Genomic DNA, 54776 nt, shown 5'->3' on the forward strand with positions numbered 1-54776 from the left:
AGTTTTTGCGCATCGGCGCGGACGAAGATCGTCGCCGCGCCAAGCAGCACCAGAAACAGTGCAACAAGTGCAATGATTGCGCCCATCAATTCCCGCCGCCCCGCAGATGCTCGATCAACAGCCGGTCTCCCGGCCGGTCCCTTGCCTCGAGCGCCTTCAATCCGCCGGTCGCATAGACGGCGACGGCTGAAAGCAGTCCGGCCAGGGTCGCGGCAGCCCGCCGGTCGAACCGGAACCAGGCCCCTTTGGACAGCCGCGCGATCTCCTTGAACGCCTTTTCTGCGCCGGAATCATGACCCTCCTGGAAGACGAAGACGGGAACGCCGTGCAGGCCTAGGCTGCCGGCCTTCTGCGCTAGGTCGTCGATATTCTCTTCCATGGCGTCGCCGATATAGACCAGCGCATTGACCTTCGCCTTCGCCGTCTCCTTCAGCGCATGGGTGAGGACCTTGCCGATTTGGGTGGTGCCGCTGCGGCACACGATGCGCGTCATCAACGTCTTCAAGGCATCGGTGTCGGCAACGAAGGCCGATGACCGGCATTCGCCCAGCCCGCGAAAATAGGCAAGTTGGACGCTGAGGGTTCCGGCCTTGCCGACGGCATCGAACATTTCGCCTTGCAGCTTGGTGGCGAGATCCCAGGTCGGCTGGCGGCTCATCGTCGCGTCGAGCGCCAGGATCAGCCGCCCGGAGCCGGTCGCGGACGCGGCAAGCGACCGCGACCGGCGGATAAAGGCGTCGATCTCGCCGGCATTGGATTGAGGCTTGACCGGCGCAGAACTGGCCTTTGCGGGCACTGGCTGCTTCTTGTCGCTCATAAGAAGCAAGATGTGGCGTTGCCGGGCTGCTTGCAAGTCCAGTCTCGGACAAGATAAAGGGCCAGCGATGGCACCGCGCGGCCCCAGGCGCTAGAGCAGACCGAGATCGGCGAGCTCGCGCTTCAATTTCGGCGGCATCTCGACCATTCCGGCCTTGCCCTTGCCGATGTCGGCCGGCGCATCCGACGGTTTCAGGTAGCGCCAGCCCTGGAAGGCGCGGCGCGGCTGCCAGTCGGTGCGCACGACCTCCAGGTCGAGCATCAAACGGCAACGGCCGATGCCTTCATCGTCGGTGAAGGGCCTGATATCAGTGATCAGCTGGCGGCACTGGACGCTACCCTTGATCACCCAATAGAGCGAGCCGCCATCGGTGACCTCGGCGCCACGTGTCGGCACCATGCGGGTCGTGTGCCAGTGTTCGGCCGGTTCGCCGGCGCGGCGCCGCTCATCGAGACGGAAGGCGATCCACTCTTCGAGATCCTCGACGCTGTCGCAACCGACGCAGAGTTTTAGGAGATTGAGTGCCATCGCTTAAGGTTTAGTCCGGCGTGCGGCTGCGTCAACGGCTCTGCCCGACTTCTCCACAGTGCCAGCGGCGTTGAGTGTTCAACATTCCACGACATTGACGGCGAGGCCGCCAAGGCTGGTTTCCTTGTACTTCTCGTTCATGTCGAGGCCGGTCTGGCGCATGGTTTCGATCGCGGCGTCGAGGGGCACGAAATGGACGCCGTCGCCCTTGATGGCGAGCGAGGCGGCGGTCACTGCCTTGACGGCGCCGAGCGCATTGCGCTCGATGCAAGGCACCTGAACCAGGCCGCCGACGGGATCGCAGGTCATGCCGAGATGGTGTTCGAGCGCGATCTCGGCGGCATTCTCGACCTGCTCGGGCGTGCCGCCCATGACCGCACAGAGGCCTGCAGCCGCCATCGCCGAGGCCGAGCCGACCTCGCCCTGGCAGCCGACCTCGGCGCCGGAGATCGAGGCGTTGGTCTTGATGATGCCGCCGACGGCGGCGGCGGTCAGCAGGAAGTCGCGGATGCTCGGCTGATCGGCCTCGGGGTGGAAATGCAGCCAGTAGCGCAGTACGGCCGGCAGCGTGCCCGCCGCGCCATTGGTCGGTGCGGTGACGACGCGACCGCCCGCGGCGTTTTCTTCGTTCACCGCCATGGCGTAGATCGACAGCCAGTCATTGGCGAGCAACGGGTTTGGCTTGTTCTGCTGCCACTGCTCCTGCAGCTTGTCGTGCAGCATGCGGGCGCGGCGGCGCACCTTCAGCCCGCCGGGCATGATGCCGTCCTGCGACAGGCCACGGTCGATGCAGCCCTTCATGGCGCCCCAGATGGCGTCGAGGCCGCTGTCGAGCTCCTCGCGCGACATATGCGCCTCTTCGTTGACGCGCTTCATGTCGGCAATCGACAGGCCGCTCTTGCCGGCCATCTTCAGCATCTCGACGGCATTCTTGAAGGGATAAGGCACCTTTTTGCCCTCGGTCGTCACCGAGCCCTTCACCTTCATCCGCTGCAGCTCTTCTTCCGAGACCACGAAGCCGCCGCCAATCGAATAATAAATGCGCTTGAGCAGCAGCCGGTCGCCGGCATCGTAGGCGTAAAACACCATGCCATTGGCGTGGCCGGTGAGCGGCGTCTTCCTGTCGAGCACCAGATCCGTCGCCGGATCGAAGCGATAAGAGGGATGGCCGGGCGGCGAAATCCGCTTCTCGGCGGCGATGCGCGTGGCGATGGTATCGGCCTGATCGGGGTCGACTGTCTGCGGTATCAGGCCGGCAAGGCCGAGAACAACAGCGCGGTCCGAGCCATGGCCGATGCCGGTATAGGCGAGCGAGCCGTGCAGGCTGGCGCCGATCCGATCGACCTTGACGCCGGCCGGGCGTGGCCAGTCATCGCCGGCGATCTCGTCGAGAAACCGCCGCGCCGCCGTCATCGGCCCCATCGTGTGCGAACTCGACGGCCCGATGCCGATCTTGAACAGGTCGAAAACCGAAAGGAACACGCTGCGCCGTCTCCGGGAATGGGATCAAGACCTACATATAGGACTTTCCATGATGTTTGTGCTGTTTTGACAAACGCAGCGCTGCGCCCGCCGACCTTGTTTGCTCCGGCAGCGACATTGATTGCTCGACCATGACGGCGCGGCTATTCTGAACATCGCGCCCCGAGGTGCGCCCGCAGCGTTTGTTTCTCGTCTGCCGAGGGAGAGAACCGTGCTTACGTTGAATGCCAGGCCGCAGCCGGTGCGCATCGCACCTGTCGAGACCGCCGTCGTCGTGGTGGACATGCAGAATGCCTTTGCCTCGACAGGCGGCATGTTCGACCTCGCCGGCTTCGACATATCCGGCGCCGCACCGGCAATCGACGCCAACAGGCGCCTGCTCAAGGCGGCACGCGAGGCCGGCGTCAGCGTTATTTACCTGCAGATGTCGTACAAGTCCGATCTCAGCGATGCGGGAGACCCATCGTCCCCCAACCATCACAAGGAGCTGGTCATGATGCGCGAGCGTCCCGAGCTTGCCGGCAGACTGTTGATCGATAACAGCTGGGATTGGCAGATCGTCGACGCGTTGACGCCCGAGTCGGGCGACCAAATCATCCGCAAATCGCGCTACAGCGGCTTTTGCAACACCGGCCTGGAATCGTATCTGCGCGCCCGCAAGATCCGAAATCTGCTGTTCACCGGCGTCGCCACCAACGTCTGCGTCGATGCCACCGCGCGCGACGCCTACATGCTGGAATTCTGGCCGATCCTGGTCGAGGACGCGATGAACCATTCGGGTCCCGACTTCAACCGCCAGTCGACGCTGTGGAACTTCGAACACGCTTTCGGATGGATCACCAGGACTGACAGCGTCATCGAGGCGTTGCACATGGCTGCGCCTTTGCCGGCCTGAGCCAGCCGTCGAAACGGGCGCCTTGCCTGTGGTAAAAGGGCTGCATGGGCGATTCCTTTCATCTGTCGACGGCTGATCTCGCGGCGCTGGCTTTCTTCCTCCTTGCATGGGTGCTGCATACGCTGGCGTCCGACGGGAAGCTTGTCAGCCGGGTGTCGCTGACGATGGCGATGAATGTCCAGCGCGAGGCCTGGATGCGGACCATGGCCGAGCGCGAGATCCGCATCGTCGACACCGCCATCATGAGCGGCCTGCAGCAAGGCACCGCCTTTTTTGCCTCCAGTTCGCTGATTGCGCTCGGCGGCTGCTTTGCGCTGCTCGGCGCCTCCGACCGGGTGCTTGACGTGCTGAACGACCTGCCGCTGAACGCGACCTCGTCGCGCGCGGCGTTCCAGATGAAGGTCTTCGGCCTGGTGCTGATCCTGGCCTTCGCCTTCTTCAAATTCGGCTGGGCCTACCGGCTCTTCAATTACTGCACGATCCTGATCGGCGCGGTGCCGATCCCGCATGGAGAGGCCTCGCGCAACCCGGTCAGCGAAACGGCTGTGTGGCGCGCGGCGCGCATGAACATGTTGGCCGGCAAGCATTTCAACTCAGGCCTGCGCGCCGTGTTCTTTTCCATCGGCTATCTCGGCTGGTTCGTCGACCCGGTCGTGTTCGTTTTGTCAACGCTGCTGCTTCTGGCGGTGCTGGTGCGCCGCCAGTTCTTCTCGGCCGCCAGGCAAGCGGTGATTGGTCAACCGCCCGGGCCCGGGAAAAGCTGGTCGATCCGCCCCGACAGCCAATAGGCGGCTAGACCGATCCATTCGCGGATCGCCGTGGTGGTGGTCTGCAGCGAATCCGGCGCGTTATCGCGGAACAGGCCAAAGCCTTCCTTTCCCGAGGTGCGATAGTCGACAGGCCACGGAATCGTCGGAAAGCCGGCCTTGTCGAACAGCGCCTTGGAGCGCGGCATGTGGAAGGCGGAGGTCACCAGCAGCCAGGTCTCGCCCGGCTTCGGCGTCACCAATGCCTTGCTGAAGACTGCATTCTCATAGGTGTTGCGGGATTTGTTCTCCAGCATCAGGCGATCGGCGCTCACGCCGAGCGCGCCGAGCAGGCGCGGCGCGGTGGCCGCATCGCCCTCTCCCTCGATGAACATTTCACCGGTGCCGCCCGAGATAACCACCTTCGCGTCCGGAAAGCGCCGGGCAAGGATTGCGGTCTCAACCATGCGGTCGCCGCCGGAATTCAGTTCATAGCCGCCGCGCACCAGATTGATGGCGCCTTCGAAACCGCCGCCGAGGACGACGATGCCATCGACCTTCTGCGGCAGCGGTGGCCTTGCGAAGCGCTCCTCCAGCGGATTGAGCATCATGGCGCCGAGCGACGTCCATGCCGACAGCGCGAGAATCAGGAAGGCAAGCACACTGCCTGTCGCCGCCAGCCGCCGCCGGCCGATCAGCGCGGCGAGCAAGCCAGCCAGCAACAGGAAGATCGCCAGGTTGAGCGGCTGGACGAAAAACCAGAAAATCTTGGAAAGATAGAAGAACAGGTCCAACGCCCTTTCTTTTCAACCGCGGCGAAAGAAATACCAACCGTCGCCAAGGGAGCGAACAACGATGTATCCGTCTTGTGATATGGGTGGCACGTCCGCCGGGCGCGTCACGTGAAGGTACCCGATTTCATAGTGAGGTGCGTCAAGCATCACGATGAGTGCGAAGCAATCTTTAACGCTGCAGCTCCCTTTCGAATTGCCGGTGGTTTGATTTTTTAGATCAATGTAGTCGATCAAAGTATCGTCGAGAAACTCCTTGTAGCGAGGCCATCCGTGGTCGATGGTCGGGTACTGATTGGCGTCGTCAAAGCGAACCCGGTTGCGGATTTCTTCGAAGGATTTTCTCTTGTCGTGAAAATTGGCAATCAGGACATCGTCGGTGGATGCCGCAAGCAGCATGTGCGCGTGGATCCATTCAGCTCTCTCAAGTGTCATCGACGAACTGCTCGCCATTTCGGCGGCTGATTGAGACAGGCCGTACTTGACGTTCATGCGCATCGTTTTCGGCATCGCGTTCGCCGATCCGGAAATCGCCCAGCCATTCCCTTCCTTGACCAGGTAGACGTACAGATTCATCCTTTGAGCAGGCAGCCTGTCATCAAAATACTTCACCTCTGGAGCGATTGCGGTGAGGCTGACGACGGCGATGCTGTCCTCATTGCTGATCAGCTCGTAGTCTCGTGGCTCGATCAAACTTGGCGCCAGCTCGCGCTGAACAAATCCTACGGGACCGTCGGCCGCCGCCGCAGCTATCGGCGCCATTGCGGCGACGAACAAAGCGATCAGAGCTTTTGCATGCATCGGATTGCCCCATACTCGCCAAGTCGAAATCAGACCGATGCGGTCGCAACCGAAGATGGCACAAATCGCTATTGAAAATCTTCTTATAGTTTAGTTCGAACCGATACTGGACGTCAGACAGCTACCACCACTTTTCCGGCTTAAATGTGCCCGCCGCCTGCTCGATTGCGGCAGCGGTCTGGAAAAGGCTTTCCTCGTCGAAGGGACGGCCGATCAGCTTGGAGAGATAGAAGAACATTACCTACCTATCGCCAGCATGAATTTTTGACGGCCGATGAAATCCTGGATCGCATTCGCCACAACCTCCGCCTCCTCACCGCTCAACTCCCTGCCGAAAACAAGGGTGCCGTTCGCGTTGGTCAAACGGATGACTTCCAACAGCCCGACTTCGTCCGTCGGATAGGTATGATCGAGGATTTCGACGTTAAGGTGCCCTTTCAAAGGCAATGAAGAATGATTTCCTGGAGACCCCCTGATGTCGCGTACAGCGGCGGCGGCGGTCAGCCGCAGGGTTTCCTTGCCGAAGACCAGCCAGATGAAATCCTTGCCGAGGAAATAGGTGAACAGGGCAATGATCGCCACGAACGACAGCAGGCCGAGAGTGCCGCTGGTGAGCGTTGCGGGCGACGTGTCTCTCAATCCCATATAGCCGGTGTAGGCTACGATCGCGGCCCCGATCAGGACAAAGCCTGTCCTGAAATCCGAGGTGCGTGGTGGGTTTGTGATCAGCAGTTCGTCTCCCGTCTCGACGATGGAAATGCGAGACGGGGGCGGCATGCTACCACCACTTCTCCGGCTGGAAGGTTCCCGCCGCCTGCTCGATGACGGCAGCCGTCTGGAACAGGGTTTCCTCATCGAAGGGACGGCCGATCAGCTGCAAGCCGAGCGGCAGGCCCTTGGCGTCGAGGCCGGCTGGAACCGCGATGCCCGGCAGGCCGGCCATGTTCACGGTCACCGTGAAAATGTCGTTGAGATACATCTTCACCGGATCGGCGGCCATGTCCTCGTCTGCGATGCCAAAGGCGGCGGACGGCGTTGCCGGCGTCAGGATGACGTCGACGCCGGCGGCAAAGACGGTCTCGAAGTCGCGCTTGATCAGATTGCGCACCTTCTGTGCCTGCAGATAATAGGCGTCGTAATAGCCGGCCGACAGCACATAGGTACCGATCATGATGCGCCGTTTGACCTCGCGGCCGAAACCGGCGGCGCGGGTCTTTTCATACATGTCGACGATGTCCTTGCCCGGCACGCGCAGGCCGTAGCGGACACCGTCGTAGCGGGCGAGGTTGGATGACGCTTCGGCCGGCGCAACGATATAATAAGCCGGCAAAGCATATTTGGTGTGCGGCAGTGAAATGTCGACGATCTCGGCGCCGGCTTCCTTCAGCCAGGCAATGCCCTTCTGCCACAGCGCCTCGATCTCTTCCGGCATGCCGTCGACGCGGTATTCCCTGGGAATGCCGACCTTCATGCCCTTGATCGGCTTGCCGATCGCCGCCTCGTAATCCGGCACCGGACGGTCGACCGAAGTGGTATCCTTGGCATCGACCGAGGCCATCGACTTCAACAGGATCGCGGCGTCGCGCACGTCGCGGGCGATCGGGCCGGCCTGGTCGAGCGACGAGGCGAAAGCGACGATGCCCCAGCGCGAGCAGCGGCCATAGGTCGGCTTGATGCCGACGGTGCCGGTGAAGGCCGCGGGCTGGCGGATCGAGCCGCCGGTGTCGGTGGCGGTGGCGCCGGCGCACAGGAAAGCCGAGACGGCCGAAGCCGAGCCGCCCGACGAGCCGCCGGGCACCAGCTGGGCATTGTCCAGCGTGCGCGCGGTCTTGGTGCCGCCGGCCGAGACAAAACCGCCATCGCCCTGATGCGTGGTCGGCATCACCACCGTGTCGAGGCGCGAGCGCCGCCACGGATTGACGACCGGACCGTAATAGGAGGTCTCGTTGGACGAGCCCATGGCGAACTCATCCATGTTGAGCTTGCCGAGCATGACGGCGCCGTCGGCCCACAGATTGGCGGTGACGGTCGATTCATAGCGCGGCTTGAAGCCGTCCAGCACATGGCTGCAGGCCTGGGTGTGGACCCCCTCGGTGCCGAACAGGTCCTTGATGCCGAGCGGGATGCCTTCCAGCGCGCCGCCCTCGCCCTTGGCCAGCCTGGCGTCTGAGGCCTTGGCCATATCGCGCGCCTTGTCGCCGGTGACGACGATGTAGGCGTTGAGCACCGGATTGGCGCGCTCGATGGCCGAGAGATAGGCCTCGGTGATCTCGGCGGCGGAAATCTCCTTGCCGCGCAGCTTGGCGCGGGCCTGCGAAATCGTCAGATGGGTCAGTTCGCTCATCAAAGGCTCTTTTCGTAAAACACCGACCACTCGGAATCGGGATAATCCAGCACCGGCCCGCAGCGCGAGAAGCCGGCGCGTTCGTAGACGGTCCATGCCGCGGGATGGCGGTCGCCGGTTTCCAGCACCAGGCGCTTCAATCCTTCTTGACGCGCCAGCGTCTCGACCCGCTCGACGATTTTGGCGCCGATCTTCCTGCCGCGATGCGAGGGCCGCGTGTACATGCGCTTCACCTCGCCGACGGTCGCATCATGGCGCTTCAGCGCGCCACAGCCGATGGCCTGCCCGTCGTCGCGGGCGATGAAGACGGTGGTGTCTGCGCCGGCCATCTGCTCGACCGTCAGGTGATAACAGTGCTCCGGCGGCGTCAGTTCGAGCAGCGTCGCGTTGAGCTCCTCGACCAAAGCGCGGACATCGTCCTGCAGCGGCGTTTCGATGGCGATCTCGATTGCCATCGGCCGCCTACTCCACGACCTTCGGCACGAGGAAGAAATTCTCTTCGGTGGCCGGCGCGTTGGCGACGATATCGGCAGCCTTGTTGCCGTCGGTGACGATATCCTCGCGCTTCTTCATCTCCATCGGCGTCACCGAGGTCATCGGCTCGACGCCGGAGACATCGACCTCGTTCAGCTGCTCGACGAAGCCCAGAATGGCGTTCAACTCGCCGGTCATGCGCTCGGCATCCTCCTCGCTCACCGCAATGCGGGCGAGACGCGCAACGCGCTTCACTGTCTGCAGATCAACGGACATGTCTTTAGCCTTTGGGAAAACCAGATGGCGCTATAGCGGCGCGGCGCGTGCCGCGCAACATCGATCGTGCTCAAGGCTGCGCAGCGGTGCCGGTCCGGGGCTTCGGCAGGCGCAGCGGAAGCGGCAATTCAAACTGCCGCTCATTGGCCGGGCACATGCCGCACGCGGCTTCGTCCTCGAGGGCGGCAAAGTCTTTCAGCTCGGCGTTGGAGCAATCCGGTTCGAGCGGGCGATAGGCGAGATAGCCATCCCATTTGTCGGAAAGCCGGTATTTTGCCTTCTGCATCGGCAGATAGGCCAAGGGAGCGCATTTCCAGATGCGCCCATCGAGAAGCTGCTTGCAGTGACGAGCCGGACAGGCCTCCCAGCTGGCGCGCGGGTCGCCATCCTCGAACGGCAGCATAGTGTCGCCAAAACCTTCGTAGCGCCGGGTCCAGTTCTTGTACGCTGGACGCACCCTGGCGACGAAACCGTGTTCCTGGCGCCATTGTTCCAGCAAAGCCAAGACCGGTTTCAGCCGGTCACGGTACTCTTCGGAATCATGATGCACGGAGATGACAACGCGGGCGTCCGGGTCAGCCGCAAGGACGACCGGCAGCGTCGGGTGGCGGTGCAGGAAGAAGCCGTTTGAGACGATCTCGATCTGCGTGCGCGGCCAATGCCGCCGCACCAGGCCGACAAATTGCGGCAATTGCGGATGGATGGTGGGTTCGCCGCCAAGCAAAGAAAAGCGGGTGACCGAGACGCGCCGGCTCCACAGCCCCATCCAGCGGTCGGCATCCTCGAGCGACACCGTGCCGGAATGGGCATGGTTGGAATAGTGCGAGCAGCTTTCGCAGGCCAGGTTGCAGCCATGCGCGACATGCAGTTCGAGCTTCCTGAACACCGGCCGCTCTCCCTGCAGTAGCAGTCCCATCCGTTTCAGCATCCCCATAGGGTCACGCTAGCATGCGGATGTGTGCGGAGCATCATCTCGCCGGCGGCAAATTTCAGCTCTTTGTTTTACGCAATTCCCGAGGGAAAACCGCTCCACACTTTTCCTGGAATTGCTCTAAGGCAGGGACACGCCATCGCACAGGTAATAGCTGCCGCCATTGCCGGCCTGCTCGCCTTCGTCGGCGGTCGGGCGTACCGAGACGATGTCGATTTGCGTCGCGTTCATCTGCGTGATCGAAAGCACATCGGGAAAAAGAAAGCCCGGCTCCTGGCAGATGGCGGTGACCGCCCAGCTCGGCGAGCGCGTCGCCTTGGTGACCTGGACGAACTCGCAATTGTACTCGACGCTTTGCAGGCCGTCCGCCGACAAGATGACATTGCCGGCGTCGATCAGCGTCTGCAGCGTATCCTTTTTGCTTGCGCACAAAGCTCCTGGGTTTGGAGATAGACGCCCTTGATGAAGTCCTCGGCGGCCGATGCGGGTGACGCCGCAACCAGCATCGAAACGCAAAGAGTCCTTCTCAAGCCCATGGTTTCATTCCCTTTTGCGCAAGGGATCGTCCAAGCGATCACTCTATAGTGTGATCGTTTGGCCGATTGCTGGCAAGGCCACCTTGACATCGGACCCTTCCAGCCCGGCGACGAACTTTTCCGCTGTCGGGTCGATGATCGGGAAGGTGCCAAAGTGACAGGGCACGACCGTGTCGAAGTGGAAGAAGCGCCGGCAGGCCAGGGCCGCCACCGCGCCGCCCATGGTGAAGCGGTCGCCGACCGGCACGATGCCGATCTTCGGCTCATGTAATTCGTTGATCAGCGCCATGTCGGAGAAGATGTCGGTGTCGCCCATGTGGTAGAGCGTCTTGTCCTCTGGAAAATGCAGGACCAGCCCGCCGGGATTGCCGAGATAGACATTCTGGCCGCCATCGAGGCCAAAGGACGAGGAATGCAGCGCCTGGACGAAGGTGGTGGTGAAGGCGCCGCAATCGACGGTGCCACCGAGATTGCCGGGGTTGATCTTGTTGCCATCGACACCCCGGCCGACCAGGTACATGCAGATCTCGTAGTTGGCGACCAATTGAGCGCCGCTCTTCTTCAGCACCTCCGCCGCGCCGCTGACATGGTCACTGTGGCCGTGGGTCAAAAGCACATGGGTGACGCCCTCCGCGGGCCCCTCCCAGCCGCCCGTCCATGACGGATTGCCGATGAGATAGGGGTCGATCAGGATAGTCGCGCCCGATGTCTCGATGCGAAAGGCCGAATGTCCGTACCAGGTCAATTTCATCAATCGTTTTCCTCGATTTTGGTTGCGCCGGAAGATAGAACGCCGGCAGCAAAATTAAAGTGACATAGTATGCTCGCGGTTCAAAAGAACGTGTCACGCGCTTTGTCACGGTAAAACTGGTTTTTGGGGAAAGCCGTTGGGCATCATAGCAATCGAGGATCTGCCGGCACGCCTGGAAGGCGGCAGGACGCTGGCCGGACTCGACCTCGGCGACAAGACGATCGGCGTCGCCGTTTCCGATCGCGGACTTTCCTTCGCCCATCCGCGCCCGGTGATCCTGCGCAAGAAGTTTTCGCTGGATGCGGCAGCGCTGCTTGCCCAGTTGCAGAAGGACAATGTCGGCGCGCTCGTGCTCGGCCTTCCCATCAACATGGACGGGTCGGAAGGTCCGCGGGCGCAAAAATCGCGCGCCTTCGTGCGCAACATGGCAGGCATAACCGACCTGCCCTTCGTGCTGTGGGACGAGCGGCTGTCGACGGTCGCCGCCGAGCGGACGTTGATCGAAATGGATTTCTCGCGCGCCAAGCGCGCCGGCAAGATCGATTCGGCGGCGGCCGCCTTTATTCTGCAGGGAGCTTTAGATCGACTCCAGTCGCTTGGCTCATCCGATCGGACGGAACCGGACTTCCCGTCTGGCGCCTGATCCATGCGGCGATGTTGCGGCGGCGCCGGAACGCCCACAATGCCGTCAACAGGAATCCGTCAAAGACGCAGGCTCTTGCCACCATGCCCGGAATGATCGCCGGGTCGATGCCCAGCATCTGGCCGTAGAGCTGGAACACGACGTCGTGCAGCTGCCGGCTGAGCATGACGTAGCCGAAATTGATGTCGTTGAGCGACAGGAAGAACCAGCCCCAGAACAGAGCGAGTGGGGCGGCCCACAATGCGAACAGCGTGCGCATCAGTGACCGTCCCTGCGGCTGGAGCCGCCTCTATGGCCACCATCTCTGTGACCGCCATCCCTGGGACCAATGTCCGGCCGGCCGGAAATGCGCGACAGCAAGGAGCCGTGCGCGGCGCCTTGTGCCATGGCATGCGCAGTGGCGCGGCTCTCGGCCTCGCGCGAAACTGCGACGGCCAAAACCGACCTCCGCTCGGTATGCATGGCGACGTAAGAGGCCAGAAGTGCCGCCAGTTGCACGGCCACAACCATGAACAGGCCGTTGATGCCTTGCGCGGCGCCGCCGATCAGGATTAGCGACAGGACGGCGGATGCGGAAATAAAGGCAGTCCGCGCCACGCTGTCGGCCCCGTCGGGGCTCGCTGCGGCGTTAACCAAACTCTCGACGAAGACCCAGCAAAACAACACCGCGACGACCAGCAAGGCGATGGCCAGCGGCGCCACGACTGCAGCGTTGTCGAGATCGACCAGACGGGTGTTTTCCACGACGACGCCGAGCACCCCCAGAGCGCCCGCAACGCCGCGGTTTCCATCCATACAGATGAACGCCAGCAGGGCGAAAACCACTGCCCAGTGCAAGGCCAGAAAAGAGGTCAAAACGGCACGCATGGCATTCCTGCTTTGGTGACAAAGACAGTGGGCTTTGCGGCCCGCCGCTGCAATGGAAACCATTTGTTAAGGTTAACGTCCATCCACAGGCCGCGGTAAATTCGCGGTGATAGGCTGTGCAGCCGGCCTCAGTTGACCGGCGGATAGAGCGTGTCGATGATCATGCGCGCGTCATGGCGTGAATCGAGCATGCCGTAGGTGTTGCGCCACTGGCCGGCGAGACGCGTCTCGACGAAGGCATCGGCAATCCGCCCTGCCCCCAGCCGGCGCAATTCGGCCGCCGCCGCCGACAGCGCCAGCTGTTCGGTGAGCAGGCGGGCCGACCCCTCATCCGTGCCGGCGACCTGCATGGCCGCCTTCAACACGCCGATGGTGCCGCGCCCGCCGGCGCCGAGATCGCGATCGATGCCGGCCAGCACCTCCTCGAACAGGCCGGGCGCGCGGCCAAGCACGCGCAGCACGTCGAGCGCCATGACATTGCCGGAGCCCTCCCAGATCGCGTTGACCGGGGCTTCGCGATAGTAGCGGGCGAGCGGCGCTTCCTCGACATAGCCATTGCCGCCGAGGCATTCCATCGCCTCGTAGAGCAGCGGCGGCGCGATCTTGCAGACCCAGTATTTGACCACCGGCGTCATGGCGCGGGCAAAGGCCGCCTCGCCGCGGTCGCTGGCCGCCTCGTCGAAAGAACGCGCCAGCCGGAACGAGAGCGCTGTCGCGGCGGCAACATCGAGCGCCATGTCGGCCAGCACACGCTGCATCAGCGGCTGTTCGATCAGCGTCGAGCCGAACACCTGTCGGTGGCGGGTGTGATGGACGGCTTCGGCCAAGCCGGCGCGCATGATCGCCGACGAGGCGACGGCGCAGTCGAGCCGGGTCAAGGTGACCATGTCCATGATCGTCTTCACGCCGGCGCCGGGCTCGCCGACCATCTCGCCGATGGCATTGACGAACTCCACTTCCGAGGAGGCGTTGGAGCGATTGCCGAGCTTGTCCTTCAGCCGCTGGAAGCGGAAGCCGTTGCCGGAACCGTCGCCGAGGATGCGCGGGACGAGAAAGCAGGAAAGCCCTTCCGGCGCCTGTCCAAGCACGAGAAAAGCGTCCGACATGGGCGCCGACATGAACCATTTGTGGCCGGTGAGGCGATAAAAGCCGCTGCCGGCGCGTTCGGCTCGTGTGGTGTTGGCGCGCACGTCGGTGCCGCCCTGCTTTTCGGTCATGCCCATGCCGAGCGTCAGCCCGGTCTTTTCGACCGGCGGCTTCTGGCTCTGGTCGTATTTGCGCGTCGTCACGCGCGGCGCCCATTCGCGAAACAGCTTTGGGCTGGCCATCAACGCGGCGAGCGAAGCGCTGGTCATGGTGATGGGGCACAGATGCCCGGTCTCGAGCTCGGCGGTCAGATAGAAACGCGCGGCGCGCACCTGATGGCGGCGGCCGATTTCGTTGTCGCCGTTTTCCCAGATCGAGGAATGCAGGCCGCCGGCGACCGAACGGCGCATCAGCGCATGATAGGCCGGATGGAACTCGACCTGGTCGATGCGCCGGCCCTGGCGGTCATGGGTGCGGAGCTTTGGTGTCTCGACATTGGCAAGACGCGCCAGCTCTTGCGCTTCCTGCGTCAGGACGAAGCGGCCAAGCCCGTCGAGATCCTTGCGCACTGGATCGGAAAAGCGCTCGGCGAGCTGGATCAGCAACGGATCGCCCCGCCAGGCGTTGCCGCCCGTCAGCGGCGGCGGCTGGTTGGTCACGTCGTCGGTCACGCACTGTCCTTATGTTACGAAGGCTTCGAATCCGAAGCCATCGGCTAGATATAGCCCAAGCTTGCCGGAGCGCGCGACGAAAATACCGGGGAGAAAGGCCGCAATCCCAAGCTGGCGCTTGCGGCAAGGAATTCTCCCCCCTATAGCAGCGCCTTGAGATGACCGACGCTTCGTCCCTGCCGCTCTACCCCCACCGCCATCTTCTGGGCATCCGCGATCTTTCCCCCGCCGATATCGAGCTTCTGCTCGACCGGGCCGATCGCGCCGTCGCCATTTCGCGGCAATCCGAGAAAAAGACCTCGACGCTGCGCGGCCGTACCCAGATCAACCTCTTTTACGAAGCCTCGACCCGCACGCAATCGTCGTTCGAGCTGGCCGGCAAACGGCTTGGCGCCGACGTCATGAACATGTCGGTGGCAAGTTCTTCGGTGAAGAAGGGCGAAACGCTGATCGACACGGCGATGACGCTGAACGCCATGCGCCCTGACATCCTCATCATCCGCCACCAGTCGGCGGGCGCCGCCGCGCTTCTGGCACAGAAAGTCGGCTGCTCGGTGGTCAATGCGGGCGACGGCGCACATGAGCACCCGACGCAGGCGCTGCTCGATGCGCTGACCATCCGCCGCGCCAAGGGGCAGCTGTCGAAGCTGATCGTGGCGATCTGCGGCGACATCCTGCATTCGCGCGTGGCGCGCTCCAACATCATGCTCTTGAACGCGCTCGGCGCGCAGGTGCGGGTCGTCGCGCCGTCCACGCTGTTGCCGTCCGGCATCGAGAAAATGGGTGTCATCGTCTCGCGCTCGATGGCTGAAGGGCTGAAAGGCGCCGACGTGGTGATGATGCTGCGCCTGCAGCGTGAGCGCATGGAAGGCGCCTTCGTGCCGTCGGTGCGCGAATATTTCCGCTATTTCGGCCTCGATGCGGAAAAGCTGAAGGCGGCCAAGGATGGCGCACTGGTCATGCATCCCGGACCGATGAACCGCGGCGTCGAGATCGCGTCCGAAATCGCTGACGGCCCGCAAAGTGTCATCCAGGAACAGGTCGAAATGGGTGTCGCCGTGCGCATGGCGGTGATGGAAGCGCTGCTTGATCCCCGCCGCAACGCAGAGGGCCGTGGCGCATGAGCACGACGGTCTTTGAGCGCGCCCGGATCGTCGACCCGTCGCGGGGCATCGATGAAGTCGGCACCGTCATCGTCGAGGGCCGCAAGATCGTTGCCGCCGGGAAAGCCGCCCTGAACCAGGGGGTGCCAGCGGGAGCCACCGTCGTCGACTGCGCCGGCAAGACGATTATCCCCGGCCTGATCGATGCGCGCGTCTTCATCGGCGAGCCCGGTGGCGAACACCGCGAGACGATTGCATCGGCAAGCGTTGCGGCGGCGGCCGGCGGCGTCACCTCCGTCGTCATGATGCCCGACACCGACCCGGTGATCGACAATGTCGCGCTGGTCGAATTCGTGCTGCGCACCGCCAGGGACACCGCAATCGTCAATATCTTCCCGGCTGCGGCGATCACCAAGGGCCTTGCCGGTCGCGAAATGACCGAGTTCGGCCTGCTGCGCGAGGCCGGCGCGGTTGCCTTCACCGACGGCCGCCACACCATACCCAGCGCGCTGGTGATGCGCCGGGCGCTCACCTATGCCCGCGACTTCGGCGGCGTCATCGCGCATGAGACGCAGGATGGCGATCTCGCCTCGGCAGGCGTGATGAATGAAGGCCTCTATGCCAGCTGGCTCGGCCTAGCCGGCATTCCACGCGAGGCCGAGTCCATCCCGCTGGAGCGCGACCTGGCGCTGGCGCGGTTGACACGCGGCGCCTACCACGCGGCAAAGATCTCGACGGAAATGGCTGCGCAGGCCGTGAGGCGGGCGAAAGCCGACCATGCCAATGTCACGGCAGGCGTCGCGATCCACAATCTGTCACTCAACGAGAACGATGTCGGGGAATACCGCACCTTCTTCAGGCTGACGCCGCCGCTGCGCGCCGAGGAGGACCGGCTGGCGATGATCGAAGCGGTCAAGGACGGTACGATCGACATCATCGTCTCCTCGCACGACCCGCAGGATGTCGACACCAAGCGCCTGCCCTTCGCCGATGCCGCTGCCGGCGCGATCGGGCTGGAGACGCTGCTGGGCGCGGCACTGCGGCTCTACCACAATGGCGATGTGCAGTTGCTCAGGCTGGTCGAGACGCTGTCCACGGCACCGGCCAAACTGTTTGGCCTGCCGGGCGGCACGCTGAAGCCGGGCGCTCCGGCTGATCTTGCAGTCGTCGATCTGGAAGAACCCTGGATCGTCAGCGAAAGCGGTATCCGCTCGCGCTCGAAAAACACCTGTTTCGAAGGTGCGCGGCTGCAAGGCATGGTCTTGCAAACACTCGTGGCGGGCCGCACAGTGTTTTCAGCCTAGAGTGATCGCGGCCCATCGCACGTCGATTTGCTGCCAGGGAAATGCGGGGGGAAACAATGAGTTACAACGTCATCCTGGCATTGCTGTTCGGCTATCTCCTCGGCTCGATTCCCTTTGGCCTGCTGATTACCCGCGCCGCCGGCCTCGGCGATGTCCGCAAGATCGGTTCCGGCAATATCGGCGCCACCAATGTGCTGCGCACCGGCAACAAGGGCCTGGCCGCCGCGACGCTGGTGCTCGACGCGCTGAAGGGCACGGCGGCGGTTATGATCGCGCGCCATTACGGGCACGACTTCGGACCGTGGGCCGGCCTTGGACTCTGGGCAGGCCTTGGTGCCTTCCTTGGCCATCTGTTTCCGGTCTGGCTTGGCTTCAAGGGCGGCAAGGGCGTGGCGACCTATCTCGGCGTGCTGATCGCGCTCGGCTGGCATGTGGCGTTGATCTTCATCGTCGTCTGGCTGGTGATGGCTTTCGTCTTCCGCTACTCGTCGCTGGCGGCGCTGACGGCAGCGGTCATCGTGCCGATTGCGCTGTATTTCCTGAGCACGCCTGAGGTCGCCGGGCTGTTCGTGGTGATGAGCCTGATCGTCATTGTAAAACACCGCGCCAACATTTCGCGCCTGCTTGCCGGCACTGAAGGCAAGATCGGAGCCAAGGGGTGAGCAAGCCTGCCGCCGGGCCGCGCCTCAGCGACCGGCAGCGGCTGAGCTGGCTGCGGCTGATCCGCACGCAAAATGTCGGCCCGGCCTCGTTTCGCGAATTGATCAACCGCTTCGGCTCGGCCGAGGCTGCGCTTGAGATACTGCCCGAGCTGATGATTTCGGGTGGCGCCAGAAAGATCGTTCGCATTCCCTCCATCGCCGAGGCGGAAGCAGAACTGGAAGCAGCCAGCGGGAACGGCGCCCGCTTCGTCGGCATCGGCGAGGCCGACTACCCGCCGATGCTGAAAAACATGGACAACCCGCCGCCGCTGATCGCCATGAAGGGCGAAGCCGCGGTGTTCCGGCTGCCGGCGGTCGCCATTGTCGGCGCCCGTAACGCGTCGCTCGCCGGCATCAAGATGGCGCGCATGCTGGCGGCGGATCTGGGCCGCGACGGCTACGCCATCGTCTCCGGCCTGGCGCGCGGCATCGACACGGCGGCCCACCAAGGCAGTCTCTCGACAGGCACGATTGGGGTGCTGGCCGGCGGGCTCGATGTCCCCTACCCGCCCGAAAATATCGGCCTATGCAACGACATCGCCGAACGTGGCGGCGCCGTCATTTCGGAGATGCCGTTCGGCTGGCAGCCGCGGGCGCAGGATTTTCCGCGCCGCAACCGGCTCGTCGCGGGCGCGGCGCTCGGGCTGGTGGTGATCGAAGCGGCGCAACGCTCCGGCTCGCTGATCAGCGCGCGCCTGGCCGGCGAAATGGGCCGGCTGGTCTTTGCCGTGCCGGGTTCACCGCTCGATCCGCGCTGCGCCGGCTCAAACGGCCTGCTCAAGGACGGCGCCACTCTGGTCACCGAGGCATCCGATGTTTCCGGTGCGATCGCGCCCTTGGCCGGCACGCGGCCGCCCAGGGCGGCGTCCTCGGAAAAGGCGCCCGACTTTTCGGCAACGCCGCCGCCCGGCGAAGACGAGCGCAGCGGCGTGCTCGAAGTGCTCGGACCAACGCCGGTGGCGGTGGACGAGATCATCCGCCACACCGGCCTTAATGCCGCGCAGGTGTCGATGGTGCTTTTGGAACTCGACCTCGCCGGCCGCATCGAGCGCCACGCCGGCGGCAACGTCTCGCTGGTGTTCGGCGGCTCCTGACGGCTAGCGGAACAGATACCGCGACACCTCCGGATTGCCACGGCGCCACATCACATTGTCCAGAAAATAATGATGCACGTTGATGAAGATCAGCACGATGAAGAAGAACAGCGATGATCCCAGGACTTGCCTGTCATAGGGGATCAAAGCCGTCAGCGCAGACGGGATCAGCCAGAAACCGAGATAGCCAAGGGCGGTGCCGCCGACGATAAAGCCGAGAAGCCGAAACCTGTAGAGGGGGCCGAGAAAGGACAGGACCTTCGGCTGCGGATCGCTTTCGGCATCGGAGCTGTCACGCTCGACATTGGTCTGGTAGCGCCAAACCACGGCGAGATACTGCAGCGAGTGGAGCGCAGGCACGATCAGCAGCCAGAGCGGGTTTATTCTGGCAATCAGGATCCAGAGATAGAGCGACGCGACATAGGCCACCAGCCCGTTATAGGGCAGACCGCCGCCGTTCTTTCGCCAGCGATTGACCAACATCAAAAGTGTGGCCGCGGTCGACGCAACGGCCGCCAGCAGGGCAATATCGGCAATCCAGGAAGGGGCGGCGAATGTGTAATAGTCCAGGCCGTAATATTTGCCCTGGGTAACCGCCGTATTCGTCTGTAGCCACGCGAGGATCCACACGGCGTAGGAGTTGACCAGCAACACCTTCTTGTCGCGGTCGTCGAAGAATTTACGCTTGAGCACCGCATCCACCATCAGCATGCCGTAGCCCTGCTTGACGTAGTGCCAGCCGACGAAAAAGAACATGGCGTTGGTTGCGTAGCCGAGCAGCCGCGTGTTCGCCGCCGCTGCGCCATAGGCAAAGAACCCGGTCATGGCCAGAGGCACGACAATGCCCGCAAAGATGTAGCGGAGTTGCAGGCTCCGGTCGTAGCCGTTGCCGGATACCTTGCGCCCGAAATTGCGATAGAAAAGCTGGTAGGAGTGGGCGAAGTGGGGATAGTTCACGAGATAGGCCACGAAAACCATCGTTGCGGCTACCGGACCCTCATACTCGAGCGGAACGAGAAACAGCACCGGCAGGATGAGAAAAGCGCTGCCGCCCAGCATGAGGAAATCGGCGACCGGGCCGAAGAGATATTTCTGAGGTGTCGCCGCCTTAGGAGCTACAGCATCCGCCGAAAGCTGAAGTGCCATGTTCGAACCCTCCCCTGGGAAGGTCCAGTTTAGCCAGCGGCGCGTGTGGCGACAAGGTTGGAGCTGCGCTCTGGGCCGATGCAGGCGCGAGGTTCGTCTTGTCATTTTGCGAGTAGAAATGGCGAGCGTGAGGGAGGTTCGAACCCATGACCTGCTGAATAAAAGTCAGGGCCTCAACACCAAAACGAATGCAAGCACTACGACTTCGACGCCGCGAGCGGCAAGGCGATCACTCGCCTGCCATGGGCCAATGCCGACGACGAGATCCGGGAGCCAAAGGCAGAGCTCAGGTGGCTCGCAGCAGACGGGAAGGACGCTGCGACACATTCAGGCGGGTTGAAGGTATCCGACCGAATGCTCGCGCATCCTCAACACCAGCAGGCGCGTGGCTGCGAATGGCGCCATAGCGATAAACGCCATCGTGACACTGACGAAAACCGACAGAAGACAGATCCCGTCGGGGACGGAGCAAACTGTTTCCATGAACTACCCCTTTCCACCGTTATCCTGCGGCCTCCTCCGCCCGTCTGCAAGCATGCTCCCGCTTCAAGAGAAATACAAGCATGCGCTAATGGATGCAGACTGGAGGGGCGTAATTGCCCGAGGTCTGCCACTGGCCGTGAGGCACAGCAGCAGGCTGAGATGCAAAAGCGCTGTCTGCAGGCCACAGCAAGTTGCCAGGAGTCGCGCAGGCCTCACGCGGTGCGAACCGCGGCCAGCGGTAGCGCGCTCTGGCAGGCCACAGGAAACCAAATCAAAACTCAATCGTTGAACTGGGGTATGGCGCCAATCGGGAGTGCGCATGAACCCTCGTGAGAACTCTGTTTCTCCGTTTGAGGAGGAACAAGACCAGGCCCGACTCGCGAAGAACGCACGCCTGCGAGAGCTTCGATCTCATGCGTCTTGGTTGGCTTTCGATCCTCATGCCCAGTTTCATGATGAGATAGATCTCTCAGTCATTTTCGAGGAGAGGCCGTTGCACAACCGCTTTTAGAGCGGGCCAAGTCCCACGGACTTCAGTCGTAATTGAGTAAATTCTAATCTGCCTATAACTTAGGCAGTGCGGGGGACCCCGAAATCCAAGCCCGCAATGGCCGGTGCGCCTCGCTTGCCCAAGCAACCCCCCGCACCGGCCATTTCTACTTTCTGGGACCCTATGGCTGACGAGAAGACGTAGGGAAAGTGCGAGGCCACCGCTCCCTGAAAATATGCTGTGATTGGAGTAGATGAGAGCCGCATTCCCCCACCTGCGGCCTTGACTGTCCCGCCAATGGGGCGTTGGCCAAGCCGTCCCTAAAAAGGGGGACTTTTTCATTTTCCAGCGCCAAGGCTCACGCGGCCCGCTAGTCCTCAACAACGATAACCGCGACGATGGCCAAATCGATCTGGAGAAGTGCTGGTGATACTCACCTAACGGCTCGTCTCAAGCGATTTTGGGAGGGCCTTTTTGGAGAGGAGCCCGTGCGCTATATCTTCATGGACGAGGCAGGGACGTCCGCTAAAGAACCAGTGACCGTGGTGGTTGGGATTATCGCTAGTGCCGATGATCACGTGTTGTCGGCTGAGGCGCTCGCCCATGAAATGCTGGGTGCTGTTCCGGTGGGGCTAAGGCCTGGTTTCAAATTCCATGCGACACAGATTTACGGGGATAAGAATTATCAAGACGCAGGCTGGTCCTTAACCGACCGACTAGAGCTCTTGTTCAATATGATGAGCGTGCCCAAACGGATTGGGATGGCAATTTCGTTGGCGGCGCAATGGCGCGGCGCTGTGGACTTTTCAGGGGCATAGCCGTGCTCTCACTTCAAACAACTCAATCAACTTCCGCGGTGAGAATCTTCTGCCGGGCGTGGCCTTCTTGAACGGAGCTGGTTCGTAGCATGAGTACGCGCAGTCTGGGGAGTTACGGTGGCTGGGGTACACCGACATCGGCACCAACCGTCCCGCAAGTGCCAGAGGTGCAGACCACACTGCCGACGTCGGCATATGGCCAGACGATCCCTGTTGTGTGGGGCAAGTGCCGTCTTCCCGCCGCCTACATTTGGGTGCCGCCAATCCTGACTGTCACGTCAACCCATGTTGAGTACTGGGACACGATCACGTCGACCACGGCCAAGATGTCGGCTCGCCTGCGCTTCGCGCGACCGCTCGTTCCGGACTCGACCTGGACGATGCGCAAGCTCTATGCCAACGGCAAGGCTATTTACGACGCGACATCTGGCTATCGCGCAAAGGGCTTGAAATTCCGCGCTTATGACGGCCGCAGCACGCAGCTACGCGACCCCACAATGGTGAGGGAAGAGGGGGAAACGAACGTCTCCGCCCACAGGGGTTACCTCGATATCGTGGTCACGGATTTCGACATCGCCGGGCTTGGCGCCCCACCAGTTTTTGAAGCCGAGTGGATTCAGGACGGAGCAGCAACGCACGATTACGATGCGTTCACAACCTTTAGCGGTTCGATCGCGTTCGGGCAGATAGTTCCTGTGTGGGACCAGGGGAAGCTTTATGGCTTCGACAACGCGGATGCCTATCTCTATTCGATTTTCACCGCTCGCCAGTATTTTAGCCTAGACCTCCCCGCCGACGCCCTGAACTACTACGCTCTGTTTCGCTACAGCCGGACGCTTGATCGCCTGATTTACCTGGGCAGTTTCACTGGTTTCGGCGCATGGAAGGCCGTTCTCCTCGATGGCTCGACGGGTGCGGCGGTCGATACGGTCAACGACGTTGTGTCATCGTCTGGCATTGGGGGCGATCCCGGTTGCCTGATCGATTTCTCCTCATCCGCGATACTGGTTGGCGTCAGTTCTGATGTCGGCCTGTTTTCGGTGCACATGACCAGTGCGGCCGTGACCCTGGCGTATTCGTCTGCCGAAGGCTGGGGCGGCTATACCTCTGTCCAGTGCGTGACGCCAGGCGAGAACCGGGGCGGCGAGGTCGACGTCTGGCTTTGTGCCGATGCCGATCTGGTGAAGGTGACATTCACGTCTAGCGGCACCGTGAAGGGCACCAGCGTCCTGGCGACCCTTCCGGATAATCTCAGATATGCCGTTTACGATGATGACGGCGACCTCGTCGTTTGGACTGATGCCGCCACGGTCAGCCGCATCAATGGCTCGACGGGCGCGGTCGAATTTACGAAGACCGTGCCATATCAGATTCAACTCATCGGGCTCCGCGATCTTTGCGCGCCCGACCTCCAGCGGCTGACCGAGGATTTCTATTTCGCGATCGGCGGTACGAGCTATCTCACCGACCTAAAGACCGGTGTCACTCGCTCATTAACTGGCGCCAACGCCACCGTCACAGGGTTTGCCTATGACGGCGAAACCGAAACCGCGGTTGTCGTTATTTCCGGTCAGCCTCGCCGCCTTCGCATTATTGCTGGTGACGGAACACAGAGGCAACTGTCTGACTTTCTTGTTGCTCTTATGGAGGCTGGTGGCTTCGATAGCTCCGAAGTCGACACGATCAATATCGATGACATTATCGATGGTGCAGTCGTGGATGTAACGGCTGGCGTTCGTGAAATTGCTCGCTCTGTTTGCGAGCCGTATTCAATCGCCATGTTTGAGCGGTCGGGGCAAATCATCTTCAAGCGAGCCTTCACCGATGGAGCGTTTGTTATTGATGCGACCATTTCGTCAGCCGGAGACGTCGTTGATAAATAGAAACCCCGGCGCTGACTTGCCCCGGAAAGGAAAACCCACGCCATGATGATACTCAACCCATTTATCTTTACGCCACCAGCGCCGCCGATGGTATACAGCTTCGAGGGCTATACGCTCGATAACTCCAACCTCACCACATACACCTTCACAGCCAAGAACATAGGTGCGGCTGGCGCGGGCCGCGTCATTGCCTTGGCGATTCAGACGCGCCCCTCAGGCATCGGGACACCCAGGACCATTTCGAGCGTCACGGCCAACGGCAACGCCATGACGGCGGGGCCTACTCTTACCAGCGGGTCCAATGGTGGGGCCACCATCGGCATTTACTATCTCACGATAACGACGGGGACTACCGCTGACTTCGTCGTAACCTTCAACGCTGGCACCCAGAATTGCGCGATTGCGACCTACCGCCTGTTCCCCGTCAGCAGCACGCCAGTCGATACTGCCACGGCGGGAGGCACCACGCCTCAAACTCTGGCCGACTTGGAGGTGAAGACGTCGGGCCTGGCCCTGATCATGGTCGACACTGGACGAACAGCATTCCCCCAACTCGACTCGTACTCTTGGAGCGGTGTGGACACGCCCGTCCGTGACCTGACAGACCAGATAAACGACCAGAACGGGTGCTTGAACCTCTTCTCAATCGCGACGACGGAAAACGACACCACCCGAGATTTCACGGCAGCGGCTTCCGGCGACACCGTGTTTATCGCGGGTATCTCATTCCAGTGAGATCAGCCGGCGATTTGCCATCCATGCGCGCCAGCGAACTTGGCTGAAGCGCGACCCGGCCGCGGTTGGACACGATGGCCGGTCCCTACCGATCAATGCTGATGAATCGAGAGCAGCCATTTACCGCATACCTTGGCGTAGTGAATGTCCCTGTTCCGGTGAAGTAATGATACACGTGCCGTTCAGTTGCTTTCTCTTTGCGGTAGAGAATGCCGCTCGACGTCGCGAGTCAGCGCGCCAACGACCGCGGTGATAGAGATCGCAATCGCCAACAGGGTCAACGCGCAAATCTCGATCGCTCTATGTGACCCGCCTAGCGCTTGACGTTGACCCAGATAGGTCTCTGGCTCTGTATCGCTTGCGTTGCCCAGACCGCCCAGCACGAAACGGCGCCGATCGCCGCGCCTGCGATAACGTCGATGAGATGGTGGCCGCCCTCGGGCAAGGTCGAAACGAGCATTACAGCGTTGAGGACGCCAACCGGCCAGGCGAAGAGCGGTTTGTTCCGAAGCGCGTATGTGACGATAATGCCGAGTGCAGTGTGGTAGGAGGGAAAGGTCACAAGACCTACAGCCCGCGTAACCAGAAGGCTCATGGGCTCGCCGCCTCTGATTTTCATGAGCTCGTTCAGGTGACCGAATCCGGCATGCGTAAAGTTGGTGAAGTCAGCAACCGGTGGCTGGAAATAGGCATAGGCCCCAGCCGCAGGCACGAAGGTCATGCCGATCCCGGTCAGCGCCGATGACACGGCAAGCGTGGCCATGAACTCCGTCAGGCGCAGCCGGTCTACGAGGCCTAGCACGATAAACAGCAACGGGACCTGTGTTCCGAGAGCGTTGTAGGCAAAGACCAGAGACTTAGCCATCGCCGGATGGGCGTTTGTCAGAGCCAGAAACGAGAGCCACCCGAAACCCATCATTCCGTCGAGATGAGCGAGCGTCGCATCCATCAGCGGCTTATCTATAGCTGCTACCAAGTACATGAAATAGACAGAGGCGAAGCCGAGAGGAATGAATAAGGCGGCGTTGATGGTCATCCAGCGCAGGCTTTCCGCTGCATAACTGATCGCTCTGCCAGGTTTTGATTTATCGGAGATGAGGCGGCGCTCGATCGCCTTCATACCGAAGAACAGAACGCACAGTAGCGCCATGATCTTGGCTAACTCAATCCAGCTTTGCGGGTCGAGGGAGATCTTCGAGGTCTGTGACCACCATATATCGACCGCTGCAAAGCCGATGGTGATGACGGCGACCAGTGTGGACAGTCTGAATTCACTGCTTAGGTGCATGCAAATCCCCCCGGACGAGCGCGCAGACTATTGTCGACGGCCGCTGGAAAAGCAAGTTCAGCCGATTGAAAGCGTTAAGCCTCCCGCAAGAAATACCGCTTAAACTTGAGCGGGCCATAGAGGGGACGTCATGACGCGCAAGCCGATACTGCTCTTTGCCTTCCCGGCATTGATGCTCCTGCTGCTGGCGGCCGAGCGCACGGCTTCATTCCTTCTCGGGTCCTTTCCGGCTAGCCCGGCCATGTGGCGCATTTGGTTAGAGCTGCGCCCCTTCTCGACGATGTTCTGGCAACAGGTGGGCTTCTATCTCGGCGGGTCGATATTACTCGAGGCTCTCATCATCGCCGCCGCGGCGGTGGGCTGCTGGACGGCCTGCCGGATGAAGAGGTCCGGCGCCGGCTTCTTCCTCGCAAATCACGTCGCCTTGCTTTTCACTGCGAAAATGCTCTCCGCGAGCAGCAATGTGGAAACGGCGAGCACCATTGCCGATTTTAGGGTGTCGGACGGCTTGTGGCTTTCGCTGATGATCGACTTCACTTGGAAAAACAGCCTTGTCCTGGGCCTCGGCTTGGCGGCCTGCGCCTATTGCCATGTCGCCTTCCTGCGCGAGGCCAGGCAGCGCGCCGATGCCCGCTCTTACCGCATGCTGGCTTTGCGCGATTTCTAAGACCCAGCCTGGGCACGCATCCCTGTTAGAGGCTTCCCAAAGGGTGGCGAGCATCGCACTGGTCGACCAGAATGCGGGAAGGCGTAGGAAGGGATGGTCACGCTGATGCGATCGGGTGTCACCCGACCTCGCACAACGGCGGTGACGGCGACCTGGTCACCTACTTTGATATTACCCCGAGCCATGCCGATGATTCTGGTGCGGCCGGCGCCTTAGTCAAGAGGTTGCTAATGTATCAAACGGAGGGCGTGTGGCCACGTCTTCTGATGATGGCTCCTGCGGCCGCACCGGCCCTGTCATGTTCGGCTGGATGAACGGCGCTCTCTTGCCGGTGATGGTCTCGATCGACTTCAACAGCGGCCCGTGGACCTCGCGAAGCGCTTGGTAGTGCTCGCTGTGGTACGCCAGGAGGGGGCCGACGATGCTTTTGTGCAGCGCCTCTGCTGCCACGAGGGAGCGGTCAATCTCGTCCTGCGAAAGCTGTTTAGAAGGTTTGGTTCTGGCCATTGGCGATCTCCGTTGAAGGGGTTCGCAACGAGGATAATATTCCTACATGGCCGTGCGGATGGCAAGGGCGGGGATGAGATTTTTATTTTGTGCCGGCCAGGGCTGCTTGAGCAGTCGCCATGGATTTAGCGATAGTCGCGCGGCCGTCGGCATTGTTGGTAATATCCGTCTGTTGCTCGAATCCGCTGCCCGGATTGGTCACTATGAACAGCCGAGCGTTGACGCTCGTCGGGTTGTCGCCAAGGAAAGTCAGCATCACCCTAGCGTTGGGCACCCCATTGAACTTAGATCCAAAAAGCAGTTGTGCGCCGAAATTGTCGTTGACTGGGCGGTCCATCACCAACTGCAAGTCACTGTCTCTGACAATCTGATAGTTCCTTGGAAGAAACGCGGCGACGATTGCTTCCTTGGTTTTTGCTCGCGGGGCGTTGAAAGTGAAGTCGTTTGGCGCGAGGGGGCCACTTGGCGTGGTCTGGCAGGCTGTTACAATCAGGCACAATAAAGCACCTGCTACTATACGCTGTATTTTCATAGAATCCCCCGTGTCCCGCAGCATCCTGCTCACAGCTATTGATGGGAGTCCAGCGCAAGCGCAACGTTGGTGATCGTCCTCGGCTCGGGGATCATTTCGCCGACCGCTTACTTTTCTTGCGCGTCAGTTCCATGAGGCTCCGCAGTTGCTGATAGTGCGATGACGTATCCGCCCGTCGAGCAGCTCGCAGCGGTAGCGTCGGGGCCGGCCGTAGCGTGTCCTTGATGCCCTCGATATCGGCGTCGCTGAAGAGCAAGGCTCGGCCGGTGACCATGCACAGGCCATGGCGGCGAGCTATCTTGGCGACGCCACGGTTTGTCAGGCGGAGGTGGATTGCGGCTTCCGAGAGTGTGTAGACGCGTTCGGACATCACTCAGCCCGCCATGGCGCGGCCGACAGCAATCCCAATTCCAATCGCCAAGCCGGTAGCGAGCTTGCCGCCGAGTTCAAGGGCAAGGGCGCTGACTGTGCCGCGCCAATCCCTGCGTGGCAGCGCCAGCGCTTTTGAAAGTTCATCGAAGGTATGGTCGTGCTTCATAGACGCACCCTGTATCGCTCAGATGTGTATGGATTCCACAAAATAACGGTGGAGTCCATATGGACTCTTATAAGTACTCTTAGGCGTTTTCGCCTACCGGATATCGGCACTTCAAGGCGATTCCGCCTTGGCGCGAAGTTGTGTAAACGCCATGTTTCTTGTTCAAAAAATGTGAAAACGCCTAGTTGCTTGGGCGAAAACGCCTTATAGAGTAGATAGCGAAAATAAATATTGTATGGGTTCTTGCAAGCCGCCCGATTCTCGGCCATGCTTAAGGCAAGGGTAAGGGGTTTCCTACACATAATCGAACGGCAGCATGCCGAGTCATTGGCCGGGGTGGCATAGCTATGTCCAGGGCCGAAGCCTAAAGGCTTGCCGGCGATCCAAGGGTCGCCTCTCACCCCCGGCTGCCGGTGCGCTTTCCGGCGCTGGCCTGAGAGGCCTTACCTTGGAGTGATGGAAATGAACGCTCACGCTATTGTCGCCGAACCACCGCCTCCTGAGACTTGGCAATTCGAACTCGGTGCATGGATTACCCACAAAGACCAGCCTATGCCGTCGCTAGTTATGGGACGGGTTAGAACGACCAAAGGACGCGAGATTTACGGCGTACGCTCATTCATGCGGGTGGATCCATGTCGCGATAGAATGATCCTGGCGGAGAGCCTGGTCCCGATGTCAGACGATCATCCAGACTGGTCTGATTGCCTACTGGCCGAAACGCCGCTTGATCCGCGTGTCGCCGCCTGACCACCACCGCACCTCAATAACGACAAGACCCCGCTTCGGCGGGGTTTTCTATTTGCTGAAATTCGTTTGACCGGACGCCAAGCTCCGGGCCGCTTCCTCGATCGCCTCGCGATCGTTGCCTAGCCTATCAATTAGGTCTTGGGCTTGGTCGCCCGTAATGCCGGTACGCATTGCCAGCGCCTCCACCGTCAGGACGTCCGAACTGGCCTCAGCGCGCCGCGGCTTTCGCGTCTTGGCCGATAGCACCGTCGCTCCGACGGCGCTTGGTTCGGTAAATGCCTGTTCGGTTTCCAATCGATCCTCGCCATCGATTTCTGCCTCAGCCTGGTGCCAATGCTTCTCTGGGTCGCCATGCACTCCGCCTTCGCGCTCCCAAATTTCATATGCTCGTTGCTGAATTCTTTGGTGCCGATCGTCGCCCATGATGAATCCTCCCGTGATGGTTTTGCTCAACGCGGAGGGCGCCGAAATGATCCAGTACGGAATGATGATTTGGATGGATGAGGTGTGACGGCGAATTAGGGTTACGAGGCCCGGCATCGCTGTTGAGGGACAAACAAATGCTCCGCCGCCACACCGAGTAAACATTAATTAAAAGGGATGGTTCCGGGCTGCTTGAACGACTGTTCCGGGAATCGCCTCGCGCGGGCTTTTTGCTGTGGGGGGGGGCGTGCGCCATCTGTGCGCCAACGAATCCCGGCTAATCCCCGGAAACGCTGGGAAAAGCCCAGAAATGTTGGTAATTCTGGTAAACGACAATGGCGCATGAAATGTCGTCGGATTTAGCGCTAAGTGCTTGAAATCGTTGGTGAGCGCGTCGGGGTTCGAACCCGAGACCTACTGATTAAAAGTCAGTTGCTCTACCGGCTGAGCTACGCGCTCCCGCGGGCTCTAAAGGCCGCCCTCGAAATTGCGCGGAACATAGGGAGAGTGCCGCGACCGGTCAACCGGAAAAAGAAGGCTCTTTCACCGAGGTTTCTGCCATCGGCTTAGGCCCCGCAAATTGCCTTGGCAGGACGCCCGGTGAGCCGCTCCCGCAATGAGGTCGCCGCTTCAAAATCTGCGGGCGCGCGAGATGGGTCCTTTCTTCTCGGGTTGACCTGAGAAACATTGCAAATCAGCAACTTAATGTTCTGGCGGGGAACCTTCGCACCGCCGGGCCGTTCTCTCCCCACAAGGGACGTCAACCACCCTTTTTAAGGAGAAGATCGTGAACAAGATCGTATCGGGTATGCTGGCGGCCACATTGTCAGCCTCTTTCGCAGTATCCGCGGCCATGCCGGCCGGCGCCACGCAAATGATTGCGCCGCAGGCCCCGTCGGCTTCGTCCGATGTACAGGCGGTCGACTACAGGCCGTGGATGAAAAACCGCAACTTCAACGGCGACCGCAGCCGCAATTTCTCGCGCAGCAACAATGACGGCGCCTACTGGAACGGCCATCGCGGCTCGCGCCATTACCGCCACGGCTATCGCCGTCACGGCGATTTCTGGTTCCCGGCTGGTGCATTCATTGCCGGCGCGCTGATCACCGGCGCGATCGTCAACAACAACCAGAACCGCGTGTACCGGGGCGGCGATTCGCATGTGCAGTGGTGCTATGACCGCTACCGGTCGTATCGCGCGTCGGACAACACCTACCAGCCGAACTACGGTCCTCGGCGGCAGTGCAATTCGCCCTATTGATCCAAGGGTGAGTTCCAGTAGCTGACGAGTATGAGTAAAAACCCGCGCCGAGTCGGCGCGGGTTTTCTGTATGGCTTGTCACAGGGGACGGCGGTTCAGTTCAACTCGCCCAACCAATGCTCTTCAAGACCAGATAGAGACCACCGCCTTCTCCGCGTGGAGACCGGTAAGCTCCAAGAGCGTCGCAAATCCGAACCATGGTCGCGGACAATTCCCAACCGAGCACTTCCAGATTGTCTTGAGCATCCGTCACATAGGCCTGCGCCAGCTCGTCAATGCCGTTCTTCTCTCCGAACGATCTAACCAGCTTTGCGTCGACAAGCAGTTCTCTAGGCAGATTTGAGTTCGACCAGGCCCAAAGCCAGTTGCTGGCCTTCGCGCTGGTGCTACCTGCAATCTGGATTTCGGCGACAACTCTGACGATGTTCTGGTCTGAAAAGAGAAGCTTTCCGGTTGTCAGATCGTAGTCGTAGCGGGACCAGCTACCCAGGTGGAAGTCGCCCTCGAGCCGCTTGTTCTTCGCGTTCAGCTGGTCGATAGCCTCGTCGCGCCAAGCAGGATACCAATCTGGACTTCTCATGCTCCCTCGCTCAGCAAAGCCCAATCATTTCGCGGTCCGTCGATCTATTGCGCGCTTAGCGTCCTGCGCACCGCATCGCGCCAGCCCGCCAGTTTTGCCGAGCGCAGCGTCGCATCCATGTCCGGCTTGAAGCGGCGCTCGAGCGCCCAGCTCCTGGCAAAGTCCCTCGCCTTCGGCCACACACCCGCCTTCGAGCCGGCGAGCCATGCGGCGCCCAGCGCCGTCGTCTCCAGAATGGTCGGACGGTCGACCGGCGCGTCGAGGATGTCGGCCAGCCTCTGCATGGTCCAGTCGGAGGCCACCATGCCGCCATCGACGCGGAGCACGGTTTTCGCCGAAGCCCCTTTCCAGTCCTTACGCATGGCGTCGAGCAGGTCGCGCGTCTGGTAGGCGACGGATTCGAGTGCGGCGCGGGCAAACTCCGCCGGGCCTGAATTACGGGTCAGGCCGAAGATCGCGCCACGCGCCTCGGCGTCCCAGTGCGGCGCGCCCAGGCCGACGAAAGCCGGCACCAGATAGACATTCTGCGTGGGATCTGCCTCGGCAGCCAGCACGCCGCTGTGCTCGGCCTTGCCGATCACCTTGATGCCGTCGCGCAGCCATTGCACGGCCGCACCGGCGATGAAGATCGAGCCCTCCAGCGCATAGGTGGTCTTGCCGTTCAGCCGGTAGGCGATGGTGGTCAAAAGCCGGTTCTTCGAACGCACCAGATCGGCCCCGGTGTTGAGCAACGCGAAGCAGCCGGTGCCGTAAGTCGATTTCATCATGCCCGGCTCGAAACAGGCCTGGCCGATGGTCGCCGCGTGCTGGTCGCCCGCCACGCCGAGGATCTTTATCTCGGCGCCAAACAGGCTTTTCTCCGTCACGCCGTAGTCGTCGGCGCAATCCTTGACCTGCGGCAGCATCGCGACGGGGATGCGCAGGATGGCGAGCAGCTCGTCGTCCCAGACATTTTTCTCGATGTTATAGACCAGCGTGCGCGAGGCGTTGGTGGCGTCGGTTGCGTGAACCTTCCCGCCGGTCAGCCGCCAGATCAAAAAACTGTCGATGGTGCCGGCGAGCAATTCGCCCTTTTCGGCGCGTTTTCTCGCGCCCTTCACCTTGTCCAGCATCCAGGCGATCTTGGTGCCGGAGAAATAGGGATCGAGCAGCAGGCCGGTCTTTTTGGTGAACTTTTTCTCCAGCCCCTGCTTCTTCAGCTTCTGGCAGAGCGGCGCGGTGCGCCTGTCCTGCCAGACGATGGCATTGTGGATTGGCTTCCCGGTCGCCTTGTCCCAGATGACGACGGTTTCGCGCTGGTTGGTGATGCCGATCGCCGCCACATCGGACGCCTCGCGGCCGGCGGCCTTCAGCGCGCCTTTGACCGTGGCGACGACGGTTCCCCAGATGTCCTCCGGGTCGTGCTCGACCCAGCCGGAGGCCGGGTAATGCTGGGTGAATTCCTGCTGCTTGCTGCCGGCAACTTTCATCTCACCGTCGAACAGGATCCCCCTGGTCGATGTCGTGCCCTGGTCGATCGCAAGGATGTATCCGGTCATTAGTCCTCCCGGTAGCTCGCTTATACAAACAGGGGAGACGGCACGATGCCGCCTCCCCGTTCACTATGATCCTGGCGCGTACGCCAAGACTACTTCTGCCAGCTCTTCACCAGTTCGTCGTAGTTGATGGTGATCGGCTTTTCCTTCTCGTTCTCGATCTTCAGCTGAGGCGCGAGATTGCCCTTCTTGACCGCATCGGCGTTCCAGTAGGCGAGGTCATGCTCCTCGGCCATCTTCGGGCCGATATCGCCCTGGACGCCCGACTTCTCGATGCGGCTCATGACTTTTTCCTGCTCGGCGCAGAGCGAGTCCATGGCTTCCTGCGCCGTCTTGGCGCCGGACGAGGCATCGCCGATCGCCTGCCACCAGAGCTGTGCCAGCTTCGGATAGTCAGGCACGTTGGTGCCGGTCGGCGACCACTGGACGCGGGCCGGCGAGCGGTAGAACTCGATCAGGCCGCCGAGCTTCGGAGCACGTTCGGTGAAGCTCTTGTCGTGGATCGTGCTCTCGCGGATGAAGGTCAGGCCAACATGGCTCTTCTTCACGTCGACGGTCTTCGACGTCACGAACTGCGCGTAGAGCCAGGCGGCCTTGGCGCGGTCGGTCGGCGTCGACTTCATCAGCGTCCAGGAACCGACGTCCTGATAGCCGAGCTTCATGCCGTCCTTCCAGTAGACGCCGTGCGGCGACGGGGCCATGCGCCACTTCGGCGTGCCGTCGTCATTCATCACCGCCTTGGCGCCGGCGTCGACCATCGAAGCGGTGAAGGCGGTGTACCAGAAGATCTGCTGCGCAACCGCGCCCTGCGCCGGAACCGGGCCGGATTCGGAGAAGGTCATGCCCTGTGCCTCGGCCGGAGCATAGGCCTTCAGCCAGTCGAGGTACTTCTGGATCGAGTAGACGGCAGCCGGGCCATTGGTGTCGCCGCCGCGCGCCGTGCAGGAGCCGACAGGACGCGAATTCTCGTCGACCTTGATGCCCCATTCGTCGACCGGCAGACCGTTCGGGATGCCCTTGTCGCCATTGCCGGCCATCGACAGCCAGGCGTCGGTGAACCGCCAGCCGAGCGACGGGTCCTTCTTGCCGTAGTCCATGTGGCCATAGACCTTCTTGCCGTCGATCTCGCGGCCGGTGAAGAACTCAGCGATGTCTTCATAGGCCGACCAGTTGACGGGAACGCCGAGGTCGTAGCCGTACTTGGCCTTGAAGTCGGCCTTGTTCTTCTCGTCGTTGAACCAGTCGTAGCGGAACCAGTAGAGGTTGGCGAACTGCTGGTCGGGCAGCTGATAGAGCTTCTTGTCCGGCGCGGTGGTAAAGGAGGTGCCGATGAAATCCTTCAGGTCGAGGTTCGGGTTGGTGACATCCTTGCCGTCGCCCGCCATCCAGTCGGTCAAATTGCGAACCTGCTGGTAGCGCCAGTGCGTGCCGATCAGGTCGGAATCGTTGACCCAGGCGTCATAAAGGTTCTGACCTGTCTGCATCTGGGTCTGGATCTTCTCGACGACGTCGCCTTCCTGGATGGTGTCGTGCGTCACCTTGATGCCGGTGATCGCCGAAAAGGCCGGCGCCAGCACCTGCGATTCATAGGAATGGGTGGCGATGGTTTCGGAGACGACCTTGATGTCCATGCCGGCGAAAGGCTTCGCGGCATCGATGAACCACTGCATTTCGGCTTCCTGTCCGGCGCGATCAAGCGTCGACAGCGGGCCGATTTCCTTGTCCAGGAACGCCTTGGCCTCGTCCATTCCGGCATAGGCGTTGCCTGCCCCGAGCAACAGGACAAGCGCGGTCGTAGATGTTAAAAATTGCCGTCGCATAGGTTTCCTCCACATTTAGGTTTCAAGTGCGATCTGGAGCGGCCGCCGGCACGCGGTCGCTCCAACAGTTTCCCCCTCTATACGTAGCGGAACACGCCGACGGCGTAGACCACGGAGAGAGCGAGAGCCCACCACAGGTTGGTTCCGACAAGACCCAGCCAAGCGAGATGGATGAAGGCGCTGCCAAGCAGCGAAAGAAAAAGGCGATCGCCGCGCGTCGTCTCGAAGCGCAGCACGCCGACACGGGGATTGCCGCCCGGCGAGACGAATTCCCAGGCCGCCATGCCGCACAGCAGGAAAAGAATGGTGCCGAAGAACGCCGCCGTTGGCCACGTCCACGCCATCCAGGTGAGGTCGAGATTCATGGTCACACCCTCCCCAGGGCGAAGCCCTTGGCGATGTAGTTGCGGACGAACCAGATGACCAGCGCGCCTGGGATCAGCGTCAGCACGCCGGCAGCGGCGAGCAGGCCCCAGTCCATGCCGGCGGCAGAGACCGTGCGGGTCATCGTAGCGGCGATCGGCTTTGCATCGGTGGTGGTCAGCGTGCGCGCGATCAACAGTTCCACCCATGAGAACATGAAGCAGAAGAAGCAGGCGACGCCGATGCCGCTGGCGATCAGCGGCATGAATATCTTCACGAAGAAACGCGGGAAGGAATAGCCGTCAATATAGGCGGTCTCGTCGATTTCCTTCGGCACGCCCGACATGAAGCCTTCGAGGATCCACACCGCCAGCGGCACGTTGAACAGGCAGTGCGCCAACGCCACCGCAATATGGGTGTCGATCAGGCCGAAGGCGGAATAGAGCTGGAAGAAGGGCAGCGCGAACACCGCCGGCGGCGCCATGCGGTTGGTCAGCAGCCAGAAGAACAGATGCTTGTCGCCGAGGAAACGGTAGCGCGAAAAGGCGTAGGCCGCCGGCAGCGCGGCCGCCACCGAAATCACCATGTTCATCACCACATAGGTGATCGAGTTGATGTAGCCCGAATACCAGGAGGCGTCGGTGAAGATGGTGACGTAGTTGGCGATCGTTGGCGCATGCGGATAGAGCGTCAGCGAAGAGACGATCTCGGCATTGGTCTTGAAGCTCATATTGATGAGCCAGTAGATCGGCAGCAAAAGCACGATGATGTAGACCGTCGGCACGATCCACCACCAGCGCGATTCCTCGCCGCGCTTGCGCATCAGCCGGGCGACCTGGTCCTGCGAGAGCGTGCTCGCCAGTTTGCCCTCGGCTGTCGTCTCGCTCACTCGGTCAGCTCTCTCGTTGGCGCCGCTCATCTCAGCGCTCCGCGTCGTAATTGGTCATCACGGTGTAGAACACCCACGACAACAACAGGATGATCAGGAAGTAGACCAGCGACATCGCCGCCGCCGGACCCAGGTCGAACTGGCCGAGCGCGGTCTTGACGAGGTCGATCGACAGGAAGGTCGTCGAATTGCCAGGCCCGCCGCCGGTGACGACGAAGGGCTCGGTGTAGATCATGAATGAGTCCATGAAGCGCAACAGCACGGCGATGAGCAGCACGCGCTGCATCTTCGGCAGCTGTATGTAGCGGAACACCGCCCAGCGCGAGGCGCCGTCGATCTTGGCCGCCTGGTAGAAGGCGTCTGGAATCGAGACCAGGCCGGCGTAGCAAAGCAGCACGACAAGGCTGGTCCAGTGCCAGACATCCATGATGATGATGGTGACCCAGGCGTCGTACGGGTCCTGGACGTAATTGTAGTCGATGCCAAGCGCATTGACGTAATAGCCGAGCAGACCGATGTCGTTGCGGCCGAACACCTGCCAGATGGTGCCGACCACGTTCCACGGGATCAAGAGCGGCAGTGCCATCAGCACCAGGCAGACCGGAACGCCCCAACCCTTCTTCGGCATGTTGAGCGCAATGAAGATGCCGAGCGGCACTTCGATGGCCAGGATGATGAAGGAGAAGATCAGGTTGCGCACCATCGCTTCCCAGAAGCGGTCGGATGACAGCAGCTCCTCGAACCATTCGGTGCCGGCCCAGAAGAACTGATTGTTGCCGAACGTGTCCTGCACCGAATAGTTGACGACCGTCATCAGCGGGATGACGGCCGAGAACGCCACCAGCACCAGCACCGGCAGCACCAGGAACCAGGCTTTGTTGTTCCAGGTCTTTTCCATCTATGCCCCCATCTCGACACGCCAGGAATCGGCATAGATGTTGATGCCGGCCGGGTCGAAGCGCACCTTCGGCTCGGCCGGCACGCTCTCGTCCTCGCCGATGACGGCTGCGATCTCGCGGCCCTCGAGGCTGGCGCGCACCACCTTGTGGCGGCCGAGATCCTCGACCTTGCTGATTTTCACCGCCATGCCGTCGCGGCCGAGCCTGACATATTCGGGACGGATGCCGAGTTCGATGGCGCCAGTATTCCCAGCGGCAGTCTTGGGCGCGCCGGGCAGTTCGATGCGCTGGCTGCCGATGGTCGCGGTCTTGCCCTCGATCGCCACCGGCATGACGTTCATGCCGGGCGAGCCGATGAAATAACCAACAAAAGTGTGGCGCGGGCGCTCGAACAATTCGGCCGGCGTGCCAATCTGGACGATGCCGCCATCATACATGACGACCACCTGGTCGGCGAAGGTCAGCGCCTCGGTCTGGTCATGGGTGACATAGACCATGGTATAGCCGAAGCGGCGGTGCAGCTGCTTCAACTGCGAGCGCAGCACCCACTTCATATGCGGGTCGATGACGGTCAGCGGCTCGTCGAACAGGATGGCGTTGACATCGGAGCGCACCAGGCCGCGGCCGAGCGAAATCTTCTGCTTCTGGTCGGCGGTCAGGCCCCTCGCCTTCTTCTTCGCCCATGACGCCAGATCGATCATCTCCAGCGTCTCGCGCACCTTGCGGTCGACGTCGGCTTCCGGCACGCCGCGGTTGCGCAGCGGGAACGCCAGATTGTCGTAGACGGTCATGGTGTCGTAGATGACCGGGAACTGGAACACCTGCGCGATGTTGCGCTCCTGCGTCGACAGATTGGTGACGTCCTTGCCGTTGAACAGCAGCTTTCCGTGCGAAGGATGCAGCAGGCCTGAAATGATGTTGAGCAGCGTGGTCTTGCCGCAGCCGGACGGCCCGAGCAGCGCATAGGCGCCGCCATCCTCGAAAGTGTGGTGCACTTCCCTGAGAGCGAAATCGGCATCCTTCTGCGGGTTGGGCAGGTAGGAGTGCCGGACATGGTTGACGTCGATGCGCGCCATCTCTTCCCCCTCAAGCCGCCAGCTTCGATGCGGCGACGGCGCTGCCGTTGCTGTCGAAGACCATGATGTGGCGCGGATCGATGAACACCTCGATCTCTGCGTCGGGCTCGAAATCGCGGATGCCATGGGTCAGCATGACCCAGCGCGCGTCAGCGAAATCGAGATGGATAAAGCTTTCCGAACCGGTGATCTCGGTGATCGTCACCTTGGCGCGCACCGGCACGGCGGCAGCGTTGGGCCGCTCGAGCGAGAGATGATGCGGCTGGAAACCGATCGTATAGTTGGCGTCGGCGATGCCGGAAAGCTCGGCCGGCACCGGCAGCTTGACGCCGCCCTCGAGCAGGAAATCCGGGCCCTTCTTGGCCAGCACGATGGTGTTGAGCGGCGGATCGGCAAAGGTCCTTGCCGTCACCAGGTCGATCGGCTTGCGGAAGACGTCGATGGTCGGGCCGAACTGGGTGATGCGTCCCTCGGACAGCGTCGCCGTGTTGCCGCCGAGCAGCAGCGCTTCGTGCGGCTCAGTCGTGGCATAGACGAAAATGGTGCCGGCGGCAGCGAAGATCTTCGGCAGCTCGGCGCGCAATTCCTCGCGCAATTTGTAATCGAGATTGGCGAGCGGCTCGTCGAGCAGGACCAGGCTTGCGTTCTTGACGATGGCGCGCGCAAGCGCCGTGCGTTGCTGCTGGCCGCCGGACAGGCTGAGCGGCGTGCGATCGAGATAGGGCGTCAGCTTCAGAAGCGCTGCCGCGTTGCGGACTTCCTTGTCGATCTTGGCCTGATCGGTGCCGGCGACGCGCAACGGCGAAGCGATGTTCTCATAGACCGTCATCGCGGGGTAATTGATGAACTGCTGGTAGACCATGGCGATCTTGCGCTGCTGCACCGGCATACCGGTGACATTCTGGCCGTCGAACCAGACCGAGCCGGAGGTCGGCACGTCGAGCCCGGCCATCAGCCGCATCAGGCTGGTCTTGCCCGACAGCGTTGGCCCGAGCAGGACGTTGAGCGAGCCGTGTTGAAGCGTCAGCGAGACGTCGCGGATGTGCTCCGCGGCACCGACCGTCTTCGTCACGTTTCTCAGTTCCAGCATGATGCCTCCTCCCAGGCTTTGTGCATCAATCGCCTTCCCTATTCCGCTGCAACGACATGGCGCTGGCTGATGCCGCGCATGAATTCGTCAAGGGCCGAGACCTGCTCGCGGCTGAAATGCAGGCCGCGCTTGGTGCGACGCCACAATACATCTTCGGCGGTCAGCGCCCATTCATTTTCGCAGAGGTAGCGCACCTCGGCCTCGTAGAGATCGGCGCCGAAATTGCGGCCGAGATCGGCATTCGACTTGGCAAGGCCGAGCAGCACTTGCGCGCGCGTGCCGTAAAGCCTGGTCAGCCGGCGCGCCAGGCGCTGGTCGAGGAAAGGATAGGAGCTCTTCAGCTTCGCCACCTGCGCGTCGAAACCGGTGGCCGGGAAATCGCCGCCGGGCAAGGACGCGTTCGCCGTCCATGGCTTGCCGCGCTTGCCGAGAAACCCTTCGATCTTTTCCAGCATCGATTCCGACAGCCGGCGATAGGTGGTGATCTTGCCGCCGAAAGCATTGACGATCGGCGCCTTGCCCTCGCCGCTATCGGCCTTCAGCACATAGTCGCGGGTCGCTTCCTGCGCCTTCGAGGCGCCGTCATCATAGAGCGGGCGCACCGCCGAATAGGTCCAGACGATGTCCGGGCGCGTCACGGGCTTGGCAAAATATTCGCTCGCCGCCGCGCAGAGATAGTCGATCTCGGTGTCGCTGATCTTCACGTCATGCGGATCGCCGGGATAGTCGCGATCGGTGGTGCCGATCAGCGTGAACTCTTCCTCATAGGGAATGGCGAAGATGATGCGCCCATCCTTGTTCTGGAAGAAGTACGCGCGCGGATCGTCAAACTTCTTCTTGATGACGATGTGACTGCCCTGCACCAGGCGGACATTGTGCACGTCGTTCTGGCCCACAGTGGTCGACAGCACGTGGTCGACCCACGGGCCGGCGGCATTGACCAGCAGCCGGGCCTTTACCTCCTCGGTCGTTCCGGTCGCCAGATCCTCCAGGCGGATTGCCCAGATATCGCCTTCGCGCCTTGCTGCGACGACTTTCGTGCGGGTGCGGATGGTGGCGCCGCGGTCGGCGGCGTCACGCGCGTTCAACGCCACCAGGCGGGCATCGTTGACCCAGCCGTCCGAATACTCGAACGCCTTGTGAAACAGCGGCTTCAGCGGTTTGCCGGCCGGATCCTTGGCCATGTCGAGCGTGCGGGTCGCCGGCAGCAATTTGCGGCCGCCAATGTGGTCGTAGAGAAAGAGGCCGAGCCGGATCAGCCAGGCCGGGCGCAGGCCCTTGGCATAGGGCAGCACGAAGCGCATCGGCCAGATGATGTGCGGCGCGTTCTTCCACAGAACTTCGCGCTCCATCAGCGCCTCGCGCACCAGCCGGAATTCGTAGAATTCGAGGTAGCGCAGGCCGCCATGGATCAGCTTGGTCGAACCGGAGGAGGTCCCGCTGGCCAGGTCGTTCATCTCGGCGAGAAACACCGAGAAGCCGCGGCCAACTGCATCGCGGGCAATGCCGCAGCCGTTGATACCGCCGCCAATGACAAAGATGTCATGGATCGGAGATGCGTCCAAGAATTCCTCCAGCGATTTCGCATTGCAGCATTTTTGGTGTTTTGCGAAACCGTGGCGGAATTATTTCGAAATGATAACGAATGTCAAACGAAATATCACGGCCACGTAATAGGGGCCCCGAAAGCCGCTAGCCGAGCGACGTTTCGATCAATTGAACCTCCGCTTCCTCGCAGATCTTGCGCACCGACGGGATGTCGCAACGGTCGGTGATGAAGGTGTTGACCTGGGACAGATGGCCGATGCGCACCGGCGCGGTGCGCTCGAACTTGGTCTGATCGGAAACCAGGATGACATGCCTGGCATTGGCGATGATGGCTTGCGCCACTTTCACTTCGCGAAAGTCGAAATCGAGCAACGCGCCGTCGTGGTCGATGGCCGAGGCGCCGATGACGGCATAGTCGACCTTGAACTGCCTGATGAAATCGACCGCCGCCTCGCCGACCACACCGCCGTCGGAGCCGCGCACGACGCCGCCGGCGATCACCACCTCGATCGAAGGATAAATGCGCATCCTGTTGGCAACATTGATATTATTGGTGATGACCATGAGCCCGGTATGGTCGAGCAGCGCCTTGCTGACCGACTCGGTCGTGGTGCCGATATTGATGAACAACGAGGCGTGGTCGGGAATCAGCCTGGCCGCCGCGCGGCCGATCGCCTCCTTCTCGTCGGCCGCGATCTTGCGGCGCGCCTCATACTCCATGTTCTCGATGCCGGACGGGAACAACGCCCCGCCATGGATGCGCGACAGCAGCCGCTGGTCGCAGAGATCGTTGAGGTCCTTGCGGATGGTCTGCGGCGTCACGTTGAAATGCGTGGCCAGATCGTCGACCAGCACGCGGCCATGGTCTTTGGCCATCTGGATGATTTCGGCATGGCGCGGCGACAGATACACTGAGAACCTCCCGTTTTCGTTTTTCTTGTTTGTAGCTCAAAACGAAAGCAATGAAAAGGGATAAGCCGGCTAATGAAATATCGGTGATTGCAAAGGCGAACCAGGCAGATACAGCTCAGACCCGCTCCGCCACCTTGCGGGCGACGGCAGCGACTTTGCCCGGCGAGCGGATCATCAGGAATTTGCCGGACCAGTTTCCCAGGATGCGCCAGGTGCCCTCTATCTCTGTGCCATCGCCGTTCAGAATGCCGCTGTAGTGGATTGGATCCACGTTCGGTCCGGCATTGTCGTATGTTTTGACGAAGGAGACGGCGTTGCCGTCGCGCTGCCCCTGCAGGGTTGCGTATCTCACTGTGCCGGTCGCCGGGCCGGCCGGTTCGTGGGTCGCCCCCGTCAACCGGGTTGCCGTCTCGATCAGCGTCGCGACAAACGAGACCGGCGCCAGCTCGCGCGGATAGAAATAGCGCCCGTTCCAGACGCCCGTCAGATTCCGGCTCGCCTCTTCGCCCTGCCCGGCCATATGCTTGCTCGCAATTCCTTGCTGGCTACCCCGCGGCGGCAACCGCCCGGACAATCCCTGTCAATCGCTCAGCGACCTTGCACAGTCGCAAATAACGGTGAAGGCGGTATCGACGTCTTCTGCAGTCGTCTCGAACTGTCCGACCTGGAAACGAATGGCGACCCGTCCGTCGACCCGCGTCTGCGTCAGATAAAGGCGGCCGTCGTCGTTGATGGCATTGACCAGGCGCAGATTGTGGTCGTCGGCGTCGCCGGTGGCCTTATGGTGGAATGAAAACAGCGATAGCATTGGCTCGGTGACGATCTCGAAATCCGGCTCGTTCGCCAGCCGCGCCGCAAAGCCCTCGCTCCAGGCGACGTGGTTGCGGATCATGGTGCGCAGCGCTTCCAGTCCGTGCGCGCGCAGCAGGAACCACAGTTTCAAAGCGCGGAAGCGGCGGCCAAGCGGCACCGACCATTCGGAATAATTGATGATGCCGTCGCGGCCATGCGTCTTCAGGAATTCGGGTTTGATCGCCAAAGTGCGGACTAGATCCTCGGGCTGGCGGATGAACTGCATCGAGCAGTCAAATTGCGCGCCAAGCCACTTATGCGGGTTGAAGACGATGGAATCGGCGAGCTCTGCGCCGGCCCAGAAATGGCGGAATTCCGGGCAGATCATTGCCGATCCGGCCCAGGCGGCATCGACATGCAGATAGAGCCCATGGCGCCTAGCCACCGCGGCAACGGCGGCGACATTGTCGGTGCCACCGGTGTTGGTGCCGCCGACGCTGGCGATGATGCCGGCGGGCAGCATGCCGGCCTCACGGTCGGCGACGATTGCCGCCTCGAGCGCCGCCGTATCCATGGCGCGAAAGCGCCCGGTGACCGGAATGCGGACCAGATTGTCCTCGCCGATACCCGACACCCAGATCGCGCGATCGATCGAGGTGTGGACCTGATCGGAGGAATAGATGCGCGGCCGCTTCTGCCCGGCCAGGCCCTGTTTGTTGCCCTGCCAATCGAGCGCCCGCTCGCGCATGGTCAGCACGGCGGCCAGTGTCGCCGACGAGGCCGAATCCTGGATGACGCCGGAAAATCCTTCGGGCAGGCCGAGCGCCTGGCGCATCCAGTCGACAATGCGTGTCTCGAGTTCGGTCGCGGCCGGCGAGGTCTGCCACAGCATGCATTGCGCGGCCATCGCCGAGACAAGATATTCGGCCACCACCGAGACAGGTGCGGCATTGGCCGGGAAATAGGCAAAGAAGCGCGGATGCTGCCAGTGCGTCATCCCGGGCACGATCTTGTCTTCGAAATCGGCGAAAATCCGCTCCATCGGCTCAGCCGCTTCCGGTGGCGACGCCTCTATGCTGCGAAAGATTTCGCCGGGTTCGACCAGCGGCCGCACCGGTCTTTCCCTCAGCGAGGAACGGTAATCGACGCCCCAGTCGGCGGCGTGCCTCGACCATTGCCGGAAATCGTCGTTGTTCATTCTGGTCTCCAGACTTGGGCCAAGCAGCGTCGATCGCCGCGGCTAGCGCCACGCAAAGCGCCAGCAAGGCAATCTAACCCGGGAAATCAGGCAGGCTGGCAAAGGCCGTTTTCAGCGCGTTCGACCAGCCGTCCGAGATGGTGCGATAATACTGGTCGTCCTGGCCTATCCGCTTCTTCAGCCCGACCTTGAAAGCATCCTTCTCGAGGAACAGCAGGTCGAGCGGCAAGCCGACGGACAGGTTCGACTTCAGTGTCGAATCGAAGGAGACCAGAAGCAGCTTCACCGTTTCGGCCAGGCTCATCGTCCTTTCATAGGCGCGGATGATGATCGGCTTGCCGTATTTGGTCTCGCCGATCTGGAAGAACGGCGTGTCATCGGTCGATTCGATAAAATTGCCCTCGGGGTAGATCATGAACAGTCGCGGCGCGCTGCCCTTGATCTGGCCGCCGAGGATGAAGGAGGCGTTGAAATAGGAATCCGCCTTTTCACCGGCCGGTGACGACTGGGCGATGACTTCCTTGACGGTGTCGCCGACCAGCCGCACCGTCTGGTACATGGACGGGGTTTCGAGCAGCGTCGCATGGCGTTCGCCGATCGCCTTGTTGCGCTCGTCGAGCAGGCTGATGACAGCCTGCGTCGTCGCCAGATTGCCGGCCGACATCAGCACGATGACGCGCTCGCCCGGCTCTTCCCAGACATGCATCTTCTTGAAGGTCGAGATCGAATCCATGCCGGCATTGGTGCGCGTGTCCGACATGAACACGAGCCCACGATCGATCTTGAGGCCGACGCAATAAGTCATGGAATCTCTTCAGGCAGCAATCTTGCCGAGAACTACTGCTCTACCGTGACGGTGACCGCAAGCTGTTCCTCCGCCTGTCCCAGTCGAATTCCCGACACCGGCGAGGCATCGCGATAATCGCGGCCGGTGGCCACCCTGACATAGCGCTCGTCAGGGGAAATGCCATTGGCGGCGTCGAAGGCGACCCAGCCGAGACCCTGGACATGGACTTCGGCCCAGGCATGGCTTGCCGCCTGTTCGATGGCCGCATCCATCATAAGATAGCCGCTGACATAACGGGCCGGAAAGCCCATGGCGCGGGCCGCGGCGACAAAGATATGGCTGTGGTCCTGGCAGACGCCGGTCTTCAGCGCCAACGCTTCTTCGGCCGGCGTCGTCACGCTGGTGGTGCCCGGCGTGTAGGCGACGCGCTCGACGATCAGCGCCATCAAGCGATGCAGCCTCTCTATGTCGGTGCCTTTGCCGACCGCCGCGGCAAGCTCGCGGATGCCGTCGCCGGGGATGGTCAAAGCGGTCTCCTGGCTGAACAGCCAGAGCGGCGCATAGCCGTGATGCGGGCCGGAAACACCCGCTGTGTCACGCGTGACAACCTCGCCGGAGGCCTCGACGGTGATGAAGTCGCGCTCGCCCTCCACGCTCAACAGCCTGTTATCGTTGCCGAAATGGTCGCTGAAGCGCACTTCTTCGCGCGCACCTTCGATCTTCAGCGCCCAGGACAGCACGGTCTGCGTCGGGCCGCTGACCGGCAACAGCCGCAGCCGCTGCAGCAGATAGTGTACCGGCGCGTCGTAGCGGTATTCCGTCCGGTGGGTGATCTTCAATCTCATAACTTGTCTTCCGTTTTGAGCATGACCTTATCCGAAAACCGGGTCCCACTTTTCGCTAACGCGGTCCTCCGGTTCGGGGTCATGCTCAATTGAACCGGTAATCCTGGGCGATCTCGTCACCGAGCTTGGTGTTGTCCTGGATGAACCTGGCCAGGAATTCGTGCAGGCCGGCGTCGAATATGTCCTTGATCGACCCTGCCCGCAGCATCGCCTGGGTCCTGTCGACCGTCGCGTGGCAGGCATGGCGTTCGCCATAATCGTCGCCGAGGAATTTCAGGTGCTCGGCGAGAAAACGATAGCAGAAGGTCAGCGAGCGCGGCATGCGGACGTTGAGGATCAGATAGTCGGCAATGTTGGTCGGCTTGTAGTCGGCCTCATAGACCCAGCGGTAGGAACGGTGCGCCGACACCGAGCGCAGGATCGACTCCCACTGGTAATTGTCCAGCGTCGAGCCAACCCAGGAGATCGACGGCAACAACACGTAGTATTTCACGTCGAGGATGCGCGCCGTGTTGTCGGCGCGTTCGACATAGGTGCCGAGCTGCGAGAAGTCGAAGATCTCGTTGCGCAGCATGGTGCCGTAAAAACAGCCGCGGATAAGCGCCGTCTCGCGCTTGATGGCGTCGAGCACGCTCGGCAGGTCGCGCTCGTCGATCGGCTTTGCCAGCATCCGCTTCAACGCCATCCAGGCCTCGTTGATGCTTTCCCAGGTTTCGCGTGTCAGCGCGGTACGCACCATGCGGGCATTGTTGCGTGCGGTCTCGATCGCCGACATCGTGCTCGACGGGTTCGAGGTGTCGCGCAGAAGGAAGTCGGCGACATTGGCGGCGGTATAGTCTTGGTACTTCTGCGTGAAGGTGACGTCGGAGCCGGCGCTGAGCAGCACCGAATTCCACTCTTCCGAAGCGCTCTGGGTACGCGTCAGCGCCATGCGCAGGCCGGCATCGACCAGACGCGCCATGTTTTCCGCCCGCTCGATATAGCGGTTCATCCAGTAGAGCCCGTTGGCGGTGCGGCCCAAAAGCATATCAGCGTGCCCCGATGTCGAGCGAATAGCGAATAGCGAGTAGCGAATAGGGAAGAATGCTTTTCATGATTGCTGCGTCCCCCTGCCCAGCTCAGTCATCGAGTACCCACGTATCCTTGGTGCCGCCGCCCTGCGAGGAGTTGACCACCAGCGACCCTTCTTTGAGCGCCACCCGCGTCAAGCCGCCGGGCACGATCTGGATGCGGTCGGAGACCAGCACGTAGGGGCGCAAGTCGACATGGCGCGGCGACAAGCCTTTTTCTGTCAGGATCGGACAGGTCGACAGCGCCAGCGTCGGCTGGGCGATGTAGTTGGAAGGTTTGGCCTGCAGCTTCTTGGCGAAGTCCTGGCATTCCTTCTTGGTCGCCGCCGGGCCGACCAGCATGCCGTAGCCGCCGGAGCCGTGCACTTCCTTGATGACCAACTCGTGGATGTGTTCGAGTACGTATTTCAGGCTGTCGGGTTCCGAGCAGCGCCAGGTCGGGATGTTGCCGAGGATGGCTTTGCGGCCGGTGTAGAACTCGACGATCTCGGGCATATAGGAATAGATCGCCTTGTCGTCGGCAATGCCGGTGCCCGGCGCATTGGCGATGGTGATGTTGCCGGCGCGGTAGACATCCATGATGCCGGGCACGCCAAGGGCCGAGTCCGGCCGGAAAGTCAGCGGGTCGAGGAACGAATCGTCTACACGCCGGTAGAGCACGTCGATCTGCTTGTAGCCCTCGGTGGTGCGCATGGCGACATGGCCGTCGACAACGCGCAAATCCTGGCCTTCGACCAGCTGCACGCCCATCTGGTCGGCAAGGAAGGCGTGCTCGAAATAGGCGGAGTTGAAGCTGCCCGGCGTCAGCACGGCGATGGTCGGCGCGCCCTTGGTGCTTTGCGGCCGGACCGCGGCCAGCGACTGGCGCAGCAGTTGCGGATAGTTCTCGACCGGCCGCACCTTGATCTGCTGGAACAGCTCGGGGAAGAGCTGCATCATCGTCTCGCGGTTCTCCAGCATGTAGGAGACGCCCGACGGCGTGCGCGCATTGTCCTCCAGCACGTAGAACTCGTTCTCAGAGATGCGGACGATATCGACGCCGATAATGTGGGTGTAGACGCCGGCCGGCGGCCGCACGCCAATCATTTCCGGCAGGAAGGCCTCGTTCCTGGCGATCAGTTCCCTCGGCACGCGGCCGGCGCGCAGGATTTCCTGGCGATGGTAGATGTCGTCGAGGAAGGCGTTCAGCGCCTGCACGCGCTGCTCGATGCCTTGCGTGAGGCGCCGCCATTCATTGCCGGAGATGATGCGCGGAACGATATCGAAGGGGATCAGCCGCTCGGAAGCTTCCTGCTCGCCATAGACGGCGAAGGTGATGCCGGTCTTGCGGAAGACCCGCTCGGCGTCCTGCATCTTTTCGGTAAGCCTGGCCGGGTCCTGCTCCTTCAGCCAGCGGTCGTAAGCCGTATACGGTTTTCTCAATCCGGAAACTTCCGGAAGCATTTCATCGAACGCTGCCAATCGCATACTCCCCTGTGAGGCCATTTCACTGGCGTCGCGGGAGAAAATCAAGCGCAATCGATGATTTGGAGGATACGGGTGATCAGTATGTTACGACTGCCCAAAATTAGGGCAGTCGAAACAGGGGCGTAATCAGGCTTTGCCTCCTCGCCGGGCAAGTGCCTGATGCGGCTTTAGAAAGCGCGGAAGGTGACGACCGTGAAGGTGTCCTTGATTCCGGGAAGATGCTGTACCTTCTCGTTGACGAAGTGGCCGACATCTTCCTCGTCGTCGACGTAGAATTTGGCGAGCAGATCGTAATTGCCGGCGGTCGAGTAGATTTCCGATGCGATCTCGGCGTCGGCGAGCGCGCTGGCGACCTCATAGGACTTGCCCAGGTCGCACTTTATCTGCACGAAAAACGTCTTCATTGCCGGTCCCGATCAAGCTTCAGCAAACAAGCGGCCCTTGTGGCAGACTGCCGCCCGGCTTTCAAGCATCAGGCCGAACGCGCCTTGGCAACAGCCTGCCTGAGCTCGGACACCGGCATACCGCGCCGGTAGAGACTGCCGCCGATGACCAGAGCCGGCGTGCCGCGCAGCTTGAAGGCCATCGCCTGGCTGTCGGTGCGCAAAAGGGCAGCGTCGATGCCGGGTTCACGGATGGCGAGACCGGCACGCACCATCGCCACATCGACGCCGACGGAATCCAGGATGTCGTTGGTGCGGCGTTCCGAGAGGCCACGCTGGTTGGTCATCAGCGCATCGACCGCGGCGGCATAGTGTTCGCCGGTCAGCAGAGCCACACGCGCCGCATCGCGCGAGACGTCGCCGAAGATCGGCCAGTCCTTCATCACCAGGCGGATGCCGCTGTCCTCTGCCATCAGTTTCTTCAGTTCGACGAAGACGAGCTTGCAGATCGGGCACTGATAGTCGACGAATTCAGCGATGGTGACGTCGCCGTCCGGATTGCCGAGTGCTGGAATGGCCGGATCGAAGGCGATTTCGGTGACGGTCGGCCCGGTGGCTGCCCAAGCGGGCAAGGGAGCCAGAACTGCAAAGCTAGCCGCGCCCTTCAGCAAAAGGCGCCGGTCAATCGGCTGCTTAGACATGGTCGGTCCCTGGTTGCGCGAACGGGTCCCACCCGTCCCCCTACGATGCGCGCCCCGCCTTAAAGGATGCTTAAGCATGATCTTGTGGCACTTGCGTGGCGAATTACTGCGGTTGCTGAAACCGGGAGGCAGCGCCAAGCGTATGGTATGATGTGTCTTCAGACAGCGATTTGTCAGGAGACAATGGAGACAGGCCATGCGCCGTATCGCATTCGCAGTCGTTTCATTGCTGTTCGCGTCTTCCCTGTTCATCTCGGCAGCCCTTGCCGGCGATGCCGAAATCAAGGCCGGCCAGGCCGTCATCGATGGTCAGCTGAAGGCGCTCATCGCAAACGATGGCGCGAAGGCCTACAGCTACGCTGCTCCAAACGTGAAGCAGATTTTCCCGACCGTCGACGCCTTCATGAACATGGTGACCAACGGCTACGCGCCGGTGCGTCAGCCACAAAGCTACTCCTTCGGCAAGGTCGAGCAGACCGGCCCAGGCTCGATCATCCAGCAGGTGCTGATCGTCGGTCCCGACGGCAAGGACTACGAGGCGGTCTATACGCTGCAGCAGCAGCCCGACGGCAGTTTCCAGATCACCGGCTGCAGCCTGCGGGCGTCGAATTCACTGAGCACCTGACGCACAAAGCCTCAGTAGCGTGCCCTGCCGCCCGACATGTCGAACACGGCTCCGGTGTTGAATGCGCTGGCGTCGGAACAAAGCCAAAGCACCAGTGCCGCCACTTCATCGACCGAGCCAAGGCGCTTGAGCGGGCTGGCATTTATCATGTCGTCTACGACATCGTTTCCAAGGCGCCTGATCAACTCGGTATCGATCGGCCCCGGTGCCACGCAATTCACCCGAATGTCCGTATCGCAGGTCTCCCGCGACAAGGCTTTCGTAAAGGCAATGACGCCTGCACTCGCCGCTGAATAGGCGGCCAGATTCGGCAACCCCTCCTTGCCTGCCAGGGATCCCATATTGCTGATCCGGCCCCTACCAGCCTTGCGCATGATCGGCAGAACCTGATGCGTAACCTCGAAAACGCCGATCAGGTTGACACCGATGATGCGTTGCCACTCGATCGGATCGAATGCCTCGAACCCACGATAGTCGCCTAAATAGCCTGCATTGTTGATTAGAATGTCAATCCGGCTACTGTCTGCGACGACCTCAGCCAGGGCGTCTTTGATCTGGTGAGCCTTTGTCACATCGACCGTCTGGCAATGCGCGCCGTCCACAGGTGTCGGATCAGCATCCCATATCCAGACTTCGGCCCCGGAGTTCAACAACTGCACCGCAATGGCCTTGCCGATGCCTCGTGCGCCGCCAGTCACGATCGCAGTCTTGCCGCCAAGTTCATATGTGACAGTCATGGCCTGACCCCAACCGGAATCTGCGCCCGGACAATGGATCCGTCAATCATCGTCAGGTGGCGTTGATTTGTTCAACGGGTAGGAATATCGCCCCTCGCCCAGCCCTCGGAAATCTCCGCCGTGCGCGCCTCGAAGGCGCCGGCCTCGATCGCGCCGCGAATCTCCTGCATCAGCTTCTGATAGTAGGACAGGTTGTTCCACGTCAGCAGCATCGCCCCCAGCGCCTCCTGCGAGCGCACGAGATGATGCAGATAGGCGCGTGAATAATCCCGAGCGGCCGGGCAGTCGCTTTCCTCGTCCAGCGGGCGCGGATCGTCGGCATGGCGCGCATTTCTCAGATTGACCTTGCCGCGCCTGGTGTAGGCCAGGCCGTGGCGGCCGGCCCGGGTCGGCATGACGCAATCGAACATGTCGATGCCGCGCGCCACCGATTTCACGATGTCGTCCGGCGTGCCGACGCCCATGAGATATCTGGGCTTGTTATCAGGCAGTTCCGGACAGGTGATGTCGAGCATCTCCAGCATCACTGCTTGCGGCTCGCCGACGGCGAGGCCGCCGACAGCGTAGCCCTTCAGCTCCATAGTGCTCAGCGCCTGCGCCGAGCGCAGCCTGAGCGCTGCGTTGTCGCCGCCTTGTACAATGCCGAACATCGCCTTGCCCGGCTGGTCGCCGAACGCCGTCTTGCAGCGCTCCGCCCAGCGCAGCGACAATTCCATCGCGCGCTCGATCTCCTTGAGGTCGGCCGGAAGTGCTGTGCATTCGTCGAGCTGCATCTGGATGTCGGAATCGAGCAGCCCCTGGATCTCGATCGAACGCTCCGGCGACATCTCGTAAGGCGCGCCGTCAATATGCGAGCGGAAGGTGACGCCCTTCTCGGTCAGTTTCCTGAGCTTTGACAGCGACATCACCTGAAAGCCGCCGCTGTCGGTCAGGATGGGATGCGGCCAGCGGGCGAACTCATGCAGGCCGCCGAGGCGCGCCACGCGCTCGGCGCCGGGCCGCAGCATCAGATGGTAGGTGTTGCCCAGGATGATGTCGGCGCCGACGCCGCGCACCTGGTCCATATACATGGCCTTGACCGTGCCGCCGGTGCCGACCGGCATAAAGGCCGGCGTGCGGATTTCGCCGCGCGGCATGTCGATGATACCGCGCCGCGCCTTGCCGTCTGTGGCCAGGACCTTGAAGGTAAACGTCTTAGCCATTGAATTCCTTGTCATGGACAGGGGCGTCCGGCGCCTGCCTGTCGAGCGACTGGCGATACTGGATGCAGCCGCGCATGAATTTTGGCCAGGGCGGCACCGCGATCGCCGGCTCGGTCTTTTCCGGCAGCAGATCCCACAGATCGGGATGATGCCAGCAGAGATCATGGCCCGTCGTATCGCGGTGCGCACGAATGCCGGCGCGCAGTTTTTTCACCTCCGCGATCAGGCTTTCGCGGTCAAGGGCTTGCAGATCATCGTCCATCGCTCATCTCCGCTCGGTAAAGCAGGCTTGCGTCTCCGTAGGAGTAGAATCTGTAGCTGGTGTCGATGGCATGCGCATAGGCGGCCCGCATTGTGTCGAGGCCACTAAAGGCCGAAACCAGCATGAACAGCGTCGAGCGCGGCAGATGGAAGTTCGTCATCAGCAGGTCGGCGGTCTTGAACCGGTAGCCGGGTGTGATGAAAATGTCGGTCGGGCCGGACCATGCGGCGAGCGTACCGTCGCGCTTTGCCGCGCTCTCCAGCAGGCGCAACGAGGTGGTGCCGACGGCGATGATGCGCCCGCCCCTCGCCTTGGCGGCGTTGAGCGCCTCGGCCGTTGCTTCACTCACTGAGCCGGTCTCGGCATGCATCTTGTGGTCGGCGGTATCGTCGGCCTTGACCGGCAGGAAGGTGCCGGCGCCGACATGCAAGGTGACGAAGCGGCGTTCGATGCCTTTGGCGTCTAGCGCGGCAAACAGCTCCGGCGTGAAATGCAGGCCGGCGGTGGGCGCTGCGACCGCGCCCTCCTCCCTGGCATAGATGGTCTGATAGTCCGTCAGGTCGCGCGCGTCATCGTCACGCTTGGAGGCGATGTAGGGCGGCAGCGGGATGTGGCCGACGGCGCGCAGCGCCTCGTCGAGAAACGGGCCGGACAGGTCGAAGCCGAGCAGCGCCTCGCCAGCCTCGCCCTTCTCGATCACCGTGGCGTCGAGCTGGCCGAGGAAGCAGGAATTGCCTTCATGGCCGAAATGGATGCGGTCGCCGGCAGCGATGCGCTTGCCCGGCCGCATGAAGGCCAGCCAGCGGTCCGGCGCCATGCGCATGTGCAGCGTCGCCTCGACCTGCGCCTGCGCTTCGCCGCGCCGCCTGATGCCTCTCAATTGGGCCGGAATGACCTTGGTGTCGTTGAAGACCAGCACGTCACCGGCCCCGAGCAGGGACGGCAGGTCGCGCACCGTGCGGTCCGAAAGCCCCTCACCTGGCTTGACCACCAGCATCTTGGCGCTGTCGCGCGGCTCGGCCGGGCGCAGCGCAATGCGTTCCTCAGGCAGGTCGAAGTCGAAGAGGTCGACGCGCATCAGTAAAGCCGGACGAGCAGCGCTCCGGCCAAGAGCAGCACCGCGCCGGCGACGCGGCCGAGCGAAATCTCGCGCACCGCGACGCCGAGAAAGCCGATGCGGTCAATCAGCATGCCGGCCAGCAACTGGCCGGCGACCAGGAACGCCATCAGGGCGGCAGCACCAATGCGCGGCGTCAGAATGGTCGACAGCGTGACATAGAAGCCGCCGAGCATGCCGCCGGCGATGAACAGCCACGGCGCCGGCGCCTTCCAGTCGAGTGAGATGTCGTTCAACTTCACCACCACCACTGAGATGATGCCGAGCACGATCGCGCCGGACAGGAACGAAAACGCCGCCGCCGCGACCGGGAGACCCAGGCCGCGCGCCAGCTGCGAATTGATCGGCGCCTGAATGGCGATGAAGGCGCCGGACAGGATGCCGAGCAGCGACCAGACGACGCCCATCATCGATATCAGTCCTTACTTGACGTCGGCCGCGACCTTCAGCGACACGATCTTGTCGGGATCGACCACCGGCTCGCCGCGCTTGATCTTGTCGACATTGTCCATGCCTTCGATGACCTGGCCCCAGACCGTATACTGGCGGTTGAGGAAGGCGGCATCGTCGAAGCAGATGAAGAACTGCGAATTGGCCGAGTTCGGGTTCTGCGAACGCGCCATCGAGCAGGTGCCGCGACCGTGGTTGGCGTTGGAAAACTCGGCCTTCAGGTCGGGCTTTTCCGAGCCGCCCATGCCGGCGCGGGAGGGAGCAAAAGTCGGCTTCGACGAATTGCCGAACTTGACGTCGCCGGTCTGCGCCATGAAACCTTCGATGACGCGGTGGAAGACGACGCCGTCATAGGCACCCTCGCGCGCCAGTTCCTTGATGCGGGCGACATGGCCGGGGGCCAGATCGGGGAACAGTTCGATGACGACCTTACCCTTGGTCGTTTCCATGATGAGCGCGTTTTCGCGGTCCTTGATCTCAGCCATGTCGGATATCCTTTATCTCAGAAAAACAGATTGATTTGATAGACTACTTGTCTGCGGCGATGCGCACTTTGATCATGCGGTCGGGGTTGCTGACGGTGCCATTGTCGGCCTCGTCGCCCTTCTTGATGTGATCGACCAATTCCATGCCGCTGACGACATTGCCGACGATGGTGTACTGGCCGTCGAGGTTCGGCGCCGGCGCGAACATGATGAAGAACTGCGAATTGGCGGAGTTCGGATCCTGCGAGCGGGCCATGCCGAGCGTGCCACGCTTGTAATGTTCGCTCTGCGAGAATTCGGCCGGCAAGTCGGGCAGGTCGGAGCCGCCGGTGCCGACGGCCTCGGGGCTGAACCCCTTCTTCATATTGCCGAACTTGACGTCGCCGGTCTGCGCCATGAAGCCATCGATGACGCGGTGGAAAGCGACATTGTCATAGGCGCCTTCGCGCACCAGCTTCTTGATCTGCGCGACATGCTTGGGCGCCAGGTCGGGCCGCAGCGCGATGGTGACGTCGCCATCCTTCAGCGTGATGATCATGGTGTTCTCCGCATCGGCAGCCAAGGCCGAAACGGATGCGGTCACGAGACCGGCAAGCACGACGAGGAACGAGGCGAGCTTCTTCAGCTGCATAGGGATCTCCGAGGAATTATTTCTTGAATTTTGCGGTGAGCGCGCCGGCAACCGCGGCCGGCACGAAGGGACGGATGTCGCCGCCCATCGAAGCTATCTGGCGCACAAGTGTGGCGGTAATGGTTCTGACTGACGGACTTGCCGGCAGAAAAACCGTCTGCAGCTCCGGCGCCATGGTCTCGTTCATGCCGGCCATCTGCATCTCGTAGTCGAGATCGGTGCCGTCGCGCAGGCCGCGGATCATGATCGAGGCGCCGTGCTTGCGGGCCGCGTCGATGACCAGCCCGTCGAACGCGACAACCTTGATGCGGCCGCCGTCACTGCCGAATTCGGCCTTGGTCGCCGCCTCGATCAGCTTCACCCGTTCCTCGAAGGAAAACAGCGGCGTCTTGCCGGGATGGGTGCCGATCGCCGCATAAATCGTGTCGGCGACAGCCAGCGATGCCTTCAGGACATCGAGATGTCCGTTGGTCAGCGGGTCGAAGGAGCCGGCATAAAGGGCGGTGCGTTCGGTCATGGCAGGGATAGGGCTTTGAGCATGATCTTGTCCGAAAACCGGATTCCACTTTTCGGGATCATGCTCTAGCGGGCGAGCGGACGGAAGGCAAATGCGATTGGGAACATCTGCGTGAACCTTTTCGCAGACATGAACGACAGATGAATGCCTTGATCACGAAGACTTCACGCAGCGTTCACTAGTTTGCACTTCAGAAGATGAAACCAAAACCCCATCTAACCGTTGTAAGGCGCAGGAGAACACGCAAATGCTGATCTACATGCTCGCCACCGCAATGACCGTCGCCATGCTGATTGCTACCGCATTCGGGCTGCATCAGGAAGCAGAGCGTGTCCGTGTCCGGACCAAGCGCTTCGAAGGCTTCGGCGCTCGCTGGCCCCACCGCCACCACTAATCTTACCGGCTAAGTCTTTGATCGCGCCGGCCCATCGGG

The 54776-nt window shown here is 61.8% G+C and carries 62 protein-coding genes, 1 tRNA gene and 1 pseudogene (1 of these 64 running past the window's edge); 14 read left to right on the forward strand and 50 right to left on the reverse strand.

Features of this window, described 5'->3' with window-relative positions:
* From AC1DXM_RS08270 to AC1DXM_RS08285, 4 genes are all read right to left on the reverse strand, one after another.
* Nucleotides 1-86: the beginning of a DnaJ domain-containing protein gene (locus AC1DXM_RS08270; RefSeq protein WP_477232618.1), read on the reverse strand. It extends 613 nt beyond the left edge of the window; 86 of the gene's 699 nt are visible here — the first part of the coding sequence; the start codon lies at nt 84-86; its stop codon lies off the left edge, out of view.
* Nucleotides 86-817: a VWA domain-containing protein gene (locus tag AC1DXM_RS08275; RefSeq protein WP_477232619.1), complete on the reverse strand. Its 732-nt coding sequence runs from the start codon at nt 815-817 to the stop codon at nt 86-88. Before AC1DXM_RS08275 ends, AC1DXM_RS08270 begins: the two co-directional genes overlap by 1 nt.
* 90 nt (nt 818-907) lie before the next feature.
* On the reverse strand, nt 908-1345 hold the full coding sequence (locus AC1DXM_RS08280; RefSeq protein WP_477232620.1) for a DUF1489 family protein: 438 nt from the start codon (nt 1343-1345) through the stop codon (nt 908-910).
* A gap of 78 nt (nt 1346-1423) precedes the next feature.
* The gene (locus tag AC1DXM_RS08285; protein ID WP_477232621.1) at nt 1424-2827 is read right to left on the reverse strand and encodes an L-serine ammonia-lyase; all 1404 of its coding nucleotides are present in this window, start codon (nt 2825-2827) and stop codon (nt 1424-1426) included.
* 211 nt (nt 2828-3038) lie between these two features.
* Between AC1DXM_RS08285 and AC1DXM_RS08290 the strand changes: the two genes are divergently transcribed.
* Nucleotides 3039-3722: a cysteine hydrolase family protein gene (locus tag AC1DXM_RS08290; protein WP_477232622.1), complete on the forward strand. Its 684-nt coding sequence runs from the start codon at nt 3039-3041 to the stop codon at nt 3720-3722.
* Nucleotides 3723-3766: 44 nt separating this feature from the next.
* A complete protein-coding gene (locus tag AC1DXM_RS08295) occupies nt 3767-4510 on the forward strand; it encodes a DUF599 domain-containing protein (protein ID WP_477232623.1) in 744 nt (247 codons plus the stop codon).
* Here the strand turns inward: AC1DXM_RS08295 and AC1DXM_RS08300 are convergent.
* The 9 genes and pseudogenes from AC1DXM_RS08300 to AC1DXM_RS08340 all read right to left on the reverse strand — a co-directional run bounded on the left by AC1DXM_RS08300 (nt 4459) and on the right by AC1DXM_RS08340 (nt 11372).
* Complete coding sequence (locus tag AC1DXM_RS08300; RefSeq protein WP_477232946.1) at nt 4459-5256, reverse strand: YdcF family protein; 798 nt, start codon at nt 5254-5256, stop codon at nt 4459-4461. The two genes, AC1DXM_RS08295 and AC1DXM_RS08300, sit on opposite strands and share 52 nt — an antisense overlap.
* Nucleotides 5257-5274: 18 nt before the next feature.
* Nucleotides 5275-6060, reverse strand: a complete 786-nt coding sequence (locus AC1DXM_RS08305; RefSeq protein WP_477232624.1) for a hypothetical protein — start codon at nt 6058-6060, stop codon at nt 5275-5277.
* Nucleotides 6061-6297: 237 nt separating this feature from the next.
* Entirely contained in the window at nt 6298-6837 is a 540-nt protein-coding gene (locus tag AC1DXM_RS08310) for a hypothetical protein (RefSeq protein WP_477232625.1), read from the reverse strand.
* A 1-nt stretch (nt 6838) separates the two neighbouring features.
* Nucleotides 6839-8404 (reverse strand): amidase, encoded by a 1566-nt coding sequence (locus AC1DXM_RS08315; protein ID WP_477232626.1) that lies wholly within the window; start codon nt 8402-8404, stop codon nt 6839-6841.
* On the reverse strand, nt 8404-8859 hold the full coding sequence (locus AC1DXM_RS08320; protein WP_477232627.1) for a GNAT family N-acetyltransferase: 456 nt from the start codon (nt 8857-8859) through the stop codon (nt 8404-8406). The genes AC1DXM_RS08315 and AC1DXM_RS08320 overlap by 1 nt, the downstream gene beginning before the upstream one ends.
* Nucleotides 8860-8866: 7 nt before the next feature.
* Nucleotides 8867-9154: an Asp-tRNA(Asn)/Glu-tRNA(Gln) amidotransferase subunit GatC gene (gene gatC / locus AC1DXM_RS08325; protein WP_112561613.1), complete on the reverse strand. Its 288-nt coding sequence runs from the start codon at nt 9152-9154 to the stop codon at nt 8867-8869.
* Between the two features lie 70 nt (nt 9155-9224).
* Nucleotides 9225-10070: a radical SAM protein gene (locus AC1DXM_RS08330; protein WP_477232628.1), complete on the reverse strand. Its 846-nt coding sequence runs from the start codon at nt 10068-10070 to the stop codon at nt 9225-9227.
* A gap of 135 nt (nt 10071-10205) precedes the next feature.
* Nucleotides 10206-10621: pseudogene (locus tag AC1DXM_RS08335) on the reverse strand (hypothetical protein).
* A 43-nt stretch (nt 10622-10664) separates the two neighbouring features.
* Nucleotides 10665-11372 carry a metal-dependent hydrolase gene (locus tag AC1DXM_RS08340; RefSeq protein WP_477232629.1) on the reverse strand — a complete coding sequence of 236 codons (708 nt, stop codon included), beginning with the start codon at nt 11370-11372 and terminating at the stop codon, nt 10665-10667.
* Between the two features lie 136 nt (nt 11373-11508).
* On the opposite strand from AC1DXM_RS08340, the gene ruvX reads away from it, so the two are divergent.
* The gene (ruvX, locus tag AC1DXM_RS08345) at nt 11509-12015 is read left to right on the forward strand and encodes a Holliday junction resolvase RuvX (RefSeq protein ID WP_477232630.1); all 507 of its coding nucleotides are present in this window, start codon (nt 11509-11511) and stop codon (nt 12013-12015) included.
* Here ruvX and AC1DXM_RS08350 read toward each other — a convergent pair.
* From AC1DXM_RS08350 to AC1DXM_RS08360, 3 genes are all read right to left on the reverse strand, one after another.
* Nucleotides 11933-12274 (reverse strand): DUF6105 family protein, encoded by a 342-nt coding sequence (locus AC1DXM_RS08350; RefSeq protein ID WP_477232631.1) that lies wholly within the window; start codon nt 12272-12274, stop codon nt 11933-11935. The genes ruvX and AC1DXM_RS08350 overlap by 83 nt on opposite strands.
* A complete protein-coding gene (locus AC1DXM_RS08355; RefSeq protein WP_477232947.1) occupies nt 12274-12882 on the reverse strand; it encodes a hypothetical protein in 609 nt (202 codons plus the stop codon). The genes AC1DXM_RS08350 and AC1DXM_RS08355 overlap by 1 nt, the downstream gene beginning before the upstream one ends.
* A 128-nt stretch (nt 12883-13010) precedes the next feature.
* Entirely contained in the window at nt 13011-14639 is a 1629-nt protein-coding gene (locus tag AC1DXM_RS08360; protein ID WP_477232632.1) for a DNA alkylation response protein, read from the reverse strand.
* A 158-nt stretch (nt 14640-14797) separates the two neighbouring features.
* Here AC1DXM_RS08360 and AC1DXM_RS08365 point away from each other — a divergent pair, with 158 nt between their 5' ends.
* From AC1DXM_RS08365 to dprA, 4 genes are read left to right on the forward strand one after another with little or no spacing between them, the layout of a single operon-like run.
* Entirely contained in the window at nt 14798-15763 is a 966-nt protein-coding gene (locus AC1DXM_RS08365) for an aspartate carbamoyltransferase catalytic subunit (protein ID WP_112561605.1), read from the forward strand.
* The gene (locus AC1DXM_RS08370; RefSeq protein ID WP_477232633.1) at nt 15760-17046 is read left to right on the forward strand and encodes a dihydroorotase; all 1287 of its coding nucleotides are present in this window, start codon (nt 15760-15762) and stop codon (nt 17044-17046) included. The genes AC1DXM_RS08365 and AC1DXM_RS08370 overlap by 4 nt, the downstream gene beginning before the upstream one ends.
* A gap of 56 nt (nt 17047-17102) precedes the next feature.
* A complete protein-coding gene (gene plsY / locus AC1DXM_RS08375; protein WP_477232634.1) occupies nt 17103-17708 on the forward strand; it encodes a glycerol-3-phosphate 1-O-acyltransferase PlsY in 606 nt (201 codons plus the stop codon).
* Nucleotides 17705-18841: a DNA-processing protein DprA gene (gene dprA, locus AC1DXM_RS08380; protein ID WP_477232635.1), complete on the forward strand. Its 1137-nt coding sequence runs from the start codon at nt 17705-17707 to the stop codon at nt 18839-18841. Before plsY ends, dprA begins: the two co-directional genes overlap by 4 nt.
* 3 nt (nt 18842-18844) lie before the next feature.
* Here the strand turns inward: dprA and AC1DXM_RS08385 are convergent, their stop codons facing one another.
* The gene (locus AC1DXM_RS08385) at nt 18845-19987 is read right to left on the reverse strand and encodes a hypothetical protein (protein WP_477232636.1); all 1143 of its coding nucleotides are present in this window, start codon (nt 19985-19987) and stop codon (nt 18845-18847) included.
* Nucleotides 19988-21358: 1371 nt separating this feature from the next.
* Here AC1DXM_RS08385 and AC1DXM_RS08390 point away from each other — a divergent pair.
* The 3 genes from AC1DXM_RS08390 (at nt 21359) to AC1DXM_RS08400 (ending at nt 24396) form a co-directional block, all read left to right on the forward strand.
* Nucleotides 21359-21778: a hypothetical protein gene (locus AC1DXM_RS08390; protein WP_477232637.1), complete on the forward strand. Its 420-nt coding sequence runs from the start codon at nt 21359-21361 to the stop codon at nt 21776-21778.
* Nucleotides 21779-21867: 89 nt separating this feature from the next.
* Entirely contained in the window at nt 21868-23661 is a 1794-nt protein-coding gene (locus AC1DXM_RS08395; protein WP_477232638.1) for a hypothetical protein, read from the forward strand.
* Nucleotides 23662-23703: 42 nt separating this feature from the next.
* Nucleotides 23704-24396: a hypothetical protein gene (locus AC1DXM_RS08400; RefSeq protein WP_477232639.1), complete on the forward strand. Its 693-nt coding sequence runs from the start codon at nt 23704-23706 to the stop codon at nt 24394-24396.
* Nucleotides 24397-24709: 313 nt separating this feature from the next.
* Here the strand turns inward: AC1DXM_RS08400 and AC1DXM_RS08405 are convergent, their stop codons facing one another.
* Nucleotides 24710-25684, reverse strand: coding sequence for a phosphatase PAP2 family protein (locus tag AC1DXM_RS08405; RefSeq protein WP_477232640.1), 975 nt, complete (start codon nt 25682-25684; stop codon nt 24710-24712).
* A gap of 130 nt (nt 25685-25814) precedes the next feature.
* On the opposite strand from AC1DXM_RS08405, the gene AC1DXM_RS08410 reads away from it, so the two are divergent.
* Entirely contained in the window at nt 25815-26351 is a 537-nt protein-coding gene (locus AC1DXM_RS08410) for a hypothetical protein (protein WP_477232641.1), read from the forward strand.
* A 216-nt stretch (nt 26352-26567) separates the two neighbouring features.
* Here the strand turns inward: AC1DXM_RS08410 and AC1DXM_RS08415 are convergent, their stop codons facing one another.
* The 6 genes from AC1DXM_RS08415 to AC1DXM_RS08440 all read right to left on the reverse strand — a co-directional run bounded on the left by AC1DXM_RS08415 (nt 26568) and on the right by AC1DXM_RS08440 (nt 29560).
* Complete coding sequence (locus AC1DXM_RS08415; RefSeq protein ID WP_477232642.1) at nt 26568-26858, reverse strand: hypothetical protein; 291 nt, start codon at nt 26856-26858, stop codon at nt 26568-26570.
* An 82-nt stretch (nt 26859-26940) separates the two neighbouring features.
* On the reverse strand, nt 26941-27390 hold the full coding sequence (locus AC1DXM_RS08420) for a hypothetical protein (RefSeq protein WP_477232643.1): 450 nt from the start codon (nt 27388-27390) through the stop codon (nt 26941-26943).
* 91 nt (nt 27391-27481) lie between these two features.
* On the reverse strand, nt 27482-27760 hold the full coding sequence (locus AC1DXM_RS08425; protein ID WP_477232644.1) for a hypothetical protein: 279 nt from the start codon (nt 27758-27760) through the stop codon (nt 27482-27484).
* A 3-nt stretch (nt 27761-27763) separates the two neighbouring features.
* On the reverse strand, nt 27764-27928 hold the full coding sequence (locus AC1DXM_RS08430; protein WP_477232645.1) for a hypothetical protein: 165 nt from the start codon (nt 27926-27928) through the stop codon (nt 27764-27766).
* A 798-nt stretch (nt 27929-28726) separates the two neighbouring features.
* Nucleotides 28727-29101, reverse strand: a complete 375-nt coding sequence (locus tag AC1DXM_RS08435) for a DUF2934 domain-containing protein (RefSeq protein WP_477232948.1) — start codon at nt 29099-29101, stop codon at nt 28727-28729.
* A 383-nt stretch (nt 29102-29484) separates the two neighbouring features.
* Nucleotides 29485-29560 (reverse strand) — tRNA-Lys (locus tag AC1DXM_RS08440).
* Between the two features lie 328 nt (nt 29561-29888).
* Here AC1DXM_RS08440 and AC1DXM_RS08445 point away from each other — a divergent pair.
* Nucleotides 29889-30362, forward strand: a complete 474-nt coding sequence (locus tag AC1DXM_RS08445) for a BA14K family protein (protein ID WP_477232646.1) — start codon at nt 29889-29891, stop codon at nt 30360-30362.
* 100 nt (nt 30363-30462) lie between these two features.
* Here the strand turns inward: AC1DXM_RS08445 and AC1DXM_RS08450 are convergent, their stop codons facing one another.
* The 18 genes from AC1DXM_RS08450 to AC1DXM_RS08535 all read right to left on the reverse strand — a co-directional run bounded on the left by AC1DXM_RS08450 (nt 30463) and on the right by AC1DXM_RS08535 (nt 48317).
* Entirely contained in the window at nt 30463-30942 is a 480-nt protein-coding gene (locus tag AC1DXM_RS08450; RefSeq protein ID WP_477232647.1) for a DUF6882 domain-containing protein, read from the reverse strand.
* A 44-nt stretch (nt 30943-30986) separates the two neighbouring features.
* The gene (glpK, locus tag AC1DXM_RS08455; RefSeq protein ID WP_477232648.1) at nt 30987-32480 is read right to left on the reverse strand and encodes a glycerol kinase GlpK; all 1494 of its coding nucleotides are present in this window, start codon (nt 32478-32480) and stop codon (nt 30987-30989) included.
* Between the two features lie 89 nt (nt 32481-32569).
* Complete coding sequence (locus AC1DXM_RS08460) at nt 32570-34297, reverse strand: ABC transporter substrate-binding protein (RefSeq protein WP_477232649.1); 1728 nt, start codon at nt 34295-34297, stop codon at nt 32570-32572.
* A gap of 77 nt (nt 34298-34374) precedes the next feature.
* A complete protein-coding gene (locus AC1DXM_RS08465; protein WP_477232650.1) occupies nt 34375-34662 on the reverse strand; it encodes a DUF2160 domain-containing protein in 288 nt (95 codons plus the stop codon).
* Between the two features lie 2 nt (nt 34663-34664).
* Nucleotides 34665-35579, reverse strand: coding sequence for a carbohydrate ABC transporter permease (locus tag AC1DXM_RS08470; RefSeq protein WP_192253788.1), 915 nt, complete (start codon nt 35577-35579; stop codon nt 34665-34667).
* A gap of 1 nt (nt 35580) precedes the next feature.
* Nucleotides 35581-36447 carry a carbohydrate ABC transporter permease gene (locus tag AC1DXM_RS08475; protein WP_454574966.1) on the reverse strand — a complete coding sequence of 289 codons (867 nt, stop codon included), beginning with the start codon at nt 36445-36447 and terminating at the stop codon, nt 35581-35583.
* A complete protein-coding gene (locus AC1DXM_RS08480) occupies nt 36448-37524 on the reverse strand; it encodes an ABC transporter ATP-binding protein (RefSeq protein WP_477232651.1) in 1077 nt (358 codons plus the stop codon).
* Nucleotides 37525-37534: 10 nt separating this feature from the next.
* Nucleotides 37535-38614 carry an ABC transporter ATP-binding protein gene (locus AC1DXM_RS08485; protein WP_192253782.1) on the reverse strand — a complete coding sequence of 360 codons (1080 nt, stop codon included), beginning with the start codon at nt 38612-38614 and terminating at the stop codon, nt 37535-37537.
* Between the two features lie 38 nt (nt 38615-38652).
* Nucleotides 38653-40179 carry a glycerol-3-phosphate dehydrogenase gene (glpD, locus tag AC1DXM_RS08490; RefSeq protein WP_477232652.1) on the reverse strand — a complete coding sequence of 509 codons (1527 nt, stop codon included), beginning with the start codon at nt 40177-40179 and terminating at the stop codon, nt 38653-38655.
* A 127-nt stretch (nt 40180-40306) separates the two neighbouring features.
* Complete coding sequence (locus tag AC1DXM_RS08495) at nt 40307-41074, reverse strand: DeoR/GlpR family DNA-binding transcription regulator (RefSeq protein ID WP_477232653.1); 768 nt, start codon at nt 41072-41074, stop codon at nt 40307-40309.
* A gap of 115 nt (nt 41075-41189) precedes the next feature.
* A complete protein-coding gene (locus AC1DXM_RS08500; RefSeq protein ID WP_477232654.1) occupies nt 41190-41594 on the reverse strand; it encodes a hypothetical protein in 405 nt (134 codons plus the stop codon).
* 60 nt (nt 41595-41654) lie between these two features.
* Nucleotides 41655-43064: a pyridoxal phosphate-dependent decarboxylase family protein gene (locus tag AC1DXM_RS08505; protein ID WP_477232655.1), complete on the reverse strand. Its 1410-nt coding sequence runs from the start codon at nt 43062-43064 to the stop codon at nt 41655-41657.
* Between the two features lie 73 nt (nt 43065-43137).
* The gene (locus AC1DXM_RS08510) at nt 43138-43869 is read right to left on the reverse strand and encodes a proteasome-type protease (RefSeq protein ID WP_436259815.1); all 732 of its coding nucleotides are present in this window, start codon (nt 43867-43869) and stop codon (nt 43138-43140) included.
* A gap of 32 nt (nt 43870-43901) precedes the next feature.
* Nucleotides 43902-44696 carry a transglutaminase family protein gene (locus AC1DXM_RS08515; RefSeq protein WP_112561555.1) on the reverse strand — a complete coding sequence of 265 codons (795 nt, stop codon included), beginning with the start codon at nt 44694-44696 and terminating at the stop codon, nt 43902-43904.
* A gap of 85 nt (nt 44697-44781) precedes the next feature.
* Entirely contained in the window at nt 44782-45723 is a 942-nt protein-coding gene (locus AC1DXM_RS08520) for an alpha-E domain-containing protein (RefSeq protein WP_112561554.1), read from the reverse strand.
* A 91-nt stretch (nt 45724-45814) separates the two neighbouring features.
* The gene (locus tag AC1DXM_RS08525) at nt 45815-47227 is read right to left on the reverse strand and encodes a circularly permuted type 2 ATP-grasp protein (protein WP_162712104.1); all 1413 of its coding nucleotides are present in this window, start codon (nt 47225-47227) and stop codon (nt 45815-45817) included.
* A 173-nt stretch (nt 47228-47400) separates the two neighbouring features.
* Nucleotides 47401-47637, reverse strand: a complete 237-nt coding sequence (locus AC1DXM_RS08530; RefSeq protein WP_112561551.1) for an Lrp/AsnC ligand binding domain-containing protein — start codon at nt 47635-47637, stop codon at nt 47401-47403.
* 68 nt (nt 47638-47705) lie between these two features.
* Nucleotides 47706-48317, reverse strand: coding sequence for a DsbA family protein (locus AC1DXM_RS08535; protein WP_477232656.1), 612 nt, complete (start codon nt 48315-48317; stop codon nt 47706-47708).
* A gap of 196 nt (nt 48318-48513) precedes the next feature.
* Here AC1DXM_RS08535 and AC1DXM_RS08540 point away from each other — a divergent pair, with 196 nt between their 5' ends.
* A complete protein-coding gene (locus AC1DXM_RS08540) occupies nt 48514-48942 on the forward strand; it encodes a DUF4864 domain-containing protein (RefSeq protein ID WP_112561549.1) in 429 nt (142 codons plus the stop codon).
* 11 nt (nt 48943-48953) lie between these two features.
* Here AC1DXM_RS08540 and AC1DXM_RS08545 read toward each other — a convergent pair whose 3' ends face one another.
* The 8 genes from AC1DXM_RS08545 to coaD all read right to left on the reverse strand — a co-directional run bounded on the left by AC1DXM_RS08545 (nt 48954) and on the right by coaD (nt 54343).
* Nucleotides 48954-49679, reverse strand: coding sequence for an SDR family NAD(P)-dependent oxidoreductase (locus tag AC1DXM_RS08545; RefSeq protein ID WP_477232657.1), 726 nt, complete (start codon nt 49677-49679; stop codon nt 48954-48956).
* A gap of 71 nt (nt 49680-49750) precedes the next feature.
* Nucleotides 49751-50881 (reverse strand): tRNA guanosine(34) transglycosylase Tgt, encoded by a 1131-nt coding sequence (tgt, locus tag AC1DXM_RS08550; protein ID WP_477232658.1) that lies wholly within the window; start codon nt 50879-50881, stop codon nt 49751-49753.
* Entirely contained in the window at nt 50874-51143 is a 270-nt protein-coding gene (locus AC1DXM_RS08555) for a hypothetical protein (RefSeq protein WP_477232659.1), read from the reverse strand. The genes tgt and AC1DXM_RS08555 overlap by 8 nt, the downstream gene beginning before the upstream one ends.
* Nucleotides 51133-52221: a tRNA preQ1(34) S-adenosylmethionine ribosyltransferase-isomerase QueA gene (queA, locus tag AC1DXM_RS08560; RefSeq protein ID WP_477232660.1), complete on the reverse strand. Its 1089-nt coding sequence runs from the start codon at nt 52219-52221 to the stop codon at nt 51133-51135. The genes AC1DXM_RS08555 and queA overlap by 11 nt, the downstream gene beginning before the upstream one ends.
* The gene (locus AC1DXM_RS08565) at nt 52221-52670 is read right to left on the reverse strand and encodes a DMT family transporter (RefSeq protein ID WP_477232661.1); all 450 of its coding nucleotides are present in this window, start codon (nt 52668-52670) and stop codon (nt 52221-52223) included. The genes queA and AC1DXM_RS08565 overlap by 1 nt, the downstream gene beginning before the upstream one ends.
* 12 nt (nt 52671-52682) lie before the next feature.
* Nucleotides 52683-53195 carry a peptidylprolyl isomerase gene (locus AC1DXM_RS08570; RefSeq protein ID WP_477232662.1) on the reverse strand — a complete coding sequence of 171 codons (513 nt, stop codon included), beginning with the start codon at nt 53193-53195 and terminating at the stop codon, nt 52683-52685.
* Between the two features lie 43 nt (nt 53196-53238).
* Nucleotides 53239-53733 carry a peptidylprolyl isomerase gene (locus AC1DXM_RS08575; RefSeq protein ID WP_376740396.1) on the reverse strand — a complete coding sequence of 165 codons (495 nt, stop codon included), beginning with the start codon at nt 53731-53733 and terminating at the stop codon, nt 53239-53241.
* A 109-nt stretch (nt 53734-53842) separates the two neighbouring features.
* Entirely contained in the window at nt 53843-54343 is a 501-nt protein-coding gene (gene coaD / locus AC1DXM_RS08580; protein ID WP_477232663.1) for a pantetheine-phosphate adenylyltransferase, read from the reverse strand.
* 247 nt (nt 54344-54590) lie between these two features.
* On the opposite strand from coaD, the gene AC1DXM_RS08585 reads away from it, so the two are divergent.
* Nucleotides 54591-54737 carry a hypothetical protein gene (locus AC1DXM_RS08585; protein WP_192253752.1) on the forward strand — a complete coding sequence of 49 codons (147 nt, stop codon included), beginning with the start codon at nt 54591-54593 and terminating at the stop codon, nt 54735-54737.
* Nucleotides 54738-54776: the final 39 nt, after the last annotated feature.

This window comes from Mesorhizobium sp. P3_A2 (assembly GCF_056403115.1).

Excerpts from the sequence above, each read along its gene's own strand:
- AC1DXM_RS08385 (WP_477232636.1), bottom strand. The coding sequence starts at position 19,987 with ATGGCACTTCAGCTTTCGGCGGATGCTGTAGCTCCTAAGGCGGCGACA.
- AC1DXM_RS08330 (WP_477232628.1), bottom strand. The coding sequence starts at position 10,070 with ATGGGACTGCTACTGCAGGGAGAGCGGCCGGTGTTCAGGAAGCTCGAA.
- AC1DXM_RS08465 (WP_477232650.1), bottom strand. The coding sequence starts at position 34,662 with ATGAATCTCGACCTCACCTGGATGGCGTGGACGTGGCCAACGGCGGCG.
- AC1DXM_RS08340 (WP_477232629.1), bottom strand. The coding sequence starts at position 11,372 with ATGAAATTGACCTGGTACGGACATTCGGCCTTTCGCATCGAGACATCG.
- AC1DXM_RS08425 (WP_477232644.1), bottom strand. The coding sequence starts at position 27,760 with ATGTCCGAACGCGTCTACACACTCTCGGAAGCCGCAATCCACCTCCGC.
- AC1DXM_RS08585 (WP_192253752.1), top strand. The coding sequence starts at position 54,591 with ATGCTGATCTACATGCTCGCCACCGCAATGACCGTCGCCATGCTGATT.
- AC1DXM_RS08395 (WP_477232638.1), top strand. The coding sequence starts at position 21,868 with ATGAGTACGCGCAGTCTGGGGAGTTACGGTGGCTGGGGTACACCGACA.
- AC1DXM_RS08485 (WP_192253782.1), bottom strand. The coding sequence starts at position 38,614 with ATGCTGGAACTGAGAAACGTGACGAAGACGGTCGGTGCCGCGGAGCAC.
- AC1DXM_RS08515 (WP_112561555.1), bottom strand. The coding sequence starts at position 44,696 with ATGAGATTGAAGATCACCCACCGGACGGAATACCGCTACGACGCGCCG.
- plsY (WP_477232634.1), top strand. The coding sequence starts at position 17,103 with ATGAGTTACAACGTCATCCTGGCATTGCTGTTCGGCTATCTCCTCGGC.
- AC1DXM_RS08470 (WP_192253788.1), bottom strand. The coding sequence starts at position 35,579 with ATGAGCGGCGCCAACGAGAGAGCTGACCGAGTGAGCGAGACGACAGCC.
- AC1DXM_RS08460 (WP_477232649.1), bottom strand. The coding sequence starts at position 34,297 with ATGCGACGGCAATTTTTAACATCTACGACCGCGCTTGTCCTGTTGCTC.
- AC1DXM_RS08320 (WP_477232627.1), bottom strand. The coding sequence starts at position 8,859 with ATGGCAATCGAGATCGCCATCGAAACGCCGCTGCAGGACGATGTCCGC.
- AC1DXM_RS08475 (WP_454574966.1), bottom strand. The coding sequence starts at position 36,447 with ATGGAAAAGACCTGGAACAACAAAGCCTGGTTCCTGGTGCTGCCGGTG.
- AC1DXM_RS08570 (WP_477232662.1), bottom strand. The coding sequence starts at position 53,195 with ATGGCTGAGATCAAGGACCGCGAAAACGCGCTCATCATGGAAACGACC.
- AC1DXM_RS08400 (WP_477232639.1), top strand. The coding sequence starts at position 23,704 with ATGATGATACTCAACCCATTTATCTTTACGCCACCAGCGCCGCCGATG.
- AC1DXM_RS08505 (WP_477232655.1), bottom strand. The coding sequence starts at position 43,064 with ATGAACAACGACGATTTCCGGCAATGGTCGAGGCACGCCGCCGACTGG.
- AC1DXM_RS08415 (WP_477232642.1), bottom strand. The coding sequence starts at position 26,858 with ATGGCCAGAACCAAACCTTCTAAACAGCTTTCGCAGGACGAGATTGAC.
- AC1DXM_RS08350 (WP_477232631.1), bottom strand. The coding sequence starts at position 12,274 with ATGCGCACGCTGTTCGCATTGTGGGCCGCCCCACTCGCTCTGTTCTGG.
- gatC (WP_112561613.1), bottom strand. The coding sequence starts at position 9,154 with ATGTCCGTTGATCTGCAGACAGTGAAGCGCGTTGCGCGTCTCGCCCGC.
- AC1DXM_RS08370 (WP_477232633.1), top strand. The coding sequence starts at position 15,760 with ATGAGCACGACGGTCTTTGAGCGCGCCCGGATCGTCGACCCGTCGCGG.
- AC1DXM_RS08565 (WP_477232661.1), bottom strand. The coding sequence starts at position 52,670 with ATGATGGGCGTCGTCTGGTCGCTGCTCGGCATCCTGTCCGGCGCCTTC.
- AC1DXM_RS08540 (WP_112561549.1), top strand. The coding sequence starts at position 48,514 with ATGCGCCGTATCGCATTCGCAGTCGTTTCATTGCTGTTCGCGTCTTCC.
- coaD (WP_477232663.1), bottom strand. The coding sequence starts at position 54,343 with ATGACCGAACGCACCGCCCTTTATGCCGGCTCCTTCGACCCGCTGACC.
- AC1DXM_RS08500 (WP_477232654.1), bottom strand. The coding sequence starts at position 41,594 with ATGGCCGGGCAGGGCGAAGAGGCGAGCCGGAATCTGACGGGCGTCTGG.
- AC1DXM_RS08315 (WP_477232626.1), bottom strand. The coding sequence starts at position 8,404 with ATGAGCGAACTGACCCATCTGACGATTTCGCAGGCCCGCGCCAAGCTG.
- AC1DXM_RS08530 (WP_112561551.1), bottom strand. The coding sequence starts at position 47,637 with ATGAAGACGTTTTTCGTGCAGATAAAGTGCGACCTGGGCAAGTCCTAT.
- AC1DXM_RS08555 (WP_477232659.1), bottom strand. The coding sequence starts at position 51,143 with ATGGACGATGATCTGCAAGCCCTTGACCGCGAAAGCCTGATCGCGGAG.
- AC1DXM_RS08435 (WP_477232948.1), bottom strand. The coding sequence starts at position 29,101 with ATGGGCGACGATCGGCACCAAAGAATTCAGCAACGAGCATATGAAATT.
- queA (WP_477232660.1), bottom strand. The coding sequence starts at position 52,221 with ATGCGCGTCGACCTCTTCGACTTCGACCTGCCTGAGGAACGCATTGCG.
- AC1DXM_RS08295 (WP_477232623.1), top strand. The coding sequence starts at position 3,767 with ATGGGCGATTCCTTTCATCTGTCGACGGCTGATCTCGCGGCGCTGGCT.
- AC1DXM_RS08390 (WP_477232637.1), top strand. The coding sequence starts at position 21,359 with ATGGCCAAATCGATCTGGAGAAGTGCTGGTGATACTCACCTAACGGCT.
- AC1DXM_RS08535 (WP_477232656.1), bottom strand. The coding sequence starts at position 48,317 with ATGTCTAAGCAGCCGATTGACCGGCGCCTTTTGCTGAAGGGCGCGGCT.
- AC1DXM_RS08510 (WP_436259815.1), bottom strand. The coding sequence starts at position 43,869 with ATGACTTATTGCGTCGGCCTCAAGATCGATCGTGGGCTCGTGTTCATG.
- AC1DXM_RS08430 (WP_477232645.1), bottom strand. The coding sequence starts at position 27,928 with ATGAAGCACGACCATACCTTCGATGAACTTTCAAAAGCGCTGGCGCTG.
- AC1DXM_RS08480 (WP_477232651.1), bottom strand. The coding sequence starts at position 37,524 with ATGGCGCGCATCGACGTCAACCATGTCCGGCACTCCTACCTGCCCAAC.
- AC1DXM_RS08420 (WP_477232643.1), bottom strand. The coding sequence starts at position 27,390 with ATGAAAATACAGCGTATAGTAGCAGGTGCTTTATTGTGCCTGATTGTA.
- AC1DXM_RS08545 (WP_477232657.1), bottom strand. The coding sequence starts at position 49,679 with ATGACTGTCACATATGAACTTGGCGGCAAGACTGCGATCGTGACTGGC.
- AC1DXM_RS08355 (WP_477232947.1), bottom strand. The coding sequence starts at position 12,882 with ATGCGTGCCGTTTTGACCTCTTTTCTGGCCTTGCACTGGGCAGTGGTT.
- AC1DXM_RS08520 (WP_112561554.1), bottom strand. The coding sequence starts at position 45,723 with ATGCTTTTGGGCCGCACCGCCAACGGGCTCTACTGGATGAACCGCTAT.
- AC1DXM_RS08365 (WP_112561605.1), top strand. The coding sequence starts at position 14,798 with ATGACCGACGCTTCGTCCCTGCCGCTCTACCCCCACCGCCATCTTCTG.
- AC1DXM_RS08280 (WP_477232620.1), bottom strand. The coding sequence starts at position 1,345 with ATGGCACTCAATCTCCTAAAACTCTGCGTCGGTTGCGACAGCGTCGAG.
- tgt (WP_477232658.1), bottom strand. The coding sequence starts at position 50,881 with ATGGCTAAGACGTTTACCTTCAAGGTCCTGGCCACAGACGGCAAGGCG.
- AC1DXM_RS08575 (WP_376740396.1), bottom strand. The coding sequence starts at position 53,733 with ATGATCATCACGCTGAAGGATGGCGACGTCACCATCGCGCTGCGGCCC.
- AC1DXM_RS08410 (WP_477232641.1), top strand. The coding sequence starts at position 25,815 with ATGACGCGCAAGCCGATACTGCTCTTTGCCTTCCCGGCATTGATGCTC.
- glpK (WP_477232648.1), bottom strand. The coding sequence starts at position 32,480 with ATGACCGGATACATCCTTGCGATCGACCAGGGCACGACATCGACCAGG.
- AC1DXM_RS08275 (WP_477232619.1), bottom strand. The coding sequence starts at position 817 with ATGAGCGACAAGAAGCAGCCAGTGCCCGCAAAGGCCAGTTCTGCGCCG.
- AC1DXM_RS08450 (WP_477232647.1), bottom strand. The coding sequence starts at position 30,942 with ATGAGAAGTCCAGATTGGTATCCTGCTTGGCGCGACGAGGCTATCGAC.
- AC1DXM_RS08305 (WP_477232624.1), bottom strand. The coding sequence starts at position 6,060 with ATGCATGCAAAAGCTCTGATCGCTTTGTTCGTCGCCGCAATGGCGCCG.
- AC1DXM_RS08405 (WP_477232640.1), bottom strand. The coding sequence starts at position 25,684 with ATGCACCTAAGCAGTGAATTCAGACTGTCCACACTGGTCGCCGTCATC.
- AC1DXM_RS08310 (WP_477232625.1), bottom strand. The coding sequence starts at position 6,837 with ATGCCGCCCCCGTCTCGCATTTCCATCGTCGAGACGGGAGACGAACTG.